We start from the raw sequence: 54077 nt of genomic DNA, 5'->3' as shown, positions 1-54077 counted from the left end.
GAGCACGGAGGCGATGCCGCCGAGGAACCGTTCGAGAGCGCGCAGCTTGAGCCGGTCGGCACCCGAGCGCAGCGCCGAGCCGATCGCCGCTCCCACCGCCGCACCGGCGAAGACCAGGCCGACCGCGGTGATCAGCACGGCGGGGCCGCGCCAGACGGGGGAAGGCACCCACGCGCTGACCAGCGGGGTCAGCCAGTACGCCGCGAAGGCGCCGGCCGCGAGCCCGGCGAGCGTGCCGATACTGGCGAAGAAGCCGCGCTGGACGCCGGCGATGCAGGCGAGGACCAGGAGGAGGATGACGAGGACGTCGACGACGATCATCCCCACCCCTTTCTCCGTCAGGACCCGCCTCGCCAGGCTACGCATCGAGCCTGTGAGACGACCCCGACGGCGGGGCACGGCGTGTCGGCAGTGAACCCCGCCGGCGCGGCGCCCGACCGGAGCCGCCTCGCGATCGCAGCCGCGCGGATCGCCGCCCGAGGCCCGAAGCCGCCTCGCGATCGCAGCCGCGCGGATCGCCGACCCGCGGCGGTGCCGCGCGCGGACCCCTCGCCGGCGCCGCGCCGTGTCAGCCGTGCGCCGCGAGCTCCCTCCGGACCTCGTCGCGGAGCCTTCCCTGGTTATCGGGGTCGGGTGCCGCGCCGAGCAGCGTGCGGGTGTACTCGTGCTGCGGCTCGAGGATGACCCGGTCGGCCGGTCCGCGCTCGACGATGTCACCCCGGTACATCACGAGGATCTCGTCCGAGAAGTGGCGCGCGGTCGCAAGGTCGTGCGTGATGTAGAGCACGCCCAGGTGGTCCTCGCGCTGGAGCTGCGCCAGCAGGTTCAGCACCCCGAGCCGGATCGAGACATCGAGCATCGACACGGGCTCATCGGCGATGATGAACTGCGCGCCCGGCGCCAGCGCCCGGGCGATCGCGACACGCTGACGCTGACCGCCCGACAGCTCGTGCGGGCGGCGCTCGGCCATCTTGTCGGACGGCGTCAACCGCACGCGGTCGAGCAGCTCGAGCACCCGTCGGCGCACCTCGTCGTTGCTGATGCCCGGGTTGTGAATGCGCAGCGGCCGCTCGAGGTGGTGGGCGATCGAGTGGAACGGGTTCAGCGAGGCGAAGGGGTCCTGGAACACCATCTGCACGTCGCCGCGGTACTTCGCGATCTCGCGGCTGCGACCGCCCGCCGGGAGGCCGTCGAGCAGGATCTGCCCGCTCGTCGGCGTCTCCAGGCGCGCGAGCATCCGCGCGATGGTCGACTTGCCCGAGCCGGACTCCCCCACCAGCGCGATCGTGCGACCGGCTTCGAGCGTGAAGGACACGTCCTTGACCGCGTGCAGTGTCGAGAACTTCAGACCGCTGCGCAGGCGGAAGTCCTTGACCAGTTTACGCGCCTCGAGGGTGCGCGGCCGGTAGCCGGCCGGGGTCACAGCGGTCATGCGGCGCCTCCTTCGACGTCTGTCGCGGCCGAGCCGATCCCGGCCGAGACGGGCTGCGCGCCGGTGCGCACGAAGTCGCCGCGCGCGCCCCGCAGACTCGGGAAGCTCGACAGGAGCTTCTTGGTGTACTCGTGCTGCGGATCGCGGTAGATCTGCGTGGCCGTCCCCAGCTCGACGATCTCCCCCTGGAGCATGACGGCGATCCGATCGCTGATCTCGATGAGCATCGGGAGGTCGTGGGTGATGAAGATCACGGCGAAACCGAGCTTCTCGCGCAGCCGCATGATCTCGCGGATGATGCCGCGCTGCACGACGACGTCGAGCGCCGTCGTGGGCTCGTCCATGATCATGACCTGCGGATCGAGGGCGAGCGCCATCGCGATCATCACACGCTGACGCATGCCGCCCGACAGCTCGTGGGGAAAGCTGGTGAGGCGCTTCGGGTCTACGCCCACGAGCTCGAGGAGCTCTTCGCTGCGCTGCTGCTTCTGCCGCTTGCTCATCTCCGGCCGGTGCGTCGTGAAGACGTCGAACAGCTGCGCCCGCACGCTGATGACCGGATTCAGCGAGTTCATCGCGCCCTGGAAGACCATCGACACCTTGTCCCAGCGGAACTCGCGCAGCTGCTCGTCCTTCAGGCCCACGACGTCGATGTGCTCCCCCGAGCGGTCGTGGAAGACGACCTCGCCGGAGGTCATCAGCGCGGGCGGCTTCAGCAGACGGTTGATGCCGTACGCGAGGGTCGACTTGCCACAGCCCGACTCGCCGGCAAGACCCAGGATCTCGCCGCGGTTGAGCGTGAGCGACACGTCGCGCACCGCCTTGACGGGCGGATCCACCTCGTACTCGATGGAGACGTTCCTCGCGGTGAGGACGGCGTCGCCGTTCATGCTTCGGCTCCGTTCGGGATGCGGGTCGACTCGACACCGCGACCGGCGCGCTTGGCCTGCCGCACGCGACGGGCATTCTCGGGTGCGAGGCGCAGCTTGGGATTGATGATCTCGTCGATCGAGAAGTTGATGAGGGAGAGACCGGCACCCAGGAGCGCGATCATGAGGCCCGGCGGCACGAACCACCACCATGCGCCCGTGCCGAGCGCCTGCCCGGTCTGCGCGTCGTTGAGCATCGTGCCCCACGTGATGGATCCGGTGGGACCGAGACCGAGGTACGACAGCCCCGCCTCGCCGAGGATCGCGAAGATGATGGCGAAGAGGAACTGCGCCGCCAGCAGCGGCAGGAGGTTCGGCAGGATCTCGACGCGGATGATGCGCGCCGTCTTCTCCCCCGCGACGCGGCTCGCGGCCACGTAGTCACGGGACCGCAGTGAGCGCGCCTGCGCTCGCAGCACCACCGCGGACCCCGCCCACCCCGTGATGCCGAGGACGAGCGCCACCAGCATCCAACTGCGTCCGGGGATGTAGGTGGCGATCACCATCACCAGCGGGAGGCCGGGGATGACGAGCATGATGTTCGTGAACAGCGACAGGATCTCGTCCCACCAGCCGCCCTTGTAGCCGGCGATGATGCCGAACACGATGGACAGGGTGAGGGCGATCAGGCCGGCGACGATGCCCACCATCAGCGATCCGCGCGTTCCCCACGCAAGCTGCGCCAGCACGTCGTAGCCCAGCTTCGTCGTGCCGAGCCAGTGCTCGGCGCTGGGCGGCGAGAGCGCCGGGTTGCCGGAGTCCATCGGATCCTGGCTGAACAGCGGCGCGAGGATGCCGAACAGCGTGATCCCGATGACGATCGTGAGGCCGAGGGCGAGCTTGAGCGACATGCGCGGGAGCAGCTGCCGGAAGCCGCGGCGCGCCGTGCGCGCCTCCTCGCGGGCGGCATCGACGTCGGCGTCGACGGGCGGCGACATGATCGCCCCCGGCGCGACGATCGCGGGGTCGATCGTGCGATCGGACAGCGTCTCGGGGACGCTCTCGAGATCGGTGGTCGACGAGTCGGTCACTTCGAGCCTCTCAGACATTGTGGCGCGCCCTCGGGTCGATGAAGCCGTAGACGATGTCCATGATGAAGTTGGCCGCGAGCACGGCGATGGTGATGACGAGGAACACGCCCTGCATCAGCGCATAGTCGCTGTTCTGCACCGACTGGATCATCAGCTTGCCGATGCCCGGGTAGGTGAACACCTGCTCCATCACGATCGAGCCGGCGACGACGAAGCCCAGCGAGATGCCGAACCCGGCGATCGATGGGATCGCCGCGTTGCGGGTCGCGTACGTGCGCAGGATGCGCATCGGCTTCAGGCCCTTGGCCTCGGCGGTGACGATGTAGTCCTCCGAGACCGTCGACACCATCATGTTGCGCATGCCGAGCAGCCAGCCGCCGACCGAGCTCAGCACGATCGTGAGAGCGGGGAGGAAGCCGTGGTAGACGGCGCTGCCGATGAACTCCCAGCTCCACTCCGGCCCTTCGGGGAACTCCCATACGTCGTAGCCGCCGAAGATCGGGAACCATCCGAGCGCGACCGAGAAGACCGCGACGAGTACGAGCGCGAGCCAGAAGTACGGAATGGACTGCAGCACCGTGGTGAAGGGCACCAGGTGGTCGACCCAGGTGCCGCGGCGCCATCCCACCCAGGCGCCGATGCCGACGCCCAGCACGAACGAGATGACCGTGGCGAGTCCGACCAGCACCAGCGTCCACGGCAGGGCGGCCGAGATGAGATCGGTCACCGGGGCCGGGTACTTGGTGATGGAGATGCCGAGATCTCCCTGCAGCATCCGGCCCCAGTACGCGATGTACTGCTCCCACATCGACGACGAGTCGCCGCCGAGGAGGGTCTTGATGTTGCGGACCGTGGTCTCGCTGATCTCGCCGCCGGCACGCTGCATCTTCGCGAGCAGGATGTCGGCCGGGTCGCCGGGCAGAAGCCTCGGCAGGAGGAAGTTGAGGGAGATCGTCGCCCACAGTGTCACCACGTAGAACGCGATCCGCCGCGCATAGAACTTCATTGCGGCCCGCTCCTCCTCGCCGCGGCTTCTGCCCGGTTCTGCATTACTTCACCGGCTCCAGGTGCTGGAGGACGTAGCCGGCGGCCACCGAGCCCCACGCGGGCGGGAAGGCGTACAGGTCGTCCTCGGTCGGCCAGCCCGTGAAGTCCTTCGTGTTGAAGAAGGTCTGGGTGGCGTTGATGACCAGCGGGATGTACGGCAGGTCGCGGACGATCTCGGTCTGGAGCACGGCGTACGCCTCCTGCTTGACCGCTTCGTCGTTCGTGGCGGCGGCCGCGGCGACGGCCTCGTTCACGATCGCGTTGTCGTAGCGGCTGAAGTTCCAGCGGCCGGTCGGAACCTCTTCGCCGACCTGCGAGGTCGACTCACCGGCGAACCAGTCCTTGTAGATCTGGAACGGGTCGGCCACCGAGGTGCCGATGACGCCGCCCATGATGAGCTGGTACTGGCCGGTCTGGCGCGCGTCCGAGAACTCCTGCCACTGCACCGTCGAGGCGTTCACCTTGATGCCGGCCTCGGCCGCCTGCTCGCTGATGAGCTTCGCGGCGTCGTTGTAGTCGGTCCAGCCGTCGACCGAGATGAGGCTCAGCTCGATCGGCGCGCCGTCCTTGCCGTAGAAGCCGTCGCCGCCCTTGGTGTAGCCGGCAGCCTCGAGGATCTCACCGGCGGCCGCGGCGTCGGGCGACTGCGGGCTGAGCTCGTTGGCGGGGTCGGCGACCCACTTCTGGTCACGGGGCAGCAGGGCGAAGGTCGGCGAGATGTCGCCGGTGAGCCCGACGAACGCCTTCTCCTTGATCGTGCCGCGGTCGATCGCGACGTTGAGGGCCTGGCGGACGGCGACATCGGTCTGGGGACCGGTGCAGCCGAGTTCGGCGTTGGAGCAGGTGTACAGCACCGTCGGGTCCTGCGGGGTGTTGAGCATGCTGATGATGCCGTTGGAGGTCACCGAGTCCGGGTTCGGCACGAACATGCCGGTCCAGTCGAGCTCGCCGGCGGTCAGCAGGTCCTGAGCGGACTGGTTCGCGTCGAGGCCGATGTACTGCACCTTCTTGATGGCGGGGACGCCCTCGTCGCGGAAGTTCTCGTTCGCCACGACCGTGTACGAGGCATCCGTCACCTTGTCGACCACGTACGGGCCGGTGCCGACCGGCTCCTCGTCGGTGAACGTGGTGTAGTCGTCGACCTCGGTCCAGACGTGCTCGGGCAGCATCCACGTGGTGCCGAGGATCTGGAACTCGTTCGTGAACTGCGGCGTCTCGTACGTGAGCACGAGCGTGCTCTCGTCGGGGGCCTCGGCCGAGATCAGGCCGTCACGGTGGTTGGGCTCGTAGTTGAAGGTGAACGCGGCGTCGTCGGCGGTGAAGTCCTCGCCGTCGTTCCACTTCACGCCGTCCTTGAGCTTCACGGTGATGACCGTGCCGTCCTCGTTGTACTCGAAGCTCTCGCCGAGCATCGGCTCGGGAGCCGCGTCGGACGTCTTGTTGTAGAAGAACAGCGGCTCGTAGATCGGGCCGAGTGCCGCGTGCAGCACGGTCGGCGCGAACGGGTTGAAGTTGGCCTCGATCGGAGTCTGGCTGCCGGCCCAGACCCGCAGCGTGCGTCCTTCGGAGTCGCCGCTGTCGTTGCCGCCGCCACCGGCGCAGCCCGACAGGCCGATGCCGAGGACCGCAGCCCCCGACACGGCGATGAGCGCCGCTCGGCGCTTCGCGTTTCGAATCATCGTCAATTCTTTCTCTCGTGCGGCATTGCAGGGAGGAGTGCGAGGGGCACCCGCGCATTCATTAGTACTGAGTCCTAACAAATGAGTGTTAGTAAACCTAACAAACATTCCTCGCGCTTCGCATCTCCTGATCGCGGCGCGTACGTCACGTCTTGGCAACGGTTCGCGAACCACCGTCCGCGATGGGACCTGTTACGCCTCGCGTTTGGCTTCTGGTCATCATGACACTATGATCGAATCCCAGAGTTAGAGTCACTATGACCAGAACAAGCACCCAGCCCCACTCCCCCGCCGACGCGACCCGCGTGGCGGTGTCGACCGTGATCTTCACGCTGCGCCGCCTTCCGGGCAGCGATTCCCTCCAGGTGGTCCTGCCGCTGGTGCGCCGCACCCGCGATCCCCACGAGGGACAGTGGGCACTCCCCGGCGGATGGCTCGACATCGCGGAGAGCCTGGATGCCGCGGCATCCCGCACTCTCGCTGAGACGACCGGGCTGGCACCGAGCTATCTCGAGCAGCTGTACGCGTTCGGTGCGGTCGACCGCTCCCCCACCCGCGTCGTCTCGATCGTCTACTGGGCGCTGCTGCGCGCCGACGAGATCACCGGCGACGCGGCGTCGGAGGACGCGAACGCGCCCGGACCCGCCATCGAGCCGGCACCGGCGATCGAGAACGTGCAGTGGTTCGATGCCGCGGCGCTTCCCGAGCTCGCGTTCGACCACAACGAGATCGTCGGCTACGCGCTGTGGCGCCTGCGCAACAAGGTCGGCTACAGCCGCATCGCGCACGGCCTGCTCGCCGAGGAGTTCACCCTCGCCGATCTCCGCGAGGTGTACGAGGCGATCCTCGGCCGTCAGCTCGACCCGGCGAACTTCCGCCGCCAGGTGGAGAACTCCGGGACCCTCATCCCGACCGATCGCTTCCGCACGGGCAGCCACCGCCCCGCCCGCCTCTACCGCTACAACCAGGACGTCGAGCTCGCCGACCGCGGCCCGCTCGACAGCCGCGACTGACCCCACCCGAACGGAGCGTCGACATGCCTGCCGTCAACCTCACCCTCCAGACCCGACCCGACACCGACCCGTCGGTGGACCACGCGATCCAGGCGATCATCGCCGGTGCGACCGTCGGCGAGACGTGCAACACCGACCTCGCCGCGGGCCCCTGGGACTTCGACGCGCGCCCCGGGTACGGCCCCGGCTCGTCCATGGGCGACGTCATCCCCACCGGATCGCCCCGCCAGGGCGAGCTGCCGCGCGAGTACCGCGAGGCGTCCGAGGCCGAGCTCGCCGAGCGCGTCCGCGCCGCCAAGGCGACCCTCGGAGACCGCGTCGTGGTGCTCGGCCACTTCTACCAGCGCGAGGAGGTCGTGGTGCACGCGGACTACGTCGGCGACTCGTTCCAGCTCGCAAACGCCGCGCTCGAGCACCCCGACGCCGAGGCGATCGTGTTCTGCGGCGTGCACTTCATGGCCGAGACCGCCGACCTTCTGTCGCGCCCCGAGCAGGCGGTCATCCTCCCGAACCTCGCCGCCGGCTGCTCGATGGCCGACATGGCCGACATCGACCAGGTCGAGGACTGCTGGGAGCAGCTCGCCGAGATCTACGGCGACATGGACGCGGTGGATGCCGATGGCCGCGTGCCCGTCGTCCCGGTGACGTACATGAATTCTTCGGCCGCGATCAAGGGCTTCGTCGGGCGCCACGGCGGCATCGTGTGCACCTCGTCCAACGCGCGGACGGTGCTCGAGTGGGCCTTCCAGCGGGGGCGCCGCGTCCTCTTCTTTCCCGACCAGCACCTCGGCCGCAACACCGCGAAGGCGATGGGCGTGCCCCTCGAGCAGATGCCGATGTGGAACCCACGCAAGCCGCTGGGCGGGGCATCCGCCGACGATCTCGCGGAGGCCCGCGTCATCCTGTGGCATGGCTTCTGCTCGGTGCACCGGCGCTTCTCGGTCGACCAGATCGAGAAGGCGCGGATCGAGCACCCGGGAGTGCGCGTCATCGTGCACCCGGAATGCCCGATGGAGGTGGTGGATGCCGCGGACGAGGCCGGGTCGACCGACTACATCCGCAAGGCGATCGAGGCAGCGACCGAACCCACGACGTTCGCGATCGGCACCGAGGTGAACCTGGTGCAGCGGCTCGCGGCGGAGCACCCGCAGCACACGATCTTCTGCCTCGACCCCGTGGTCTGCCCGTGCTCGACGATGTACCGCATCCACCCCGGCTACCTGGCATGGGTGCTCGAGGGCTTGGTGGAGGGCGAGGTGCGCAACCGCATCACGGTGCCGCAGGACGTGGCCGATCCGGCGCGCGTTGCGCTGGAGCGGATGCTGGCGGCCAAGCCTCCGGCCGCGCCCGCGGCGGCGTGGGAGAACGCGTCATGACGAGCCCGGCCGTCGCGACGGCGCAGCGAGACGACATGCGGACGCGCGTCGTCGTCGTCGGCTCCGGCATCGCCGGGCTGACGACGGCCCTGCACGCCGTGGAGCACGGCTGCCGCGTCACGCTCGTCACCAAGGACGTGCTGGAGCACGCCAACACCCGCTACGCCCAGGGCGGCATCGCCGGGGTCATGTTCCCCGACGACCGCGCCGACGACCACGTGCGCGACACCCTCGTCGCCGGCGCCGGACTGAGCGATCCCGCCGCCGTGCGCGTGCTGGTCGACGAGGGTCCGGCCCGCATCCGCGAGCTCATCGCGCTCGGCGTCGCGTTCGACCGCGACGCGGGCGGCGGCTTCGTCAAGGGCCTCGAGGCCGCGCACTCGTACCCGCGCATCCTCCACGCGGGCGGCGACGCCACCGGCACCGCGATCGAGAGGGCACTCGTCGCGCGGCTGCGCGCGAGCGACGTCGACGTAATCGAGCACGCGTTCCTCGTGGACCTGGTCGTGAATCCCTCGACCGAGACGGCGAGCCGAGGCGCTCCCGCCGAGACCCAGGGCGACGTCGTCGGCCTCGGCGCGGATGCCCTGTCTCGCCGGGGAACGCGCGGCGGGTGCCGGGTCACGGGCGTCGACCTGCTGATCGACGAGACGGATGCCGCACCCGGCCGCCGCGTGACCCTCGCGGCCGACGCGGTCGTGCTTGCGACCGGCGGCGCGGGCGAGCTGTACGCGCACTCCACCAATCCCGCGGTCGCGACCGGCGACGGCATCGCCGCCGCGCTCCGCGCCGGGGCCGCGGTCGCCGACCTCGAGTTCTTCCAGTTCCACCCGACAGTGTTGGAAGGCACGCCTGCCGCCACCACGGACGCCGGCGGCGAGCGCGATGCATTCCTGGTGTCGGAGGCCGTGCGCGGCGAGGGCGCGACCCTCGTGGACGAGCACGGCCGACGGTTCGCCTTCGACGCCCACCCCGACGGCGAGCTCGCGCCGCGCGACGTGGTCGCCCGTGCGATCGCACGGCAGATGGACGCGCAGCGGGGGCGCCCGGTGCACCTCGACGCCACCGGCATCCACTCCGCCGACGTCGAGGAGCGCGCCGCGTTCCTGGCGCGCCGCTTCCCGACGATCGACCGCGCGGTGCGCGACCGCGGCCTCGACTGGGCTCGCGAGCCGATCCCGGTGACGCCCGCCGCGCACTACCTGATGGGCGGGGTCGTGACCGACCTGTTCGGCCGCACCACTCTCGCGGGCGTGTACGCCGTCGGCGAGGTGGCCCGCACCGGTGTGCACGGCGCCAACCGCCTCGCGTCGAACTCGCTCCTCGAGGGCGCCGTGTTCGGGGCCCGCGCGGGCGACGTGATCGCCACGGACGCGGCATCCGGGTCCTGGCCCGCTTCCCCAGCGTCCGCCGCCGTCACCCGGGACCACGACTCACCGGTCACGAAGCGCGGGTCCGCCCGGCAGATCGTGACAGGCGAGCAGAGGGATGCGGGGATGCCGGCGGCAGGGGCACCCGGCGACGCGCCGGCGTTCACGCGCGGCGCGCTGCAGCAACTGCTCTGGGAGCACGCCGGACTCGTGCGGGACGAGGCGGGCCTTGCGCACGCGGCATCCGTCATCGCGAGGTGGCGTGACGCGCATCGCAGCCCCGCCTCGGAGCACGACTTCGAAGACGAGAACCTGCGGCTCGTCGCCGAGCACCTCGTCGCCGCCGCCCTCGCCCGCCGCGAGTCGGTCGGCGCGCACTTCCGCTCCGACGACGCCGCGACCGGCGGAACTCCACTGGGTCGCGAGCCGATCGCCGTTCCCGCCGCGCGCGGCGGGGCGACGTCGGCGGATCCGTGGAGGACCGCCGACCGCCCGAAGGAGGCCGTCGCATGCTGACCCGTGCCGTGATCGACCGCGCCGTGTCGGCCGCCCTCGAAGAGGACGCCCCGTGGGGCGACCTCACGAGCGAGGCGCTGATCCCCGAGAACGCGGTCGCGCGTGCCGACCTCGTCGCCCGCGAACGCGGCGTGTTCTCGGGCGGCGAGGTGTTCGAGGCGGCGTTCCGGCTCACGGACCCCGCGATCGACGTCCAGCTCGTCGTCGAGGACGGCGAGTGGTTCGAACCCGGCGCCGTGCTCGCGGTGGTGACCGGCCCCGCGCGCGGCGTGCTCACGGCCGAGCGCATCGGCCTGAACTTCGTGCAGCGGATGTCGGGCATCGCGACGCTGACCGGCGCGTACGTCGCCGAGGTCGCTCACACCGGCGCCCGCATCGCCGACACGCGGAAGACCACGCCCGGACTCCGGGCGTTCGAACGCAAGGCCGTGCGCGACGGCGGCGGACGCAATCACCGCCATTCGCTGTCGGACGCCGTCATGGCCAAGGACAACCATCTCGCCGTACTGGCGCAGAAGGGCGTCTCGACCACCGCTGCTCTCGTCGCGGCGAGGGACCTCCTCCCGCACACGACGCACATCGAGGTGGAGGTGGACCGGCTGGAGCAGATCGAGTCCGTGCTGGCCGCCGGCATCGGCACGATCATGCTCGACAACTTCTCGCTCGACGACCTGCGCATCGGCGTCGCGCAGGTCGCCGGGCGCGCCACCGTCGAGGCTTCCGGGGGCGTCTCGCTCGAGACCGTGCGAGCGATCGCCGAGACGGGCGTCGACGTCATCTCCGTCGGCGCGCTGACGCATTCGGCGCGCGCCCTCGATCTGGGCCTCGACGTGCGGATCGACGCCCCCTGAGCGACGGGACACCGTGATGAGCATGCTCTACCTCGACAACGCCGCGACGACGCCCGCGCGCCCGGAGGTGCTCGAGGCGATGATGCCGTACCTCACCCGCTGGTACGGGAATCCTTCGAGCCACCACACCGTGGGCGAAGCGGCCGCCGATGCCCTCGCCGACGCCCGGGCTCGGGTGGCCCGGGTGCTCGGACTGCGCAACGGCGACGTCGTGTTCACCTCAGGCGGGACCGAGGCGAACAACCTCGCCGTCAAGGGCATCGCCCTCGCGGCCGCACAGCGGCGCTCCGACCGGCACGTCCACGTCGTCACCACGCCCATCGAGCACGAGTCGGTGCTCGAGTCGGTCGACTACCTCGAGCGCGTGCACGGGTACGCCGCGACGCGCGTGCCCGTCGACGAGCACGCGCGGGTGTCGACGGATGCCGTCGCCGCCGCCCTGCGCGACGACACGGCGCTCGTCAGCATCGGGTACGCGAACAACGAGGTGGGCACGGTGCAGGATGCCGCGGCCCTGGCCGCCGTCGCCCGTGAGGCGCGCGTCCCTCTGCACTTGGACGCCGTGCAGGCCGCTGGATGGCTCCCGCTGTCAGCCGACGAGCTCGGCTACGACGCGATCTCGCTGGCCGGTCACAAGCTGGGCGCCCCGAAGGGCACCGGGGTGCTCGGCGTGCGGAGCCGGATCCCGCTCGAGCCGCTGCTGCACGGCGGCGGCCAGGAGCGCGGCCGACGCAGCGGCACCGAAGACGTGGCGGGAGCGGTGGGATTCGCGACCGCCCTCGAGCTGGCGGAAGCCGAGCGGGTCGAGGCATCCGCTCGCGTCTCGGCGATCCGCGACCGCTTCATCGCCCAGGTCTGCGAGCGGGTGCCGTGGGCGCGCCTCACCGGCGATCCGGAGCACCGGCTCGCCGGGACAGCCAGCTTCACATTCGAGGGCACGAGCGGCGAAGCCGTCCTCCTCGAGCTCGAGCGCCGCGGCGTGGTGTCGTCGAGCGGCTCCGCGTGCGCCGCGGGCAGCGACGAGCCCTCCCACGTTCTGGTGGCCATGGGCATCGCGCCCGCGGTCGCGCAGACCGCGGTGCGATTCACCTTCCCGCGGTGGCTGAACGCACCGCTGGATGCGGTCGCCGACGCGGTCGAGGCATCCGTCACCGCCGTCCGCTGAACGGCGCACCACGCACGAACCTGTCGGAGCCGGAGGCCGAGAAGCGCCCATAGGATCGGACGGTGTCCTCCGCCGTGACCGTCATCGTCCCGGGCTACGACGTGGCCCTCTACGCCGCCGAGGCGCTCGACTCGCTCCGCGCGCAGACGCGGCCCGACTGGACGGCGATCCTGGTCGACGACGCCTCGCGCGACGAGACCGGCGCGCTGTTCGAGGCTGCTGCGGCCGCCGACGACCGGTTCCAGGTCGTGCACCACAGCGAGCAGCGAGGGCTCGGCGCTGCGCGGAACACCGCGCTCGACCTCGTGCGCACACCCTTCGTGGGATTCCTCGACGCCGACGACCGGCTGACGCCGCGCGCGCTCGAGCGCCTGGTCGGCACGGTGAGCGCCAGCGGCAGCGACTTCGCCCTCGGGGCCTATGTGCGGCTGCGTCCCGACTCCGCCGGCGGCTACGAGGCGGGCGGCGTGCAGCCGTGGGTCGCCGCCGCCACCGATCCCGCCCGCGTCGGCACGACGCTCGAGGACCACCCCGAGGCGTCCGGCAACATCGTCGCGTGGTCGAAGGTCAGTCGCACCGATCTCTGGCACCGCACCGGCCTCCGCTTCCCCGTCGGCAAGGCCTATGAGGACCAGATCGTCGCCCAGCAGATGTACACGCGCGCCCGCGCGTTCGACGTCATCCCCGACGTCGTGGTGGAGTGGCGCGAACGCGCCGACGGCTCGTCGATCACGCAGCACAAGGGCGAGCTGCGCGTGCTGCGCGACTACCTCGAGGCCCTGGGCGGTGGGATCGACGTGCTGGATGCCGCGGGGCACGCTCGCGCCGCGGCATCCCGCGTCCGCCTCATCCTGGCGATGGACCTGCCGCCCCTCATCGACCTCGCGCGCGATCACGCCGACGACGCCTATCGACGGGAGCTGGGCGCGTTCGCCCGCACGCTGCGGTCGCGCGTCGACGGCGTGGCGCTGCCGGACTCCGCCGCGACCGCGCTGTCGGCCGCACTGCTCTGGTGAGGGCCGCCACCCGGGCTGGATGACCTCGGCCGCGCGGCCCCGACGAGCTCAGCCCACCTCACCGCAATCCCCGGGACGGATGCGGGATCTGCGACTGCGAGGTCAGCGCTGATCGAACTCGGGGTCGCCGACGCTGCCGCGCCCCGCGGCGAGCACCTCGTTCGGCGCGACGACGGGTGCATCCGGTGCGGTGTCGGCGCGACGGCCGGGGTGGTCGACGGGCGGCTCGGCATCCTCCGCCTCGGCTTCGGCCTCGAGGATCCTCGTGGTGGCGAGCTGCTGCGCCGCCAGCTCGGCGTACAGGCCGCCTGCCGCGAGCAGCGAAGTGTGCGTGCCCGACTCCACGATGCGGCCGGCCTCCACGACGTGGATCACGTCGGCGGCGATCACCGTCGACAGCCGGTGCGCGATCGACAGCGTGGTGCGGCCCCGCGCCGCGGCGTCGAGCGCCTCCTGCACCACGCGCTCCGAGACCGTGTCGAGAGCCGAGGTCGCCTCGTCGAGCAGCAGCACGGGCGGGTCCTTCAGCAGCACGCGTGCGATCGCGATCCGCTGCTTCTCGCCGCCCGAGAGCCGGTAGCCGCGCTCGCCGACGACGGTGTCGTAGCCCTTCTCGAACCGCTCGATCACGTGGTGGATGTTCGCGGCGCGGCACGCGGCCTCGAGCTCGGCATCCGTCGCATCGGGCTTGGCGTACTTCAGGTTCTCCCGGATCGTGGCGTGGAAGAGGTACGTCTCCTGCGACACGATGCCGACGTGGTCGACGATCGACTCCTGGTGCAGACGCCGCACGTCCGCACCGGCGAAGAGGACGGACCCGCCGGATGCCTCGTACAGGCGCGGCGTCAGGTACAGCACGGTCGTCTTGCCGGCGCCGGAGGGTCCGACGAACGCGACATGCTGGCCGGGCTCCGCCGTGAACGACACTCCCTGCAGCGTCGCGCGCGCCTCGGGCGCGGCATCCGGATACCGGAAGACCACGTCGCGGAACTCGATGCGTCCGAGCGGACCGGGTGCGTCGGAGACGTCGATCGCGCCGGGTGGGTCGCTGATGGCGGGCACGAGGTCGAGGTACTCGAAGATGCGGGCGAACAGCGCCGATGACGTCTGCAGGTCGAGCGAGACGCGCATGAGGCCCATGAGCGGCATCAGCAGGCGCGCCTGCACCGTCGTGAACGCGACGATGGTGCCCGCCGTGATGGCGTCGGTGCCGCCGCCGATGAGGTAGCCCGACACGAGATAGATGATCGCGGGGACGCTGGCCATGATGACCTGCACGACCGCGAAGAACCCCTGGCCGCTCATGGCCCGCCGCACCTGCAGGCGCACCTGGTTGACGTTCTCATCGGCATACCGGGCCGACTCGGTGCGCTGCCGGTTGAACGACTTCGACAGCAGGATGCCCGAGACGCTCAGGGTCTCCTGCGTGATGGCGGTGAGCTCCGACAGCGACTCCTGGGTCTCGCCGGCGATGCGCGCGCGCACCTGCCCGACGCGGCGCTGCACGAGGATGAGGAACGGCATGAGGATGACCGCGATGATCGTCAGGCGCCAGTCGATGAGGATCATCGCGACGAGCGAGGCGACCACGGTGACCGTGTTGCCGAGGATGCTGGTGACGGTGTTGGTGAGCACCCCCGAGACGCCGCCCACGTCGTTCTGCAGGCGCGACTGGATGACCCCCGTCTTGGTGCGGGTGAAGAACGCGAGCTCCATCGACTGCAGGTGGTCGAAGAGCTTGACGCGCAGGTCGCCGGTCACGCGGTTGCCGACGGTCGAGGTGAGCCAGGTCTGCACAACGCCGACGGCGGCCGAGAGGAGGAACAGCGCGATCATGGCGACGACCAGCTGCCACAGCAGCGTCAGGTCGGGCGCGGACCCGTCGACCGGGAAGAGCGCGTCGTCGAAGACCTTCTGGACGAGCAGCGGCGGGATCACCGCGATGCCGGCGCCGACCACCACCAGGATGCCGGTGACGACGATCGGCCATGCGTAGGGGCGGAAGAGCGCGACCACGCGTCGGCCCAGGTTCGGGATCTCGGGTGCCTCGGCGTTGGCCTTGCGCTGCGCCTCGGTGTCGACCGGCCGGAACCCGGGGTGCCCTCCCCCGCCACCACCACCGCCGCGCATGCTCACTCCGCCAGCCTAATGAGCGTCGCCGACGCTAGGCTCGTGCCATGACCTCGACTCCCGACGCCCCCGAACACGACGGCAGCGACCTCGCCGAGCTGCGCAAGGAGATCGACGAGCTCCAGGCGATCCCCCACGAGGAGGTCGTCAACCCGCTTCCGAAGAACCTCGAGGACCGCGAGCCGGAGGCCGAGCCCACCGACGCCATCGGGTCCGAGGACTGGAACGACCCCGAGCCCGAGCGCTCCGACCGCTGACGCGCAGCGTCGCCTGACCGCCGGCATCCGTTCCCGGAATCGGGAATGGGATGTCGGAACCTGTGGTTATCCTGAGGGCTTGCCATCCTCGGGTGGCTCATCGCTGCCCATCCGAGCCTCGAGGAGACGACCTATGGCCGCCATCGAAACGACCCCCGGCACCGGCAGCCTTCCCGCCGTCACCCGTACCGCCGACGGCGCGCCGCGGCTGAGTCCCGAAGAGAGCCGGGTCATCTGGCTGCTCCTCGCGGCCGCGTTCGTCGCGATCCTCAACGAGACGACGATGGGCGTGGCGATCCCCCACCTCATCGTCGACCTCGGCATCACCGCGCTCGCGGCGCAGTGGCTCACGACGGCGTTCATGCTGACGATGGCCGTGATCATCCCGATCACCGGCTTCCTGCTGCGGCGCTTCACGACGCGCACGATGTTCGTCGCCGCGATGGGGCTGTTCTCCCTGGGAACGCTCGTGGCGTTCCTTTCGCCGGGCTTCCCGATGCTCCTGGCGGCCCGCGTCGTGCAGGCGTCCGGCACCGCGATCATGATGCCGCTGCTCATGACGACGCTCATGACGGTGGTGCCGGCCGCCATCCGCGGCCGCATGATGGGCCGCGTCAGCATCGTGATGTCGCTCGCCCCGGCGATCGGTCCGACGCTCGCCGGGGCCATCCTCAACAACTTCGAGTGGCGCTGGATCTTCGGGATCGTCCTGCCGATCGCGATCGTCGCGCTCGTCGTGGGCGCGCGCTGGATCCACAACCTCGGCGAGACCACGCACGCGCCGATCGACGTGCTGTCGGTGATCCTCTCGGCACTCGGCTTCGGCGGCCTGGTCTTCGGGCTCAGCCAGCTGGGCGCGGGCGGCCACGGCAGTGGGGCGGATGCCGCGGCTGCGAGCGCCGCGTCGACCACGACGCTCGTCGTGTCACTCGCCGTCGGCGTCGTCGCGCTTGGTCTGTTCGGGTGGCGCCAGGTCGTGCTGCAGCGCGAGGACGATGCGCTGCTCGACCTGCGCGTGTTCCGCAGCGCCAACTTCTCGCTGTCGATCGGCCAGATGGCGATCATGTCGATGGCGTTCTTCGGCGCGATCACCGTCGTACCGCTCTACCTGCAGGACGTCCTCGGCGTCGACCCGCTGACCACCGGACTGGTGGTGCTCCCGGGCGCGCTCGCGATGGGCCTCGCCGGACCGATCATCGGCCGGGTCTACGACCGCTGGGGTACCACGGTGCTCCTGGTGCCGGGCGCCGTCATCACGAGCGGCATGCTGTGGGTGTACACGACCTTCACCGAGGCGACGCCGGTGTGGGCCGTCGCGATCGCCCAGACCGTGCTGTCGCTCGGCCTCGCGCTGTCGTTCACGCCGCTGTTCACGGCGTCGCTCGCTTCGCTGCAACCGCGGTTCTACTCCTACGGATCTGCGGTCGTCGGCACCGTGCAGCAGGTCGCCGGCGCAGCGGGCATCGCGCTCATGTTCGGCGTCATGGCGGCCGCGACCAGCGCGGCGACCGCGTCGGGCGCGGGCGAGGTCGCCGCGGGTGCCGCCGGCACGCACGCCGCGTTCCTGACCGCCGCGATCCTGTCGCTGCCGCTCCTGGTGGGTGCCTTCCTCATCCGCAAGCCGGCGGATCAGCCGATGGGTGCCCCCATCGGCCACTGAGCCGCGGCCCCAGCAGCCACGACGTATCACGCGGATGCCCCGCCCCTCGACAAGGGGTGGGGCATCCGCGATTCTGGTTGCGCCCGCTACCGACGGAAGGCATCCCGATGATCGTCAGCACTCCCGAGATCGACGGCGCGACCGGTCACGTCGGCGAGATGTACGACGGCGACCTGCGCGGTGACGGCTTCGTCTTCGCCCACACGCGGGCGATGGCGGTGAACCCCGACGCGCACCAGGCGTTCGAGGATCTGATCCACGCGATCGTGCCCTCGATCGGCCTCCGCACCTACGAGCTCGCGACGCTCGGCGCGGCGCGCGCCATCGGCTCGGAGCACTGTCTGCTCGCCCACGGGCGCAAGAGCCTGCGGGCGGGCCTGTTCGACGAGGACCAGCTCGCCCGGCTCGCCCGACATGACGGCGACGCCGGCCTCGACGACGCGGACGCCGCGGTGGTCGCCTACGCCGAGAAGCTGTCGACGGACGCCGCGACGATGACGGATGCCGACACCCAGCGCCTGCGCGACCTCGGCTTCAGCGATCGTCAGATCGTCGACATCACGCTGGCAGCGGCGGCGCGGAACTACTTCAGCCGGGCGCTCCAGGCTCTGGCTGTGCCGGTGGACGACGTGCCCGGCCTGAGCCCGGCGCTCGCCTCGGCCTTGCGGGCATCCGGTGGGGCCGCGCGCGACCTCAGTGGTGGATGACGGCCTTCAGCAGGATCAGCACTCCGCCGAACGCGGCGGTGATGATGGCGCTCAGGATGCGAGGCAGCCAATGCGTGCTCCACCGGGCGACGGCGATCCAGCCGAGCGCACCCAGCAGGAGGGTGTTGACGATGAGCGCCGCCCACAGCGCGGACGAGTCGTCCACGACGCGTGTGGCACCGAGAAGAAGGATGACCAGCGGCGGCACTGACGCGAGCAGCATGCCGCCGGACTGATGAGCGGACGCGCGGAGGCTCGCGCGCAGGCCCGCCTGCCCGTCGGTGGCCGCCAGACGCCCGAGCGTGCCGGCGAAGACGTGTGCCGCGAAGAAGACGATCACGGTGACCGCGACGGTGACGAGCGCCTCCCACGACGTGCCTTGGGCGGAGCCGCTGACCACGATCATGCCCGAGACCAGGATGAGGCCGTAGATCGCCTCCTCCGACATGAGGATGCGACCCACTCGCGGGGTGATGTGCAGCTGTTCGTCTGTCATCGACGGCGAGGGGTGGGAGTGCGGCGCGGGGTCAGTCGATGCTGCAGCTGCTGCCGCCGCAGCACGAGCCGCCGGACTCCACCACGGTGAGGAGGTTCTTCTCGTCCGGAACGGGCGCGAGGGTGACCGGGGCGGGCTGCTGCGAAGTCGTCATGCCGTCCATGCTACCCAGGTCGCCGGCCGGCGAGGCCGTGGCACCCGTGTCGCGGGCCGCCGGTGCCGGACCCGCCGTCGCCGAGAGCAGCAGTGGCCCCTCGGTCGTCACAGCGGCCTGCCGCCGTTCTGACACGTCGGGCAGTACTGCGCCGAGGCCCCCGAGAACGTGAGGTCGAGGATGGTGTCGCCGCAGACCGGGCACGCGTCGCCCGTGCGCCCGTGCACCCGCATGGCAGCGACCTTCTCGGCTTTCAGCAGGTGGATCGGCGTGCCCTCGCGTGCGGCGATCGCGCCGCGGACGGTCGAGACGGTGGCGTCGAACAGCCGGTCGGCGGCGGCCTCGTCGAGCGCCGACGCGTGCGTCACGGGAGCCACCTTGGCCAGGTGGAGGATCTCGTCGGAGTAGGCGTTGCCGATGCCGGCGAGAGACTCCTGCTCCTGCAGGATCGCCTTGACCTGCTTGCGGCGTCTGCCCAGGGCGCGAGCGAAGTCATCGCGCGTGAACTCGGCGTCGGCGGGATCGGGGCCGAGCTTCGAGATGGCCGGCACCTCGGCCGGGTCGCCGACCACATGAAGGCCGAGCGACACCCAGTCTCCGGCATCCGTCACCTCCAGCGTCCGGTCTCCGGAGAGACCGAACGTCGCCAGCGCCGGCGGCGCGTCGTCTGGGGCGGCCGTGTGGTCGGCGGGAGCGTCTGCCTGCGGATCGAGCCACCGCATCCATCCGTGACGGCCGAGCGAGACGACGAGGCTGCCGTCGTCGAGCGCCAGCTCCACGTGCTTGCCGTGGCGCGACGCACCCGTGATCGTGCGCCCGGCCAGCCCCTCGGGCGGACGGCTGCGCGTCTTGATCGCGCGGAACTCGAGCACGTCGACATCGCGGATCTCTCGACCGGAAGCCTCCGCCGCGAGGAACCGCGCGAGGGCCTCCACCTCCGGCGACTCGGGCATGGCCCCATCCTGCCACCGACCGCCGACACCGCGGTCGGTCAGCCGCGAACGGCGGTCGGTCAGCCGCGAGCGGGCGGGCGGTGCGGGATCGGATCCGGCTTGTACGCGCGCATGCTGCGGGGATGGTCGAGCAGCTCCACGGCGGCGTGGAACAGCGCTTCGAGCGAATCGTAGTGAGCGGTTCCGAGGCCCAGCGCGATCCACACCGCCTCGTAGGTGCCGGTGTCGAGCAGCTCGACGTACGCCACCAGGCGTGCCGCGTCGCCGCGCTCCACGTTGCGGTCGCACAGCCGCCAGGATCGGTCGGAGAGGGGGGTCAGGACCAGCTGATGGATCGCAGCGGCCTGCCGCGCGGTATCGGTCATGGTCGGCGCCTCCTCCTCGAGTCCTGGTGGCCAGAGCCTCCCTGCCCGCACGAGCAGCACCGAGGGGGTTGACAGTCCAGCACTGTCCTGTCTAGACATCCGCGCGTCACGCGGCGGGTTGTGCAACCTCCGCGTCAGCCGTCGTGGGGGTCGCGTTCGCCGTCGACGACGGCAGCACCGCCACGTCTTCCAGTTCGAGCACGAGTCCGCCGTTCGAGCTCGCTGCCGTCGCGAGACGGCCGAGGAGCTCGCGATCGATCATGTTCTCTTCCGGGGTGTCGAAGACGAACCGGAGCGGGATCGAGGGCTGGAGCCAGATCGAGGAGCGGCCGGTGCCGTCAGGATGGCGCCACGACATCATGAAGCTCTCGTTGCGGCGCAGCTTGGTGGCGATCAGCACCTTGACGTGTGCGAGGAGGTGCTCGGGTATCTGGATCGCGGCGCCTTCGGCGCCATAGATCAACTGGGCCATGAGAGATCTCCTTCCGGAGGGTCGCTTCTCATGATAGTTCGATGTCGAACATTTCAATAATGAGAGTTTCGTCATCATAGGTTCGAGAGACGAGTGTTTCGTTGCCGAATAGTCAAAGAACTGGGAATAATGGACCCTAGAGCCCCAGCGGGCCGGGACGATGGTGGAGAACGCGATGTCGACCAGAACTGCAGACAGCCCACGGCCGGACGTCGCAGGCATCCTCGAGCGCCTCCGGCTCGCCGAGGCGAAGCTCGCTCGCCAGCGAGAACAGCAGACCGGGATGAACGAGAGCGACCGCGCGGCGATGCGCTATCTGCTCGAGCGGGTCGACACCGAGGAGGTCACCCCCGGCATGATCGCGCGCGCCGTGCACCTCTCCCCCGCGTCGGGTACGGCACTGATCGACCGCCTGGTGGCGCGCGGCCTCGTCGTCGTGGGCGGTCATCCTCGGGATCGGCGGAAGAAGCTGGTGCGGCCATTCGATCGCAACGTGGATCCGGACCACCTGGATCCGCTCACCACGCGGCTTCGCACCCTGGCCGATAGCCTCCCTACCGGCGAGGCCCGCGTCGTCGCCAGCTTCCTGGAGGAAGTCCTGATCACGGTGACCCGCGCGGGCGCTGCTGCGACCTGATGCCGCCGCAGGACTTCAGTGCTGCGGCACCGACAGCCGCTGCGAGATCTGATCCAGGGCGTCGCGGAGCGAGGCGAACTCGCACACGCCCGCCGAACCGGTGACCCACAGCAGGTACACGCGCCCGTCCTTGCACTCGAGGTAGGCGATCACGCGATGCGGGTCGTTCGGGTCGACGGCCGGGTCGCACGCGACCCACGCACCCGATCCCACCCACAGCAGCTCCGGCCGACGGACCTGATCCCCGGCGATCGGTGTCGCGAGCATGGCAACCTCCCCCGTGCGGCTGTGACGCATCCCACGCGTCACGATAAAACATGGCGGACCGAACCCGACCCTGAGAAGGGCTTGACGCGGCGCCCTCCATCTGCATCCCGGGTCAGGCTCTCAGCGGTGTGCCGTTCCCGCGTGATCATCCCCGCGAGGGCGACGTAGGGTGGGTGCGATGCGCGAGTTCGTCCGAGGAGCCGGCCTGCTGCTGCAGGGATTCGCCTACTGGCGCCGCCGCCCGGGACTCATGGCGCTCGGCCTCGTGCCCGCCGCGATCGTCGGCGTGCTGTTCCTTGCCGGGCTCATCGCGCTCGGGACCTTCCTCCCGGCGATCACCGAGGCGATGACGCCGTTCGCCGACGGGTGGCCGGGCGTGTGGGCCACCGTGTTCCGCGTGGCCGTCGGCACCGCCCTCGTCGGCGCTGCCCTGGTGCTGGTGGCCGTCTCGTTCACTGCACTCACTCTGGTGGTGGGTGAGCCGTTCTACGAGCGCATCTGGCGGGCGGTGGAGGCGGATATGGGTTCGTCCGACATCGAGGCGCCGTACGGCTTCTGGCGAGCGGTCGGCGATGCGCTGGGGCTGGTCGCGCGCGGTCTGGCGATCGCGGCCGCGGCCGCGCTCATCGGTGTCATCCCCGTGGCGGGCGCGGCGCTGAGCACCGTCTTCGCGGTCCTGTTCACCGGCTGGCTGCTGGCGGACGAACTGTCGTCACGCGCCCTGACGGCTCGCGGCATGGATCGGTCCGTGCGACGCCGCCTGCTGCGGAGGCACCGCGCGAGGGTGCTCGGATTCGGCGTGGCGACGCAGCTCTGCTTCCTCGTCCCGCTCGGTGCGGTGGCCACGATGCCGGCCGCCGTCGCCGGGTCGACGCGTCTCGCGCGCTCCGTGCTCGACGACGCGACCGCCGCCGCGGGGACCCGCGCGCTCGGCTGACGCATAACCGCTGGGTGATACCGTCGCGCCAGAACACCGACGAACGGAGCGAGACGTGGGCGACGACCCTGACCTGGGCCTCGTGCTGGGCGGGGGTGGGGCGTTCGGCGCCGCCCACGTCGGCGTGCTCCAGGTCCTCGCCGAACGGGAGATCCGGCCGGGCATCGTCGCCGGGACGAGCTCCGGCGCCCTCATCGGCGCCGCCTACGCCGCCGGACTCGACGTCGAGCAGATCGAGCGAGCCACCCGCGCGTTCCGCTGGCGCGCCATCGCGCGATGGTCGTTCACGCCACGGTGGGGCCTGCTCGACACGACCGCCGTCGACGATGCGGTGGGGCGCGTCCTCGGCGCCGACCCGCTGATCGAGGACCTGCCGCGCCGGTTCGCGGCCTTCGCGACCGACCTGCGCACACGGCGGGGCGTGATCCTCGACGAGGGTCCGTTGAGCCTGGCCCTGCGGGCGACGGTAGCCGTCCCCGGCCTGCTGCCGCCGGTCCGTCGCGGAGCAGCCCTGCTGGCGGACGGCGGCATGATCGACAACGTTCCGGTGGACGCCGCGCGCTCTCTGGGCGCGTCGCGCGTGATCGTGGTGCGACTGCACGCGAAGTGGGAGAACGTGCGGATGATGCGCACCGTCACACGCACCGCGGATCTCGTGCGCGACCCGTCGGTGGTGCTCGTCCAGCCCGAGATGGAGCGCATGGCGCAGTGGACGATGGCCGACGTGCCCCGCCTCATCGCCGAGGGACGCCGGGCCGCGACGGCCGCCCTCGATGCGGCGGCCCTGCGAGAGGAGCCCGCGGGCTGATCGGACCGCGGGCTCCTCTCGTGGTCACATCCGCGCGTAGCGGGCTCGCGCGAAGCAGAACAGCCCGTAGATGATCAGCCCCGCCGCGACGACCCACAGGATCACCGGACCGAACGGAAGCGCCGCGAGGGTGTGGAGCGCGGCATCCAGTCCCCCGGCCGCCTCGGCATCGTGCGTGAAGGCGGCGACGACGAACAGCACGCCCGTCACGCCTACGGCGATCCCCTTGGCCACGTAGCCCACGATGCCGAAGGTGACGATGCCCTTCCGCGCGACACCCGTCGGCAGATCGAGGTGCTTCTCGAACGCCCGCGTGAATCCCCGGACGATGAAGGCGATGCCGATGCCGAGCACCCCGAGTCCGACGATCACGAGGAGGACGATGCCGCCGGGCGTGCTCATCAGCTGAGCGCTGAAGGTCTGCGTCGACTCCGACGAGTCCGAGCTGCCACCCATCGCATAGACGACCGCGGTGATCGCGATCGCGATGTAGACGAGGGCGGTGCCGATGTACTTGATCCGGTGGCCCCACTTCTTCTTGGAGTCCGGGTCGCGCTCGAGGAACGCCTCGGCGATCTGCCACGCGGCGAGCGCGACGAGGCCGATGGCGATGGCCCAGAGCAGGAAGACGCCCGCGGGGGTGTCGCGGATGGTCTCCATGGCGCCGCCCTGATCCGCCTCGCCGCCGCCGCCCATCGCGACCGAGATCGCGATCACGCCGATGACGATGTGGAGCACGCCGAGGACGACGTAGCCGATGCGGGCGATGGTACGGAACACGGGTGATTCCTGCGCGGCCCGCGCCGCGCTTTTCGCAGTGGTCATTCGCGAAGCGTATCCAGGCATCGCGGTGGGCAGATGGGGCTTGAAATCCGGCGGAGAATCACTTCGGCGGCGACGATGACATCGCGCGTCGGACCCGCAGAGCCTGGACGGCGCACCACACGAGCGTGGCGACCGCGATCCCCTCCAGCATCCCCGCGATCACGTCGCTCAGCCAGTGCGCGTACAGGTAGGTGCGGCTCCACATCATGAGCACGACCCACAGCCCGCCCAGCGCCCAGACGTACCAGCGGCGCAGCAGGAGGCCGAGCGTGACGGCCATGGTGGTGGCGACGGCGGTGTGCCCCGAGGGGAACGACGTCGCCACACTCTCGGCGAGCGAGTTCTCGGGCCGGACGCGCGCGATGATGGCGGCCATCGGCGCCCCGATCGCGACGACGGTGACGATGGCGAGCGCGAGGTTCGCGGCATCCCATCGTCGTCGTCGCCACAGGAAGATCGCCACCAGCACGATGCCGATGATGATCACGCCGATGGTTCCGCCCACGATCGCCGGGACCCACGCGATGACGATGCCGACGTCGCTGTAGGTCGCGACCATGAGGTCGTGCCACCACACGTCGATCGGAAGCGGCTCGTGCCCGCCGAGGGCGACCACGAACCGCAGCACGACGAAGGCGACCGTGGCCGCCACGCCGACCACGAGCACGATGCCGCGATGCGGGTCGGGATGCGGCAGCGGCTCGAGCCCCAGCGCCGCGGACTCCTCGTCGTTCTGCTCCTCGGTGTCGCTCACGGCACCATTGTCGGCGAGGCGGGCCCCACACGGGAATTCTTCGTCAGCCCCTTGCCGAGCCCGGGTCGGCTGTCGTACAGGCGTGCACGGCAGGTTCCGATGCACGTGCGGCACGCCCCCATTGACGTGCGGGGCGCTCACTGCTCTGATGAGCGCATGGAGGCGGTCGTCGACGTCGACTACGTGGTCGTCGGGGCGGGGGCGATGGGGATGGCGTTCGCAGACGCCCTCGTCGCCCACGATCCCGATGTCTCGGTGGCGATCGTCGATCGCCGCCACGGTGCGGGCGGTCACTGGCTCGACGCGTACGGCTTCGTGCGGCTCCACCAGGCCTCGGCGTTCTACGGTGTCGCGTCCACGCTCCTCGGCGACGGCCGCACACAGGAGGAGGGGCCGGAGCGCGGACTCCACGAGCGGGCGAACGCCGCCGAGGTGTGCGCCTACTATGCGCGCGTGCTGGCGCGGCTCACCGCCACCGGTCGTGTCGCGTTCCACGGCCGCTCCGAGTACCTCGGCGACGGCCGAATCACCTCGCTGCTGAGCGGCGCGCGCTTCCATGCGCCCGGCGCACGCATCGTGGATGCGCGGTACCTCTCGCCCGACATCCCGTCGCTCACTCCCCCGCCGTTCGCGGTCGAGGACGGGGCGCGGGTCGTCGCCGTGAACGAGCTGGTCCGCCTCGGCGAGGCGCCCGAGCGCTTCGTGGTCGTCGGCGCGGGCAAGACGGCGACCGACACGTGCGTGTGGCTGCTGCAGAACGGCGTGCCGCCGAACGCGATCACCTGGGTGCGGCCGCGGGATCCCTGGCTGCTCAACCGTGCCGTCGTGCAGCCGGACCCTGCGATCTTCCTCGGGATGGCAGCCGACACGATGGCCGCGGCGGCCGCGGCGACGAGCGCCGACGACGCCTTCCTGCGGATGGAGGATGCCGGCATCATGCTCCGCGTCGATCCCTCGGTCGCGCCGACCATGGCCAAGACGCCGACGCTCGCCGTCTGGGAGCTGGACCTCGTCCGCCAGATCGACGACGTCATCCGGCGCGGTCACCTGCAGGCGGTCGCGCCCGGTCGCCTCGCATTCGCGGACGGCGACGTGCGCGTGCCCGCCGGGGCGCTCGTGGTGCACTGCGCGGCGGAGGGGCTGAAATATCCCGGCGTGCGCCCCATCTGGGCGCCCGACGCGATCACCCCGCAGCCGGTGCGCGTCGGCTTCCCGTGCTTCGGCGCGGCGCTGGCCGGCTACGTCGAGGCCACCCGCGACGACGACGCCGAGAAGAACCGGGTGTGCCGGCCCTCACCGTACTCGAACACCCCCCAGGACTGGGCGCGGATGCAGGTGATCGGCGGCGACGCCTCCCTGGCGATGACGCGGGAGGCCGACCTGCGCGACTGGTCCAACACGACGCCGCTCAACCCCGCGCGCGTGTCTCCGGACCGCGCCGACGACCCCGCCGTGCTCGCGGCGCGCGCGCGATTGAAGGAGAGCATCGCCCCGGGGCGCGAACGGCTCGCGGAGTTCGCCGGAACCGGCTGAGCCGGTGCGAACGCCACTCCGCGGTGACGCGTCAATCCCAGTCGAGGTATTCCTCGATGATCACCGCGGTCTCGATCGGAGAGGAAGCCGGGAAGAGGTGATCGCCCTCGACCGTCTTGATGCTGGCTCGCTCCGGAGCCCCGGCCTGGAGGGCTTCGGCGTTCGCTGACGGGGTGACGGCGTCGTCCGTCCCCTGGATGATGAGGATGGGCAGCGCCGGCGCGAGCGCGATGTCCTTCTCCTCGACGCCGAGGAGCAGCAGCCCGTTGGAGCGGTCGGCGTGGGCCGCGACGAGCTCCCGCGCGACCGTGCCGCCGAACCCGTGTCCACCGATCCAGGCCCGCTCGAGCCCGATGTGGTCCAGAACCGCGAGCACGTCGGCGGCACGCTCGGCGGCGGTCGGTTCGGCTCCCGCTCGCGCGGCGGACCGGTAGCCGACGCGCACCACGTGGAAGCCGGCCTCCTCCGCGAGGTAGTGCCCCACGACGCCGAGGACGTCCTGCCCGCGCTCCGGGATCAGCACGAGCCCGATCGGGCCGTCTCCCTCCACGACGAACGGGACAGCGCGCGCCTCGGGCTCGAAGATCTGGATGTCGGTCATTCTCAGCGGATCCTTTCGGCGGCTTTCTCAGACGTTGAAGCGGAACTCGACGACGTCGCCGTCCTGCATGACGTAGTCCTTGCCCTCGAGCCGGGCCTTGCCCTTGGCGCGGGCTTCGACGACCGAGCCGGTCGCGACGAGGTCGTCGTACGAGATGACCTCGGCCTTGATGAAGCCCTTCTCGAAGTCCGTGTGGATCACTCCGGCCGCCTGCGGCGCCTTCCAGCCCTTGCCGATGGTCCAGGCGCGGGCCTCCTTCGGGCCGGCCGTCAGGTAGGTCTGCAGACCGAGGGTGTCGAAGCCGATGCGGGCGAGCTGGTCGAGACCCGACTCGTCCTGCCCGGTGGACGCCAGCAGCTCCGCGGCGTCCTCGGGGTCGAGGTCGATGAGCTCGGACTCGATCTTCGCGTCGAGGAACACCGCCTGGGCGGGGGCGACCAGCGCCGCCAGTTCGGCCTTGCGCGCGGCATCCGTCAGCACCGCCTCATCGACGTTGAAGACGAAGATGAACGGCTTCGCGGTCAGCAGGCCCAGCTCCTTGATCGGGGTCAGATCGATGCCCGACCCAGAGAGCAGCTCCCCCCGCTGGAGCGCGTCGCGCGCCTCGACGGCCGTCGCGAGCACCGCAGGGTCGAGCTTGCGGCCCTTGACCTCCTTCTCATAGCGCGTGATGGCGCGCTCGAGCGTCTCGAGGTCGGCGAGCTGGAGCTCGGCGTTGATCGTCTCCATGTCGCTCTGCGGGTTCACCGCACCGTCGACGTGGACCACATCGTCGTCGGCGAAGCCGCGCACCACCTGGGCGATCGCGTCGGCCTCGCGGATGTTCGCCAGGAACTTGTTGCCGAGGCCCTCGCCCTCCGACGCGCCGCGCACGATGCCCGCGATGTCGACGAACGAGACCGCCGCCGGCAGGATCCGCTCCGAGCCGAAGATCCCGGCGAGCGTGTCGAGCCGGGGGTCGGGCAGATTGACCACGCCGATGTTGGGCTCGATCGTCGCGAACGGGTAGTTCGCGGCGAGCACCTGGTTCTTGGTCAGGGCGTTGAAGAGGGTCGACTTGCCGACGTTCGGGAGACCGACGATTCCGATGGTGAGAGCCACGGGCATCCAGTCTAGTTGGCGACGGATGCCGCGCCCCGCGGCATCCGTCCTCCGAGGGTCAGTCGGGGTCGACGCGCCAGCGCATGAGCACGTTGCCCGACTCCTCCCAGGCGCGGGTCTCGAGGAGCTTGAGGGCGACGGCAGGGCGCGCGTCGAACAGCGGCACCCCCGACCCGGCGATGAGCGGGAACGTCACCAGGTGCAGCTCGTCGACCAGCCCCGCGTGCATCAGGTCGTTCCAGAGGACGCGGCCGAGGAGGATCAGGATGCCGCGCCCCTGGCGCTGCTTGAGCGCGGCGACCTCCGACCGGGCGTCGGCGACCGGCACGATGCGCACGTTCCGGTACGGCGCGATGTCGTCCTCGGTGATCGTGTCGGACACCACGATCTTCTCGATCCCGAGGATCAGCTCGGCGAACTCGCGGCGGATCGCGGTGGCCTCGGGGTCGGCACGCACCCCCGTCCAGTAGCCGAGGTTGCCGAGGGCCGATCGACGGCCCGACAGCACGAGCGTGTCGGACGCGTGCATGAGACCGGTCGTGTAGTGGTCGAAGGTGTCGGCCCCGTGATAGTCGGGGTGCTGGTGCTCGAAGAAGGAGGCGATGTCGTGGTGGTCGTCTTCGTAGCGGCCGTCGACGGTGACGAAGTTGCAGACGGTGAGGGTGCGCACGCGGCCACGCTACGCCGCTCCCCCGACACATGCGGCACCCGGCGGAACCGTCGCTGTGCATCGGCCTGAGCCGTTGCCCCGCCGGAGGCCCGGCGGGATACTGACCGCGTGGAGGAGTGCTGCGCCCCGCGGACGCCGGACGGCTACGACCGCGAATTCGACGCGCGGTTCGCACGGCGCCTGGCGCGCCGCTACCGGCGCAGCGGTCTGACGCCGAGCGCCCGGCTGATCCTCGACTTCGCCGACTCGGTGGGTCTCGAGGGGGCGGCGGTGCTCGAGATCGGCGGCGGCATCGGCGACATCCAGCTCGAGGCGCTCCGGCGCGGCGCGTCCCGCACGACGAACCTCGAGCTGTCCTCCGCCTATGAGCCGGAGGCGGCGCGGCTGCTCGACGAGGCCGGGATGCGCGACCGGGCGAAGCGGATGCTCGGGGTCGATCTGGCGGGGACGCCCGAGGCGGTCGGCCCCGCCGACATCGTCGTGCTCCACCGCGTGGTGTGCTGCTACCCGGACTATGACCGCCTCCTCAGCGCCGCCGCCGGCAGGAGCCGGCGTGCCGTGGTGTTCAGCCACCCGACGTACAGCCTCTGGGCGCGCAGCATGGCCCGCGCCCTCAACGCGTTCTACGGGCTGATCGGCAACCCGTACCGCGCCTTCGCCCACCCGCCGGACGCGATGGTCTCGGTGCTCCGCCGTCGCGGCTTCGAGCCGCGCTACCGCGGGCGCAGCGGGCCGTGGCACGTGGTCGGCGCGGTGCGCGCGTAGCGCGCCCGACCCCGCGCGGCCAGGGCACCCGCCCGCCGACGGGTGCCTGGCGAGCCGTCGCGGAACGGCGGAGCGTCAGGGGCGGATCGCGCGGTAGGCGTGCGTGACGTAGGGCAGGTCGACGACCTCGGCGCCGGAGACCTCGGTGATGCGACGCTCGTCGAACAGCGCGGCGACCGCCGCGAGGATCACGGCGCGCTCGGCCTCGGGCGCCGTGATGACGTAGCTGCGCGAGGCGACCATGTCGAGGAGCGCGGCGCGCGACAGGGAGCGCGTCCAGGTCCACGTCCGCGCCTCCAGCCCGTCGAACGGCTCGGCGACGCGGGGCCCGTCCCCGGCCAGCATCTCCTCGGCGTGACTGCCGTGCATGGCCGCGGTGAGCCTGGCGACCCATGGGTCGGACTCGTCGCGGATGTTCCACACCAGCCCCAGCACCCCGCCGGTGCGCAGCACGCGGCCGGCCTCGGCAGAGGCCGCGATCGGGTCGACCCAGTGCCACGCCTGTCCGAAGAGCACCGCATCGACAGAGGCGTCGGGAAGCGGCATCCGCTCCCCCGTCCCCACGAAGGTGGGCACGCCGTGCACGTGCGCGCGCAGCGCGGCGAGCATCTCGGCGTCGGGGTCGATCGCGACGACCTCGGCTCCCGCCTCGACGATCGTGCGGGTGAGCTTGCCGGTGCCGGCGCCGATGTCGGCTGCCCGCACCGCCCGGCCCGGTTCGCGCACCGGGGCGAGCATCCAGTCCACCGCCTCGCGCGGATAGTCCGGCCGTCCGGCCTCGTACGCACCGGCGGCGGCACCGAACGACAGCGACATCTCCTCGCGACTGGCCATGCTCCGACCCTATGACGGCGGTGCCCGTTCGGCGCGCCTTCCGCCGGACCGGCTGTGCCCGGGTGAGTCTGGGGAGGTGCCACTGGACTTCACCGCGATCGACTTCGAGACGGCGAACTCCAGCAATGCCTCGGCGTGCGCGGTCGGTCTCGTGCGGGTCCGCGACGGGCGCATCGTCGAGAAGACCGGCTGGCTGATCCGTCCGCCGGCCGGCCACGACGTCTTCTTCGAGCTGAACATGCGCATCCACGGCATCCGGCCGGAGGATGTGGCCGATGCGGCGTCCTGGACCCAGCAGCTCACGCCGCTCGCCGCCTTCGTCGGCGACGACATCCTCGTGGCCCACAACGCCGGGTTCGATATGGCGGTGCTCAAGCGGGCGTGCGACGCCACCGGTGACGAGTGCCCGCCCTACCGGTACGCATGCAGCCTGCAGGTCGCACGAAAGGTGTACCGGCTCGAGTCGTACCGGCTGCCGTTCGTCGCCGCCGAGGCCGGCTTCGCCGACTTCCCGCACCACAACGCCACTGCCGACGCCCTCGCGTGCGCCCACGTCATGATCGACGCGGCGCGCCGGCTCGGGGCCGCCGACATCGGGTCGCTGACGGACGCCGTCGGCGTGCGGGTGTCGCAGATCACGGTCGCGGCGGCGCCGCCGGTCTCGTTCGCCGTGGCATAGTCCGGAACGGATGCCGCCGCGCGGGGTCGCGGCGATGTCGGAGGCTTCCGGCACGCTGGTCGCATGGACGCAGTCGTGATCAGTGTGGTGGTGATCGTCTCGCTCGTCATCGGCGCGGTGGCGGGATGGGCCGCGGGGCTCGCCCGAGCCGCCGCGCGAGGCGCGCGTGAGCACGCCGACCTCACGGCGCGGCTCGCCGCGTCGGACGCCGCACGCCAGGGGGTGCAGGCGCAGCTGGAGCACCAGCAGCTCCTGTACCGCGAACTCGCCTCGCAGGCGCGGCACGATCAGGCGGCCCGCGAGGAGCGCGAGCGGCGCGAGCAGTCCGTGCTGCGGGCGCTCGCGCCGGTGCAGGAGACACTGGCCGCGATGCACACCAAGGTCGATGAGCTCGAGCGCGATCGTCACACGCAGTTCGGCACGCTCGCCGAGCAGCTGCGTCGCGCACATGAGTCCGACGAGGCGCTGCGCGCCACCACCGAGTCGCTGGCGAGCGCGCTGCGATCGGGCAGCACCCGCGGTGTGTGGGGCGAGACGCAGCTCCGCCGCGTCGTGGAGGCGGCGGGACTGACGCGGCACGTGGATTTCGATCTGCAGGCGTCGATCACGACGGATGCCGGTGCCGGCCGCCCCGACATGGTCATCCGGCTCCCGGGCGACAAGGCGATCGCCGTCGACGCGAAGGTGCCCCTCGACGCGTTCCTCGAAGCGAGCGCGATCCCGCTCACCGCTCAGGGCGCCGAGGCCGCGCGCCGGCGGGCGCTGCTCGACAAGCACGTCAAGGCGGTGCGCGCGCACGTCGACGCGCTCGCCCGCAAGACGTACTGGGCCGGGCTCTCGTCGAGTCCCGAGTTCGTGGTGTGCTTCGTCCCGAGCGAGTCGCTGCTCGCGGCTGCGCTCGAAGAGGACGCGTCGCTCCTCGACTACGCGTTCGGCAAGCGCGTGGCGCTCGCCTCGCCGGTCAACCTCTGGGCCGTGCTCAAGACCGTCGCCTACACCTGGACCCAGCAGGACGTCTCACAGGAGGCCCGCGCCCTCTTCGACCTCGGCAACCAGCTGTATGAGCGCCTCGGGTCCCTCGCGTCGCACGCCGACGACCTCCGGCGGGCGATCGAGCGGACGGTCGACAGCTACAACCGCTTCGCCGGATCGCTCGAGACCCGAGTGCTCGTGAGCGCGCGGAAGTTCCCCGGCATCGACCCGACGAAGCTCGATGCGGTGAGCGAGCCCGCGGCCATCGAGAAGAGCCCTCGCCGCCTCACCGCGCCGGAGCTCCTCGACGAGACGCTCGAGGGCATCGACGATCACGCGGAGCCGGTCACGGCGTCCGCCGAGCTCGGCGACGTGCGCGCCCGGATCGCCGGGCCGAACGACTGACGGCCGCGATCAGCGGGTGCCAGTTGTCAGGCGCCGCCGGGGACGAAGCTCAGGAGGACGATCACGGCGGCCGAGACGCCGACGAAGGCGCCGATCATCCACCAGGCGCTGATCTCATGGCCCTCGTCGCGACGGACCCGCAACAGGACGTCGGGCCGGCGGGCCGGGTCGATCGCGTTCGCGACGACCGCCTGCGCGCCCGTCTGGGCCGACGGTTCGGCTGGCTGGGCGGACATCGTCAACTCCTCGCGTCGGAAACACTCCGTGTCTCCATCGACACCACAGACGATTCTGCCAGAGTTCGCCGCCCCAGCGGTCACGAAAACGTCACAGCAGCATCACACGTCACACCAGCCTCGCCCGCCTCAACGGCTCGGCAGCCGGCGGGCTCAGAGCCACTTCGAGACGAGATGCTCCGACGAGATGCGGCGCAGCGTGCCCGAAGCACCCCGCAGCACGACGCTCTCGGTGTAGACGTAGCCGCCCTCGCGGCGCACGCCGGCAACGAGCGCACCGTCGGTGACTCCGGTCGCGACGAAGATCGTGTTGTTGCCCGTGACGAGCTCGTCGGCCTCGTAGACGTAGTCGTCGAGCTTCAGGCCGGCGTCGATGCCCCGCTGCTTCTCGGCGTCGTCGCGCGGCCAGAGCCGCCCCTGGATGTGCCCGCCGAGGGCCTTGATCGCGCACGCCGTCACGATGCCCTCGGGGCTGCCGCCCACGCCGACGCACATGTCGGTGCGGGCGTTGTGGCGAGCCGCGTTGATGCCACCGGCGACGTCGCCGTCGCTCATGAGGCGGGTGCCGGCGCCCGCCTCGCGGATCTCCTCGATCAGCCGCTCGTGGCGTGGGCGGTGCAGCACCGACACGACGAGCTCGTCGACGGGCTTGCCCAGCGCCTTCGCCAGACGCCGGATGTTCTCGCCGATGGGCAGCCGGATATCGACCACACCGACGCCCGCGGGCCCGGTGACGAGCTTGTCCATGTAGAAGACGCTCGATGCGTCGAGCATCGTGCCGTGGTCGGACACGGCGATGACCGACAGTGCGTTGTTGCGTCCGGCGGCCGTCAGCGAGGTGCCGTCGATCGGGTCGACGGCGACGTCTGCGCGAGGTCCGCGGCCGCTGCCCACCCGCTCGCCGTTGTAGAGCATCGGCGCTTCGTCCTTCTCGCCCTCGCCGATGACGATCGTGCCGTCGAAGTTGACGGTGGTGAAGAACGCCCGCATGGCGTCGACCGCGGCGCCGTCGGCCGCTTCCTTCGCGCCACGGCCGATGAACGGCACCGCGCGGATGGCGGCGGCTTCGGTCGCGCGCACCAGCTCCAGCGCGAGGTTGCGGTCGGGGTGGAGGGGACTCATGTCCGCGGTCAAGCTCACCATGTCGGTCAGCCTAGCCAGTCTGGTGCTCGATTCAGCGGAATTTCACTCGGCGGCAACTGAAGGAATCGCGATTCTTTCCGATACCGCAGGGACGTGGTTTTCCCGCGCACGCCGGCCGACGTCAGCCGATGCCACTCACCGGCGCTTGGGTAGAGTTTGCGTGAACCCCACTCGATCAAAGGGAGCACTCATGCCCGTCGCCACCCCGGAGCAGTACGCCGACATGCTGGACCGCGCGAAGGCCGGTGGCTTCGCGTATCCCGCCATCAACGTCGCCAGCTCGCAGTCGATCAACGCCGTGCTGCAGGGCCTCACCGAAGCCGGTTCCGACGGCATCATCCAGGTGACGACGGGCGGCGCCGACTACTTCGCCGGCCACACCGTCAAGGCTCGTGCGGCCGGTGCGCTCGCCTTCGCGAAGTTCGCGACCGAGGTCGCGAAGAGCTACCCGATCACGGTCGCCCTCCACACCGACCACTGCCCCAAGCCCGCGCTCGCCGACTTCGTGCTGCCCCTCATCGAGGCGTCCGAGGAAGAGGTCAAGGCGGGCCGCAACCCGATCTTCCAGTCGCACATGTGGGACGGCTCGGCCGTGCCGCTCGACGAGAACATCGAGATCGCCCAGGAGCTCCTCCCCCGTCTGAAGAACATCAACGCGATCCTCGAGGTCGAGATCGGCGTCGTCGGCGGCGAAGAGGACGGCGTGCAGCACGAGGGCTCCAACGAGGCGCTGTACACGACGGTCGCCGACGTGACCAAGGCCGTCGAGGCCCTCGGCCTCGGCGAGAACGGCCGCTACATCTCGGCCCTCACCTTCGGCAACGTGCACGGCGTGTACAAGCCGGGCAACGTGAAGCTCCGCCCCGAGCTCCTCGGTGAGATCCAGGAGGGGATCGCCTCGAAGTTCGGCACCGGCCCGAAGCCCCTCGACCTCGTCTTCCACGGCGGCAGCGGCTCGACCGACGACGAGATCGCCCTGGCCGTCGCCAACGGCGTGGTCAAGATGAACATCGACACCGACACGCAGTACGCGTTCACGCGCTCGGTCGCGGGCTTCATGTTCGTGAACTACGACGGCGTCCTGAAGGTCGACGGCGAGGTGGGCAACAAGAAGGCCTACGACCCGCGCGCGTGGGGCAAGATCGCCGAGTCCGCGATGGCCGCCCGCGTCGTCGAGGCGACCCAGCAGCTCGGCTCGGCCGGTAAGAGCCTCGCCGCGTAAGCACCGAGAACGGCACACCGGATGCCGCGTCCCCGGCCTCGCGAGAGGCCCGGGGGTGCGGCATCCGTCGTCTGCAGCCAGGCCTATTCCGGGTCGACGTAGCGGTCGAGCAAGCCGGGTGCGTCGTCCGGGCGGTGCACGACGACGATCTCGTCGCCCGCCCGCACGCTCCCGGCGCGCACGACCCGGAGGTACGGTCCGAGACGGCGCGCGTTCGAGAAGCGCTTGACCCAGCCACGGGCATCGGGACCGCCGACCCACCGGGCGAAGGTCTGGCAGGGCGTGCGCGGCATCGTCACCTCGACCTCCACCCGGTCGCCGATGCGCCATCGCTCGCCGATGCGTGCGTCATTGACGTCGAGCCCGTCCACCCGCAGGTTCTCGCCGAACCAGCCCGGCGGCAGCTCACGGCCGAGCTCGGACTCCCAGTAGGCGGCATCCTCCTGCGAATAGGCGTAGAGCGCCTTGTCGAGTCCGCCGTGGTGCTTGCGGCTCGCCTGCACGTCGCTGCGCACGCCGTACGGACCGATGCGCACCGATCCGTCGATGGGACCCTTGTCGATCGCCGTGACGCCGACCGGCCCCGAGTCCGGACGCAGCTGGCGGACGGCGCAGACGGCGACGAGGCGGGGCATCCGCTCATCCTAGCGGCGGCCAGGAACCTGACCACCAGGCCTCGACGGGGCGCGCTTCGGCCGTCAGGAGAGCGCGGCGCGCCGCTCGTCGACCTTGCGCCGGACGGTCGCCGAGGTCGTCGGGCGCTCGCGGAGGCGCCGACCGGCTCAGCGCGGCTCGCCGCGCAGCAGCACGCGGCCGTCGGAGACGGCACGCACCTCGAGCGCGGCGATCTCGTCGCGATCCAGAGCGGTGCCGGCGTCGAGCCGCGCGGTCGTCCCCGGCCCCGCGCGCCACGACGACAGCTCGCTCGACGTGCCGTCGGTGGCGGTGACCACGAGCACGTACGGCCACTCCTGTCCGTCGTCATACGGGTCGCTGCTGGGCGGGTAGTGGCACACCATCTCGATGCGCGTCCCCCACGCGACCTCGGTCAGTTCGATCTCCGCCGTCAGCGGCACATCCGTCACCGCCTCCAGCGCTACGACCTCGTCGGGTCCGGCGACGGGGGCGACAGCCGACGTCACCGCGAAGCCGACGATGACCGCCAGTGTCGCCGCGGCGGCGAGTCCGCCGCCCCATGCCAGCAGGCGCCGCCGCCGCGCCTCCCGGACGCCGCGCAGCACGACCCGCTCCCGCATGCCCTGGTCCGGGCCGGTCCCCGTCGCGGGATCCAGCAGCGCCTCCGCGCGCGCCGGGTCGACGCGCGCGAGCAGGCCCAGCGTAGGCGCGAGCTCGCCGATGGCCGCGCGGCAGAGGACACATCCGTCCAGGTGCGCCTCGTAGCTGCGGCGGTCCTCCACGCTGAGCGCCCGCACCACGTACGCGGCATCCCAGTCGGCGAAGTCGACGTGATCGGTGCTCATCGCGTCACCCCCTTCTCCTGCAGGGTGAGCCGGAGCGCGCGCAGCCCGTAGTGGAGGCGGGACTTGACCGTGCCCTCCGGGATCTCGAGATCGCCCGCCATCTCGGCGACCGTCTGCCCGCGGTAGTACGCGCGGATGACGACGGCCCGATGGTCCGTCGTCAGCGCGGCGAGCGCCTCCTCCACGAGGATCGCCTCGAACAGGGCGTCGGTCGCGTCGGGCGTGGTGCGCTCGGGAACCTCGGCCACGTCGATCTCGCGGCGCCGGTGCGCGCTGCGCGCCTCGTCGATGACGAGGTGCCGGGCCACCGTGAACATCCACGACCGCGTCGTCGACGGGTCCTGCTCGAGGATCCGCGGCGTCCGCCACGCGCGCAGCATGGTCTCCTGCACGATGTCGTCGGCGCCGGTGCGATCGCCGGTGAGGTGCACCACGTAGCGCCAGACGGGAGCCGCGTGCGCGTCGTAGAGGGCGGCCAGCCGCGCGGCGTCCCGGCCCGCGGCGCCGGCGCGGCGGTCCACGCTGTGGTGCGGCATCCGTCACCTCCCGCAGGAGACACGAGAGCCGTCACCCGCAGGTTCAGGTGATCCGCGCGACCTCGCGCCGTCCTCCCGAGTATGCACCTCGCGCGGGCGGCGCGGGCGTCAGCGTGCCGCGGAGGTGCTCAGCCGGCTCCGCCGGCGCTCTCGAAGACCGCCTGCCACACCGCGGGGTCGTTCATGAGCGGGATCGTCATCAGCGCGCCCGCCAGGAAGATGAACACGACGCCGCCGACCAGCGGGATCCACCACGTCAGACGCCCGGCCCGCATGCTCCACACCGAGACCACCGCCGTCGCGCACCAGCCGATGGTGAGGACGATCACCGCCGCGATGCCCCACGCCCTCCCGCCGGCCGGATCCGACACCTCGGCCTCGGCGCCGATGGCCGCCAGAATCGTCTCGGCGTACGCGCCGTAGTCGAGGAACGCCGGCACCGACGAGATGACGTTGACGAGCCCGTAGGCGAGAAGTGCGAACGTGATGATGCGGTCGACGGGCCGCTGACGCTTCTCGGCGGCGACGGGCGGATCCGACGGGATGCCGGGGTCCACGGCATCCGTCATCACCGGCGCCACAGCCGCCAGCTGCCACGGCGCGGGCTGCTGGATGCGGGCCCGCTGCTCCTCGGGCGTGGCGTACTCGCCGTACTGCGGACGCGACCGGCGGACCTCGACGCTCGGTTCCGGGGTCACGGCGCGACCCGCGGCGCGGGGGTCGTCCGAGGCGTCGGTCATGCGCGGGTCCGGCCGCCGAGGGCGCGGTCGTCGCGCTTTCCCGCGGCATCCGTGCGCAGCTCCTTCGGGAGGGAGAACTGCAGGTCCTCCTCAGCCGTGCGCACCTCCTCGACGTCGCGATAGCCCGCGGCGGCGAGGTCGCGCAGCACTTCCTGCACGAGAACGTCCGGCACCGAGGCGCCGCTGGTGACGCCGACCGTCTCGACGCCCTCGAGCCACGCCTGCTCGACCTCGTCGGCGTAGTCCACGCGGTACGCGGCCTTCGCGCCGTACTCGAGCGCGACCTCCACGAGCCGCACGCTGTTCGACGAGTTGGCGGAGCCGACGACGATCACGAGGTCGGCGTTCTTCGCCACCTTCTTGATCGCCACCTGGCGGTTCTGCGTGGCGTAGCAGATGTCGTCCGAGGGCGGATCCTGCAGCTCGGGGAACCGCGCGCGCAGGCGCCGCACGGTCTCCATGGTCTCGTCGACCGAGAGCGTGGTCTGCGACAGCCAGACGACCTTCGACGGGTCGCGCACCTCGATGGTGTCGGCCTCGTCGGGCGAGTTGACGATCGTCACGTGGTCGGGCGCCTCGCCGGCGGTGCCCTCGACCTCCTCGTGGCCGACATGGCCGATGAGCAGGATCTCGAAGTCGTCGCGGGCGAAGCGCACCGCCTCGCGGTGCACCTTGGTGACGAGCGGGCACGTCGCGTCGATGGCGCGGAGGCCGCGATCGGATGCCGCGTTCACGACAGCCGGCGACACCCCGTGTGCGCTGAAGACGACGTGGGCGCCCTCCGGCACCTCGTCGACCTCCTCGACGAAGATCGCCCCCGCCTTCTCGAGCTCGGTGACGACGTGGATGTTGTGCACGATCTGCTTGCGCACGTACACCGGCGCGCCGTAGCGCTCGAGCGCCTTCTCGACGGCGATCACGGCGCGGTCCACGCCCGCGCAGTAGCCGCGGGGGGATGCCAGCAGCACCCGCTTCTGTCCGGTCCCGGCGATATCCTGGAGCGGTTCGCGCCGCCGCGGGATGCGGGGGACGGGCATGCTCACAGGGGGCCGACTCGCAGTGGTCTGTCCCACAGTGCTGGTGCTCACCCCTCGATTCTACGGGCGGCCTCCTGAACGGAGCCTCGGTGCCGCCACGCGCGCTCGGACACGAAAGGACCGCATGACGAGTTTCCAGCCGGCCATCGTCCCCGGCGAGCCCCCGCCCGCCGACTCGGTGCGGCCGCGCGACTCGACGCCGCAGGCTCCGACCTCCGTCGCCCGTCTCAATGACACGATCCGCGGCTTCGTGCAGACGTGGGGCTCGGTGTGGGTCGAGGGCGAGATCACGGCGTGGAACCAGCGCGGCGGCAACGTCTTCGGGCGGTTGAAGGATCTCGCCGCCGACGCCACCATCTCGTTCCGCATCTGGTCGTCGACCCGCGATCGGCTGCCCGGCGACCTCAGGGTGGGCGACCATGTGATCGCGTGCGTGAAGGCCGACTACTTCCCCAAGAACGGCGACTTCGGCTTCTCGGTGTCGGCCATGCGGCACGTCGGCCTCGGCGACCAGCTCGAGCGTCTGGAGCGGCTGCGCGCGCAGCTGCGGTCGGAGGGGCTGTTCGACTCGTCCCGCAAGAAGCCCCTCCCCTTCCTGCCGCACCTGATCGGCCTGATCACCGGTGAGAACTCGGATGCCGAGAAGGACGTCCACCGCAACGCCGAGCTGCGGTGGCCGCAGGTGCGGTTCGTCACGAAGTACGCGGCGGTGCAGGGCGACCGGTGCGTGCCCGAGACGATCGCGGCGCTGAAGGCGCTGGATGCCGCGCCCGACGTGGACGTCATCATCATCGCCCGCGGCGGCGGCGACCCGCAGACGCTCCTCGGCTTCAGCGACGAGCGTCTGCTGCGGGCTGTGGCGGCGGCATCCACTCCGGTCGTCAGCGCGATCGGGCACGAGAACGACCATCCGCTGCTCGATGACATCGCCGACCTCCGGGCTTCCACGCCCACGGACGCGGCCAAGCGCGTGGTGCCCGACGTCGCCGAGCAGCGGGCCCTCGTCGCGCAGCTCCGCTCGCGGCTGACCTCGCGCCTGACGCAGCGCCTCACCCACGACATCGCCCAGCTCGAGCAGCTGCGGTCCCGCCCCGTGCTGCGCGCTCCGGAGACGCTGCTGACCACCCGCGCGCACGAGGTCGAGCTGCTCGCGGCGCGCGGACGCGACCGCGTCGACCGGACGCTGCAGACGCACGAGCGCCGCACCGCCGAGCTGCGGGCGACGCTCCGGGCGCTGTCCCCCGCCTCGACGCTCGCCCGCGGATACGCCATCGCGCACCTGGCCGACGGCGTCATCGTGCGCGACGCGGCCCAGGCTCCGGCGTCCACCCCCGTCGTCGTCACCGTCGGGCGAGGATCGTTCGCAGCCCGCTCCGACGGCGAGGTCGCCGAGGCCGGCGCGGGCGGAGTCGTGCCGCGCGCGGACGGAGGCGCGGACGGAGCCTCCCCCGCGCCCAACTAGACTGGGGGCATGACCGAGTCGAGCGGCGCCCTCAGCGACGTCGCGGCCCTCTCGTTCGAGCAGGCGCGCGACGAGCTCGTCCGCGTCGTGGCCGAACTCGAGCAGGGTGCGCCCACCCTCGAGCACTCGCTCGCGCTGTGGGAGCGCGGCGAGGCGCTCGCCGCCCGCTGCGAGGAGTGGCTCCTCGGCGCGAAGCGCCGGCTCGAGGCCGCCCGCATGTCGGCCGACCGTGCCGACAGCCGCAGCACCGGCGCGGACGGAGCGGTCTGATGGCGCGCGAGCCACGCATCGTCGCCGAGCTCGGTCGGCCCGAGACGCCCCAGGAGACGGCCGACCGCAAGGCGGAGTCATCGCGCGTCTACCGCTCCAGCCAGAACGTGCGCAACCTCCTCGCCGCACTTCTGGCGACTCTCGCAGTCGTGGCCGTCGTCATCTTCGGCGTGCCCCGCGGCTCCGCGCCCGAGCGCGAGCCGATCGACGTCGCCGCCGTGGCCGAGCGCATCGCCGCCTCCGAGGGGCGCACCGTCATCACCCCCGAGCTGTCCGACGGATGGGTCGTCAACCGGGCGGGCATCGAAGGCGAGGGCTCGGCACGGGCGTTCACGGTCGTCTACGCCCCCGCCGGCGAGGAGGACCGCGGCTTCCTGCGTGTGGCGCAGGGATTCGACGCCGAGGAATCCTGGCCCGCGCGCGTGCTCTCGGGCGCCGCCCCGCAGGACACCGTGACCATCGACGGCGTCACGTGGGACCGCTACGACCTCGACCCCGACCGCAGCGGCAACCTCTCCGTCGCGCTCGCCACCGACGCCGGCGACGACATCGTGCTCATCTACGGCTCCGCCGCCGAGGACGCCCTCGAACAGGCGGCGCGCTCCGTCACCGAACAGATCACCGCATTGCGCGAGGAGGCCGAGTGAGCGACCAGCCCACACCCGCGAAGGCTTGGCAGGAGATGGAGCGCGGCAACGCGCGCTTCGTGGCGGGTGAGCCGCGCCACCCCCGCCAGGATGTCGACACCCGGCACGAGCTCGCGGCGGGGCAGCGCCCCCGCGCAGCCCTCTTCGGCTGCGCCGACTCGCGCCTGGCGGCCGAGATCATCTTCGACAAGGGCCTCGGCGACCTCTTCGTGGTGCGCAACGCGGGGCAGGTCGTCTCCGAGTCGGTCGTGGGCAGCCTCGAGTACGCGGTGGCGGTGCTGCAGGTGCCGCTCATCGTGGTGCTCGGTCATGACGCCTGCGGTGCGGTCCGGGCCGCGATCGACAGCACCGACCCAGAGGCCGATCCGCTGCCGCCGCACATCTGGCGCCTCATCTCGCCGATCGTCCCGGCCGTGCGCCGGGTGCAGCGCGCGTCGGCCGTCGACGGGGTGTTCCCCGACGGCGTCGACGCCGAGGAGGTCGGCCGCGAGCACCTGCGCGACACGGTGGGCGAGCTGCTGCACTCCTCCGAGCTGATCAGCGCCGCCGTCGCCGAGGGGCGGCTCGCCATCGTCGGCGCCAACTACCGCCTCGCTGAAGGCACAGCGGTGCCCGACGTGATGGTCGGCATCGGCGAGCCCGCCTGAGCGCACGCCCCCTCCGGCATCCCTCTGTCTCCGACACCCCCAGTACCGATACGTGAGGAACGACGACGTGACCGACACCGAGTACCGCATCGAGCACGACACCATGGGCGAGGTGCGCGTGCCCAAGAACGCGCTCTACGCCGCCCAGACGCAGCGCGCGGTCGAGAACTTCCCGATCTCGGGCGACCGCCTGGAGCCGGCGCAGATCGTCGCGCTGGCTCGCATCAAGAAGGCCGCCGCGCTGGCGAACAAGGAGCTCGGCACGCTCGACGGCGCCATCGCAGACGCGATCGCCGGCGCCGCCGACCGGATCATCGCCGGCGAGTTCGCCGACCAGTTCCCGATCGACGTCTACCAGACCGGCAGCGGCACGTCGTCGAACATGAACATGAACGAGGTGCTGGCGACGCTCGCGACCCAGTCGCTGGGAGCGACCGTGCACCCCAACGACCACGTGAACGCGTCGCAGTCCTCGAACGACGTGTTCCCGACCTCGGTGCACATCGCCGTCACCCAGGAGATCATCGACGACCTCATTCCCGCGCTCGACCACCTCGCGGTCGCCCTCGAGGCGAAGGCCGACCTGTGGAAGACGGTCGTGAAGTCGGGTCGCACGCACCTCATGGACGCGACTCCGGTGACGCTGGGCCAGGAGTTCGGCGGCTACGCCCGCCAGATCCGGCTCGGAATCGAGCGCGTGCAGGCGGTGCTCCCCCGCGTCGCCGAGGTGCCGCTCGGCGGCACGGCCGTCGGCACCGGCATCAACACGCCGCTCGGGTTCCCGCAGCGCGTCATCGAGCTGATCGTCTCCGACACGGAGCTGCCGATCACCGAGGCCAAGGACCACTTCGAAGCGCAGGCCAACCGCGACGGCCTGGTCGAGGCATCCGGCGCACTGCGCACCGTCGCGGTGTCGCTGACCAAGATCAACAACGACCTGCGGTGGATGGGCTCCGGCCCGAACACCGGCCTCGGCGAGCTGCACATCCCCGACCTGCAGCCCGGGTCGTCGATCATGCCCGGCAAGGTCAACCCCGTCATCCCCGAGGCGACCCTGATGGTCTGCGCCCGGGTCATCGGCAACGATGCGACGGTGGCGTGGGCCGGCGCCTCGGGCGCCTTCGAGCTCAACGTGGCGATCCCGATCATGGGCAGCGCCGTGCTCGAGTCGATCGAGCTGCTCGCGAACACCTCGCGCGTGCTCGCCGACAAGACGATCGCCGGCCTCGAGGCCAACGTGGAACGCGCCGCCGCGTACGCCGGCATGTCGCCGTCGATCGTCACGCCGCTCAACAAGCTCATCGGCTACGAGGCCGCGGCGAAGATCGCCAAGCACTCGGTCGCCAAGGGCATCACGGTGCGCGAGGCCGTGATCGACCTCGGCTATGTGGAGCGCGGCGAGCTCACGCTCGAGCAGCTGGACGAGAAGCTCGACCTGCTCTCGATGACGCACCCGGGCTGAACACCCGTCCCATGCCGGAACGCCGTCGCGGGCGGGATAATCGGGATATGGCCCGCACGCCACGCCCGGTCCCCGCGCGCGTCAGGATCCTCGCAGCGATCCTGGCTGTCGCGTGCGTCGGCCTGGCCATCGTGGGCAGCGTGACATTCCTCGTGCAGAGGGAGCAGGCGCTGAACAGCGTGAAGGAGCGCCTCGAGCGACAGGTCGAGTCTCTCGAAGCGGTCGCCGGTGGGAACGACGCCTCCGATGCCTCCGGCGGAGCGCCCGAGGCGACCGTCGACCTCGACCAGGACGGATTCCAGTCGATCGACGACTATCTGTACGCGGTGGTCGGCCGCCTGGTTCCCGCGCGCAACGAGGCCTCGGTCGCACTCATCGACGGAAAGCCCCGTTGGCGGCCGTCGACGCTGTCGGGTTTCCGCATCGACAGGAATCAGGAGCTGATCGATCGGGCCGTCCAGGCGACAGCGGACGGCGGGATCAAACGCGGCACGGTGGTCACCGACGACGGCTCGCTCCGCTACATCGCCGTTCCGGTCACCATGGAGGGCGACCCGCGCGAGGGGCTGTACATCCGCGCCGTCGACCTCGGCGCCGAACTGCAGCCGGTCACCATGGCCATGTCGACCTACGTCATCGCGGCCCTGGCCGTCCTCGCCGCCATCGGGGTGGTCGGCTGGTTCGTCACCGGCCGCCTGCTCTCCCCGATCCGCCACCTCCGGGAGACGGCCGACGCCATCTCGATCACAGATCTGTCGCTGCGCCTGAAACCGCACGGCAACGATGACATCGCAGATCTGTCCCGCACCGTCAATTCGATGCTGGACCGGCTCGAGGGCTCGGTCGACGGACAGCGCCAGCTCCTCGACGACGTCCGCCACGAGCTGAAGACGCCGATCACGATCGTGCGCGGGCACCTCGAGCTGATGGATCCCCGGGATTCCCTCGACGTGGCCTCTGCGCGCGACATCGGCATCGCCGAGCTCGACCGGCTCGCACGGCTGGTGGAAGACATCGACCTGCTCGCGACCGCGGAGGCCGACTCCTACACGCTCGCCGAGGTGGATCTCGCCGCACTGACGGCGCGCGTCGGCGAACTCGTCGCCGTCATCCCCGGCCACACGTGGACCGTCGAGGCCAGCGCGGAGGGCACGACGACGGGCGATCAGGACCGCCTGCTCCAGGCCTGGCTGCAGCTCGCCGACAACGCGGCGAAGTACACCCCCGAGGGCAGCCCCATCGGAATCGGCAGTGCGCACGACGCTGAGGGCAGCCGCCTCTGGGTGCGCGACCACGGTCCTGGCATCCCGCCGGACGCCCGTTCGCGCATCTTCCGCCGCTTCGACCGCGCCCACGTCAAGCGCGCCGTCGGCGGGTCGGGGCTGGGACTTGCCATCGTCGACGCCATCGCGAAGGGGCACGGCGGTCACTGCGTCGTGACCGACACGCCCGGCGGGGGCGCCACATTCACCATCCACTTGCCGCCGACCGAGGCCGAACTGCCGGCACCGGTGCGGGCAGGGGATGTCGTGCTGCAACGGGAGGCTGCGGGATGACGAAGATCCTCATCGTGGAGGACGAGCCGCGGATCGCTGCGTTCGTCAGTCGAGGGCTCGAGGCCGCCGGTTACGAGACGCTCGTGGTCGAAGACGGCCCCGAAGCGCTCGAGGCCGCATTGCGCGGCGACGGCGACCTGGTGCTGCTGGACGTCGGGCTCCCGACGATGGACGGCTTCGAGGTGCTGCGCGAGCTTCGCGCCCGCGGTTCCGCGGTCCCCGTCATCATGCTCACCGCCCGGTCGAGCACCCGCGACACCGTGACCGGATTGGATGCCGGAGCCAACGACTACGTGCCCAAGCCGTTCACGTTCGAAGAGCTTCTCGCCCGCGTCCGCTCGCGCCTGCGCGAGAGCGTGCCGCAGCCGGGCGTCTCGATCGCGCACGGCGATGTGGTGCTCGACATCCTGGCCCGGCGTGCGACAGTCGGCGGCCGCGAGGTCGACCTCTCCGCGCGCGAGTTCGCGCTGGCCGAGCAGTTCCTGCGCAACCCCGGCCGCGTGCTCAGCCGCGAGCTGCTCCTGAGCCGCGTGTGGGGCCTCGACTTCGACCCCGGCTCGAATGTCGTGGACGTCTATGTGCGCTACCTGCGCGGCAAGCTCGGCTCCGATCACATCGTGACTGTCCGCGGCGCCGGATACCGCTGGGAGTGAGCGCCCGCCGCTGAGGCGGGCGCTCACTCCGGGCAGGAAGAAGCCCCCGGTGCTGGGGGACACCGGGGGCTGTGAAGGGCCGGACTGGGGGATCCGGCCTTTAATCAGTCGCGCTTGTCTGGGGAATTGCGCGACTGGTCTTTCTTCCCGTCGTGACCGGCGCCGTTGCCGTGTCCGACGTTCGATCCCGCCTGCGCGGGACGCTCTCCGCCGCCCGCTGGGCGCTCGGCCCGGCGATCGTGGACGTCGTTGTTCTGCTGGGTCTGCTGAGCGCGCTGCTGCTGCTGGACGCGCTGCTCCTGCTCGATCCGCTGCTGCTCCTGCTGGACCCGCTGCTGCTCCTGCTGGACGCGCTGCTGTTCCTGCTGGACGCGCTGCTGCTCCTGCTGGACGCGCTGCTGCTCCTGCTGGACCCGCTGCTGCTCCTGCTGGACGCGCTCCTGTTCGACCCGCTGCTGCTCCAGCCGGCCTCCGACCAGTCCCTGCCGCTCGGTTCGGAGGTCCTTCTGAGCCGGCAGCTCCGCGATCTCGCGCTCCGCCGTCTGGGCCTGGCGCTCGAGTCGCACGACGAGGGCGTCGATCCGACCGGACGACCAGCCCCGCGCGGCAGCCCAATCACGGACGGCGTCCCAGGATCCCGCCGCCTCGGCGGCGACGATGGCCGATTCGAGATCCGCGGGCACCACCGGCGCGATGGCGACGTCGGGCACGACGGCCGGCCTGACGGGCGGGAGGGTCGTCCTCTGCGAGGGAGCTGCCTCGACGATGACCGGAGCCGGAGCCTCGACCACCTCGGCCTCGGCGTCGGGTACCGGCGCCTCCGGTGTGGCGGAGGGCGTGGCGGAGGGCGTCGCGCGCGGCGTCGATGAGGGCGACGCGGTGGAAGGAACCACCACGTGATCGGCTGCGACAGTCGTCGCGGGCGAGTCCGACAGCGCCGCGGTGTTGGTGAGGGCGACGACGGTCACGACGGCGACGCTCGCCGCGACGGCGGTCATGCCGCCGACCACGAGTCCCGTGCGTGCGTCCACGTCTCGCCTGCCCTCCGTGTGTGCGTGGATTCGTTTCCCCTCATCAATGGTGACAGACCGACCGCGTGCGAAGAGCCAATGGCCATGAGACTCTTCTCATGCTAGGCAGCGCAGAGGGCCGGGATGAGGCATCCCGGCCCTCTGGATCGCATGGCGACCCGCGCGGATTCAGGCGAGCTCGCCGGCCTCCAGCAGGTCAGTCACGAGGGCGGCGATCGCCGATCGCTCCGAACGCACGAGGGTGACGTGGCCGAAGAGCCCGTGCCCCTTCAGCGTCTCGATGACCGAGGCGACACCATCGTGACGACCCACGCGCAGGTTGTCGCGCTGACCGACGTCGTGGGTCAGCACGACACGGGAGTTCTGACCGATCCGGCTCAGCACCGTCAGCAGGACATTGCGCTCCAGCGACTGCGCCTCGTCCACGATCACGAAGGCGTCGTGGAGCGACCGGCCGCGGATGTGGGTCAGCGGAAGCACCTCGAGGAGCCCTCGCTCGACGACCTCGTCGAGGACGTTGCCCGAGACGACCGACCCGAGGGTGTCGAACACGGCCTGGCCCCAGGGGTTCATCTTCTCCTGCTGGTCGCCCGGCAGGTAGCCCAGCTCCTGCCCGCCGACGGCGAAGAGCGGACGGAAGACGATGATCTTCCGCTGCTGCTGCCGTTCGAGCACGGCCTCCAGCGCGGCGCACAGCGCCAGCGCCGACTTTCCAGTGCCCGCCCGCCCTCCGAGCGAGACGATCCCCACCTCGGGATCGAGCAGCAGGTCGATGGCGATGCGCTGCTCGGCGGACCGCCCGTGCAGCCCGAACACCTCGCGGTCGCCCCGGACGAGCCGGTACTCGCCGTCGCCGACCACTCGTCCGAGCGCCGACCCGCGCTCGGAATGGATGATGAGCCCGGTGTTGACCGGCAGTCCGCGCACCTCGTCGCTCGAGGCGACCTCGCTCTCGTAGAGGTCGCTGATGTCGTCCCCCGACACGTCGAGCTCCGAGATCCCGGTCCAGCCGGAATCGACGGCCTGCTCGGCGAGGTACTCCTCGGCGGTGATGCCGAGGGACGCCGCCTTCACGCGCATCGGGAGGTCCTTCGAGACGACAGTGACCTCCTGCCCGTCCTGCGCGAGGTTCATCGCGATCGCGAGGATGCGGCTGTCGTTGTCGCCGAGCCGCATGCCCGAGGGCAGCACGGTCGAGTCGGTGTTGTTCAGCTCGACGCGCAGGGTTCCGCCCTGGCCTACGGGGACGGGGAAGTCGAGGCGGCCGTGCTCGACGCGCAGCTCGTCGAGGTGCCGCAGCGCCTGCCGGGCGAAATAGCCGATCTCGGGGTCGTGCCGCTTGCCCTCCAGCTCGGTGATCACCACCACGGGGATCACGACGCTGTGCTCGGCGAAGCGGAAGAACGCCCGCGGATCGCTCAGCAGCACTGAGGTGTCGAGAACATAGGTGCGCAGATCCTGGTCGGATCCTGCGACCTGCTCGAGGTCCTGACTGCGCTGCTCGTGTGGTGCTCGTGTGGTCACAACCCACTCCCGCCCCGGGTGGTTCACCCGGCAGTCACGAGTCGACCATGGGTCACGAGTCGCGATCCGAAAGGCCGACTCGACCGGGCTCCTTGCCCGATGCGATCACGCTACGACCGCCCGGCGACATCGGCGGCACCCGACACGCCCGAAGATGTGACGTGTCGGTTAACGGATGCCGTCGGCGCGGGCCGCGTCGCTTCCGTCATGCCCCGACCGACCCGGGGCGAGCGCGGGCGTCGACACGCCCCGGTTCACCAGACCCGCGAGGAGGAGAAGGCGGCCAGCGCGTCACCGAAGAGTCGGAGCGTGTCGGCGCCGGTGCCGACGTGCGGGGCCACCCTGAGGCGACCAGAGCGTGCGGTCACCGTGAGGCCGTGGTTGGCGAGTGACGCAGCGAGCGGGGCGGCGTCCTGTGCCGCGGGCTCCAGCGTGACGATCCCGGCGCGACGCTCCGGCTCGCGGGGCGTGACGACGGGAACCTCATAGCGGTCGGCGAAGAACATCACGTCGGCGGCGCGGGCCGCGAGGACGGACTCGATGCTCGCGACGCCCACGTCGACGACCTCGCGCAGCGCGGTGGCGAGCCGAGCCGCGGCGAGCGTGTCGGGCCCCGAGATCGCGAACGCCTGCGCAGACGCCGACGGGGCGGGCACGGCGTCGACCGGCAGATCACCGTCGACGCCCCGGAAGCCGGAGAGCACCGGGGCGATGCGCTCCAGCGCTCGTTCACCGAACCAGGCGAAGCCCGTGCCGCGACCGGCGCGCAGCCACTTGTAGCCGTGGCCGCACACGACGTCGGCAGCGAGGTAGTCGGCCTCGACCATGCCGAACCCCTGGATGGCGTCGACGATCAGCAGGCGATCGCCGATGACCTCGCGCAGCGCTGACAGGTCGGCCCGGTAGCCGGTGCGGAAGTCCACGAGGCTGACGGCGACGGCGCGGGTGTCGTCCGACAGCGCCGCGCGCACGACGTCGGGCGTCATGAAGCCGTCGGCCGGCTCCACCCACTGCAGCTGCAGCGAGCCGAACGCCTCGGAGGCTCGCGTCGCCGCGACGGTGAGGCTCGGGAACTCGCCTCGCCCGAGCATGAGACCGCCCGCGAGCCCGTAGATCGCGTGCATGAGCCCGTATGTCGTCGAAGGCTGGAGCACGACCTGCGCGGCGTCTGCGCCGATCAGCTCGGCGACGAGTTCGCGCGCCTCGCGGACGTGGTCGGCGACCAGCTCGATGCTCGTGCGTCGTCCCGAGCCGAGCAGCTCGGTGTCACCCTGCGCCTCGCTGCGGACCGCCGGCGAGAGCGGCCCGAAAGCCGCCCAGTCCAGATACCCCGGTTCCCCATCGAACGACGCCAGATACGAATCCAGATCCGTCACGCGGATCATTCTGGCAGAGCCGCGAACGTGCGTGCGCGCGAACTCCTATCCGCCGAACCGGCGGTCGCGCGAGGCGAAACCTCGCAGCCGTCCTACCCGCCGTACCGACGGTCGCGCGATGCGAAATCACGGATGGCGCGGAGGAAGTCCACCTCGCGCAGATCGGGCCCGAGCGCCTCCACGAAGTAGAACTCCGAGTGAGCGGACTGCCACAGCAGGAAGTCGCTCAGCCGCTGCTCCCCCGAGGTGCGGATCACCAGGTCGGGGTCGGGCTGGCCGCCGGTGTAGAGGTGCTCGCCGATCTGCTCGGGGGTGAGGCTCGCGGCCAGCTCCTCCAGCGAGCCGCCGCGCTCGTGATGCTGGGCGATGATGCTGCGGACCGCGTCGACGATCTCACCGCGGCCGCCGTAGCCGACCGCGAGATTCACGTGCATCCCCACCTTGTCCTTGGTGCGCTCCTCGACCTCGGCCAGGACGCGCGCGAGATCCGTCGGCAGGCCGTCGGATCGGCCGACGTGCTTGACCCGCCAGTCGCGTTCGTGCGAGAGCTCGTCGGCGAGCTCCGCGATGATCTCGATGAGGTCGGCGAGCTCCTTCGAGTCCCGTTTGCGGAGGTTGTCGTTCGAGAGCAGGTAGAGCGACACCACGCGGATGCCCACGTCATCGCACCACCGCAGGAACTCCTGCATCTTGGCGGCGCCGGCCCGATGGCCGTGGGCGGCCGAGTCGTAGCCCAGCTGCCGGGCCCAGCGGCGGTTGCCGTCGATCATCATCGCGAGATGCCGCGGCACCGATGCGGGATCGAGTCGACGCCGGAGACGGTTGATGTAGAGGCGGTAGAGGGGGCCCCTGCCCTCGTTCGTCTCGCCGCGCGCCACACGCCTACGCTACCCCGCTCCCGACGCGTCCCCTAGCGTGGAACCGAGTGCCATCATCAGTGACACCGAGTATGTTCCATCCGCGGCATGCGGCTCGCTCTAGGCTGAGGGGATGAGCCCCCGTCGTCGTCTTCGCCAGGCACCAGACGTGCCCGTGCTGCCGCTCATGGACGCGGCGGCCGTAGACGCCGCCGCCCCCGAGCTCAAGCCCAGCTGGCGCGGCTGGATCCACGCGGCGACCTTCCCGATCGCGATCGCCGCCGGCATCGTGCTGATCGCGCTCGCCCAGGGCGCGCCCGCCAAGTGGGCCTCGGCGGTGTTCATGGCCACCTCGCTTCTGCTGTTCGGCAACTCGGCGCTGTATCACCGCTTCAACTGGAAGCCGAAGACCAAGGCGATCCTCAAGCGCATCGATCACGCCAACATCCTGCTGCTCATCGCCGGCACCTACACGCCGATCGCGACGCTGGCACTGCCGCCGCAGCAGGGAGCCCTGCTGCTCATCCTCGTCTGGAGCGGCGCGCTTCTCGGGATCCTCTTCCGCGTCTTCTGGATCAACGCGCCGCGCTGGCTCTACGTCGCCCTCTATCTCCTGCTGGGGTGGGCGGCCGTCATGTACCTCGTCCCGCTGTTCCAGGCCAACGCGGCGATGATGGTCCTGGTCGCCGTGGGCGGCATCCTCTACACCCTCGGCGCCGTCGTCTACGCGCTCAAGCGGCCGAACCCGTGGCCCGGGCACTTCGGCTTCCACGAGATCTTCCATGTGTGCACGGTGCTCGCGTTCCTGTGCCACTGGACGGCCTGTCTGCTGATCGCCCTCGATCCGCTGTCGCCGTCGCTCGGCCTGCCTGCCTGAACGGGAAGACGGATGCCGCGGCATCCGTCTTCCGTGTACGACAGCGTCGCTCAGCCCCGGGGAGGAGTGCTCCCGCCGCCCTGCCCGCGTCCGTCCTCGGGGTCGATGCTCTGATCGTCGACGTCGGTCGCCTCGACCGCGCGTGCCGCCTGGGCCTCGGCGTCCAGTTCCTCCTGGATGTCGGCGCGGACGCGCCCCCGCCGGATGCGGCGCATCATGTCCCAGACGAGGAAGATGACCGCCACCGCGACGAGCGCGGTGATCACGAAGCCCCAGACGCCGGGCGTGACGAGGTCGGGATCGACCTCCATCGTCGGCGTCGGCGTCGGGGTCGGCGCGGTGATGAGGGCGACGATCGCGTGCTGCATGGGGTCCTCGCTCTGCCCGCGCGGGCGGGCGTGTTCGTCGGGATGCGCGCGAGCGCTTAGCCTGGAGTTCCAGCCTAATCTTCCCATCCGGCCCGACGAGAACCAGGAGCGGCGTGACCACGCAGGACGTGCTCGACGAGCGCTACGGCCGACGCCGGTCGCCCGCGCGCGGGTGGCTGATCGGCGCCGCCATCACGGTCGCCGTCGCGCTGGTGGCGCTGTTCGGCTGGTGGACGGTGCAGGGGGCGCTCGACTCCGTCGACTCCGACACCACGTCGTTCGAGGTCGATGACGAGCACTTCGTCACCCTCGGGTTCCAGATCACCGCGCCTCCTGGCTCGGCGGTCGCGTGCGCCATCGAGGCGCAGGACGAAGAGCACGGGGTCGTCGGGTGGCGCGTCGTCGAGATCCCGGCATCCGATCTCCACGCCCGCGCGTTCCGCGAGACGATCCCGACGACGGCGCTCGCCACGACCGGGTTCGTCAACTCGTGCTGGGTGCTGCCCTCCTGAAGGTCGCGAGTTTGTCCCGGCACGGCCGGTGACGTATCCTGACGGGACACATCAGTCGAATCGCGCCCTGGCCGTGAGCCGGGGCGTTCGGTTTATGCCCGTCCGGTTCTGCGACCCCTCGGGCCCAACGAAGGAGTCAGCCGTGTCCACCGACGCCCCCGTGACCTTCCTCACCCAGGACGCGTACGACCGCCTGGCCGCCGAACTCGAGCACCTCTCGACGACCGGCCGCGAGGAGATCGCCAAGCGCATCGAGGCCGCGCGCGAAGAAGGCGACCTGAAGGAGAACGGCGGCTACCACGCCGCCAAGGACGAGCAGGGCAAGCAGGAGGCCCGCATCCGCACGCTGCAGCACCTGCTCAAGACCGCGACGGTCAGCGAGGCTCCCGAGAGCAACGGCGTCGTCCAGCCCGGCACCGTCATCACCGCGATCGTGGCGGGCGGCGAAGAGGTCTTCCTGCTCGGCAACCGCGAGATCGCCGTCGGCTCCGAACTCGACGTCTACAGCGAGGCGTCGCCGCTGGGCACCGCGATCCTCGGCCGCAAGGAGGGCGAGAAGACCTCCTACACCGCGCCGAACGGTCGCGAGATCGCCGTCGAGATCGTCAAGGTCGAGACCTACAACGGGCAGTGACCCGGCGGGGCCGAAGCCCCGCGTGCGGCGCGCGACGGCCTCTGCCCGCTAGTCGTGGATCACGGTCGGCGCGTAGCCGGCGCCCTCGAGCACCGAGATCACGTGCGCCCGGTGCTCCTCACCGCGCGTCTCGACGCTCAGCTGCAGGATCACCTCGCTGATCTGCAGGCCCTGGCCGTGGCGGGTGTGCAGCACCTCGATGACGTTGGCGCCCGCGATGGCGAGCAGCTCCGACACGCGGGCGAGCTGCCCGGGACGATCCGGCAGCGGGATGCGCAGGGTCATGTACCGACCGGATGCCGAGAGCCCGTGGGCGACGACGCGCTGCAGCAGCAGCGGATCGATGTTGCCGCCGGAGAGCACCGTCACGGTCGGGCCGTTCGCGACGACCTTGCCCGCGAGGATCGCCGCCACCCCGACCGCGCCCGCCGGCTCGACGACCTGCTTCGCGCGCTCCAGGAGCACCAGCAGGGCACGGGCGATGTCGTCCTCCGACACGGTGACCACGTCGTCGACCAGGTCGCGGATGATCTCGAAGGGCAGGTCGCCCGGCCGCGCGACCGCGATGCCGTCGGCGATGGTCGGCGAGGTGTGCACCTCGAGCGGACGCCCGGCTTCGAGTGACGCCGGGTAGGCCGCCGAGTTCTCGGCCTGCACGCCGATGACCCGCACCGAGCGCCCTTCCGCGGCCGCTCGGGCCTTCACGGCGGCGGCGACGCCGGCGACGAGGCCTCCCCCGCCGATGCCCAGCACCACCGTGTCGAGGTCGGGCAGCTCGTCCATGAGCTCGAGACCGAGGGTGCCCTGACCCGCGATCACATCAGGGTGGTCGAACGGGTGGATGAAGACGGCCCCGGTGCGGTCCGCGAACTCCGCGGCGAGCCGGAGCGGCGTCTCGACCGTCGCCCCCTCGAGCACGACGTCGGCGCCGTAGCCCCGCGTCGCCAGCAGCTTCGGGACCGGCACGCCCAGCGGCATGAAGATGGTCGCCGGAATGCCGAGCGCCTTCGCCGCGAGGGCGACGCCCTGCGCGTGGTTGCCGGCGGATGCCGCCACCACGCCGCGTGCCCGCTCCTCCGGGGTGAGCCGCGACAGGCGATAGGTCGCCCCGCGGATCTTGAACGATCCGGTGCGCTGCAGGTTCTCGAGCTTGAGGTGCACGGGGACGCCCAGCACGTCGGAGAGGTGCTGGGACTCGTCCAGCGGCGTGTGCGAGATGACGCCCTCGAGGGTCGCCGCGGCATCCGCGAAGTCCTCGAGGGTCGGCATCGCATAACCGGGTGCCGACGAGGCGGGCTCCGCGGTGTGCGGAACCTGGTCGGCGGAAGACATGGCGGTGGTCACGAACGGACTCTCCTCTGCCGCGGGACGGTGCTCCAGATGAGGTCGCCGCTGGGTC

The 54077-nt window shown here is 71.0% G+C and carries 60 protein-coding genes (2 of these 60 running past the window's edge); 27 read left to right on the top strand and 33 right to left on the bottom strand.

Annotated elements, in window-relative coordinates:
* The 6 genes from IM770_RS11985 to IM770_RS11960 all read right to left on the bottom strand — a co-directional run.
* Positions 1–321, bottom strand: partial view of a MarP family serine protease gene (locus IM770_RS11985; protein ID WP_203581355.1) — the 5' portion only. The gene continues 852 nt to the left of window position 1, outside the view; the window shows 321 of its 1173 coding nt (coding positions 1–321); the start codon lies at positions 319–321; its stop codon lies off the left edge, out of view.
* Positions 322–568: 247 nt separating this feature from the next.
* Positions 569–1432 (bottom strand): ABC transporter ATP-binding protein, encoded by an 864-nt coding sequence (locus IM770_RS11980; RefSeq protein ID WP_203581354.1) that lies wholly within the window; start codon positions 1430–1432, stop codon positions 569–571.
* Positions 1429–2322 (bottom strand): ABC transporter ATP-binding protein, encoded by an 894-nt coding sequence (locus IM770_RS11975; RefSeq protein ID WP_203581353.1) that lies wholly within the window; start codon positions 2320–2322, stop codon positions 1429–1431. Before IM770_RS11975 ends, IM770_RS11980 begins: the two co-directional genes overlap by 4 nt.
* Entirely contained in the window at positions 2319–3299 is a 981-nt protein-coding gene (locus IM770_RS11970) for an ABC transporter permease (RefSeq protein ID WP_203581400.1), read from the bottom strand. The genes IM770_RS11975 and IM770_RS11970 overlap by 4 nt, the downstream gene beginning before the upstream one ends.
* 103 nt (positions 3300–3402) lie before the next feature.
* Positions 3403–4398, bottom strand: coding sequence for an ABC transporter permease (locus IM770_RS11965; protein ID WP_203581352.1), 996 nt, complete (start codon positions 4396–4398; stop codon positions 3403–3405).
* Between the two features lie 43 nt (positions 4399–4441).
* Positions 4442–6118, bottom strand: a complete 1677-nt coding sequence (locus IM770_RS11960; protein WP_203581351.1) for an ABC transporter substrate-binding protein — start codon at positions 6116–6118, stop codon at positions 4442–4444.
* A gap of 257 nt (positions 6119–6375) precedes the next feature.
* On the opposite strand from IM770_RS11960, the gene IM770_RS11955 reads away from it, so the two are divergent.
* From IM770_RS11955 to IM770_RS11930, 6 genes are all read left to right on the top strand, one after another.
* Positions 6376–7131: an NUDIX hydrolase gene (locus tag IM770_RS11955; RefSeq protein WP_203581350.1), complete on the top strand. Its 756-nt coding sequence runs from the start codon at positions 6376–6378 to the stop codon at positions 7129–7131.
* Positions 7132–7154: 23 nt separating this feature from the next.
* Complete coding sequence (gene nadA, locus IM770_RS11950) at positions 7155–8507, top strand: quinolinate synthase NadA (protein WP_203581349.1); 1353 nt, start codon at positions 7155–7157, stop codon at positions 8505–8507.
* Positions 8504–10393, top strand: coding sequence for an L-aspartate oxidase (locus IM770_RS11945; protein WP_239066088.1), 1890 nt, complete (start codon positions 8504–8506; stop codon positions 10391–10393). Before nadA ends, IM770_RS11945 begins: the two co-directional genes overlap by 4 nt.
* Positions 10387–11244 (top strand): carboxylating nicotinate-nucleotide diphosphorylase, encoded by an 858-nt coding sequence (gene nadC, locus IM770_RS11940; protein WP_203581348.1) that lies wholly within the window; start codon positions 10387–10389, stop codon positions 11242–11244. Before IM770_RS11945 ends, nadC begins: the two co-directional genes overlap by 7 nt.
* 22 nt (positions 11245–11266) lie before the next feature.
* Positions 11267–12409, top strand: coding sequence for a cysteine desulfurase family protein (locus IM770_RS11935; RefSeq protein WP_203581398.1), 1143 nt, complete (start codon positions 11267–11269; stop codon positions 12407–12409).
* Positions 12410–12471: 62 nt separating this feature from the next.
* Entirely contained in the window at positions 12472–13425 is a 954-nt protein-coding gene (locus IM770_RS11930) for a glycosyltransferase family 2 protein (RefSeq protein ID WP_203581347.1), read from the top strand.
* Positions 13426–13527: 102 nt separating this feature from the next.
* Here IM770_RS11930 and IM770_RS11925 read toward each other — a convergent pair whose 3' ends face one another.
* The gene (locus IM770_RS11925; RefSeq protein WP_239066145.1) at positions 13528–15555 is read right to left on the bottom strand and encodes an ABC transporter ATP-binding protein; all 2028 of its coding nucleotides are present in this window, start codon (positions 15553–15555) and stop codon (positions 13528–13530) included.
* Positions 15556–15602: 47 nt separating this feature from the next.
* Between IM770_RS11925 and IM770_RS11920 the strand changes: the two genes are divergently transcribed.
* The 3 genes from IM770_RS11920 to IM770_RS11910 all read left to right on the top strand — a co-directional run bounded on the left by IM770_RS11920 (position 15603) and on the right by IM770_RS11910 (position 18179).
* Positions 15603–15812, top strand: coding sequence for a hypothetical protein (locus IM770_RS11920; RefSeq protein ID WP_203581346.1), 210 nt, complete (start codon positions 15603–15605; stop codon positions 15810–15812).
* 133 nt (positions 15813–15945) lie between these two features.
* Positions 15946–17472 carry a DHA2 family efflux MFS transporter permease subunit gene (locus IM770_RS11915; RefSeq protein WP_203581345.1) on the top strand — a complete coding sequence of 509 codons (1527 nt, stop codon included), beginning with the start codon at positions 15946–15948 and terminating at the stop codon, positions 17470–17472.
* Between the two features lie 107 nt (positions 17473–17579).
* Positions 17580–18179, top strand: coding sequence for a carboxymuconolactone decarboxylase family protein (locus IM770_RS11910; protein ID WP_203581344.1), 600 nt, complete (start codon positions 17580–17582; stop codon positions 18177–18179).
* On the opposite strand, the gene IM770_RS11905 is transcribed toward IM770_RS11910, so the two are convergent.
* The 5 genes from IM770_RS11905 to IM770_RS11890 form a co-directional block, all read right to left on the bottom strand.
* Positions 18166–18675: a hypothetical protein gene (locus IM770_RS11905; RefSeq protein ID WP_203581343.1), complete on the bottom strand. Its 510-nt coding sequence runs from the start codon at positions 18673–18675 to the stop codon at positions 18166–18168. The genes IM770_RS11910 and IM770_RS11905 overlap by 14 nt on opposite strands.
* 31 nt (positions 18676–18706) lie before the next feature.
* Positions 18707–18829, bottom strand: coding sequence for a hypothetical protein (locus IM770_RS18065; protein ID WP_275403154.1), 123 nt, complete (start codon positions 18827–18829; stop codon positions 18707–18709).
* 107 nt (positions 18830–18936) lie between these two features.
* Positions 18937–19782 carry a DNA-formamidopyrimidine glycosylase family protein gene (locus IM770_RS11900; protein ID WP_203581342.1) on the bottom strand — a complete coding sequence of 282 codons (846 nt, stop codon included), beginning with the start codon at positions 19780–19782 and terminating at the stop codon, positions 18937–18939.
* 59 nt (positions 19783–19841) lie between these two features.
* On the bottom strand, positions 19842–20147 hold the full coding sequence (locus tag IM770_RS11895; protein ID WP_203581341.1) for a hypothetical protein: 306 nt from the start codon (positions 20145–20147) through the stop codon (positions 19842–19844).
* 106 nt (positions 20148–20253) lie between these two features.
* Complete coding sequence (locus IM770_RS11890) at positions 20254–20619, bottom strand: DUF7882 family protein (protein ID WP_203581340.1); 366 nt, start codon at positions 20617–20619, stop codon at positions 20254–20256.
* Between the two features lie 160 nt (positions 20620–20779).
* Here IM770_RS11890 and IM770_RS11885 point away from each other — a divergent pair, with 160 nt between their 5' ends.
* Positions 20780–21256 carry a MarR family winged helix-turn-helix transcriptional regulator gene (locus IM770_RS11885; RefSeq protein ID WP_203581339.1) on the top strand — a complete coding sequence of 159 codons (477 nt, stop codon included), beginning with the start codon at positions 20780–20782 and terminating at the stop codon, positions 21254–21256.
* 15 nt (positions 21257–21271) lie between these two features.
* On the opposite strand, the gene IM770_RS11880 is transcribed toward IM770_RS11885, so the two are convergent.
* Positions 21272–21523: a hypothetical protein gene (locus IM770_RS11880; RefSeq protein WP_203581338.1), complete on the bottom strand. Its 252-nt coding sequence runs from the start codon at positions 21521–21523 to the stop codon at positions 21272–21274.
* 178 nt (positions 21524–21701) lie between these two features.
* Here IM770_RS11880 and IM770_RS11875 point away from each other — a divergent pair, with 178 nt between their 5' ends.
* Both IM770_RS11875 and IM770_RS11870 read left to right on the top strand, forming a co-directional pair.
* Positions 21702–22460 carry an EI24 domain-containing protein gene (locus IM770_RS11875; RefSeq protein WP_203581337.1) on the top strand — a complete coding sequence of 253 codons (759 nt, stop codon included), beginning with the start codon at positions 21702–21704 and terminating at the stop codon, positions 22458–22460.
* Positions 22461–22515: 55 nt separating this feature from the next.
* Complete coding sequence (locus IM770_RS11870; RefSeq protein ID WP_203581336.1) at positions 22516–23268, top strand: patatin-like phospholipase family protein; 753 nt, start codon at positions 22516–22518, stop codon at positions 23266–23268.
* A 24-nt stretch (positions 23269–23292) separates the two neighbouring features.
* On the opposite strand, the gene IM770_RS11865 is transcribed toward IM770_RS11870, so the two are convergent.
* Both IM770_RS11865 and IM770_RS11860 read right to left on the bottom strand, forming a co-directional pair.
* Positions 23293–24093 carry a DUF1206 domain-containing protein gene (locus IM770_RS11865; protein ID WP_203581335.1) on the bottom strand — a complete coding sequence of 267 codons (801 nt, stop codon included), beginning with the start codon at positions 24091–24093 and terminating at the stop codon, positions 23293–23295.
* Between the two features lie 58 nt (positions 24094–24151).
* Positions 24152–24847, bottom strand: a complete 696-nt coding sequence (locus IM770_RS11860; protein ID WP_307785443.1) for a phosphatase PAP2 family protein — start codon at positions 24845–24847, stop codon at positions 24152–24154.
* A gap of 156 nt (positions 24848–25003) precedes the next feature.
* Here IM770_RS11860 and IM770_RS11855 point away from each other — a divergent pair, with 156 nt between their 5' ends.
* Positions 25004–26380 carry an NAD(P)-binding protein gene (locus IM770_RS11855; protein ID WP_203581334.1) on the top strand — a complete coding sequence of 459 codons (1377 nt, stop codon included), beginning with the start codon at positions 25004–25006 and terminating at the stop codon, positions 26378–26380.
* Between the two features lie 31 nt (positions 26381–26411).
* Here the strand turns inward: IM770_RS11855 and IM770_RS11850 are convergent, their stop codons facing one another.
* The 3 genes from IM770_RS11850 to IM770_RS11840 are packed head-to-tail and all read right to left on the bottom strand — an operon-like array spanning position 26412 to position 28752.
* Entirely contained in the window at positions 26412–26981 is a 570-nt protein-coding gene (locus IM770_RS11850; RefSeq protein WP_203581333.1) for an alpha/beta fold hydrolase, read from the bottom strand.
* A gap of 27 nt (positions 26982–27008) precedes the next feature.
* Complete coding sequence (gene ychF / locus IM770_RS11845; protein ID WP_203581332.1) at positions 27009–28082, bottom strand: redox-regulated ATPase YchF; 1074 nt, start codon at positions 28080–28082, stop codon at positions 27009–27011.
* A gap of 58 nt (positions 28083–28140) precedes the next feature.
* Complete coding sequence (locus IM770_RS11840; RefSeq protein WP_203581331.1) at positions 28141–28752, bottom strand: dihydrofolate reductase family protein; 612 nt, start codon at positions 28750–28752, stop codon at positions 28141–28143.
* Between the two features lie 108 nt (positions 28753–28860).
* On the opposite strand from IM770_RS11840, the gene IM770_RS11835 reads away from it, so the two are divergent.
* Positions 28861–29517 carry a class I SAM-dependent methyltransferase gene (locus IM770_RS11835; protein WP_203581330.1) on the top strand — a complete coding sequence of 219 codons (657 nt, stop codon included), beginning with the start codon at positions 28861–28863 and terminating at the stop codon, positions 29515–29517.
* A gap of 75 nt (positions 29518–29592) precedes the next feature.
* Here the strand turns inward: IM770_RS11835 and IM770_RS11830 are convergent, their stop codons facing one another.
* A complete protein-coding gene (locus tag IM770_RS11830; protein WP_203581329.1) occupies positions 29593–30351 on the bottom strand; it encodes a class I SAM-dependent methyltransferase in 759 nt (252 codons plus the stop codon).
* 76 nt (positions 30352–30427) lie between these two features.
* Between IM770_RS11830 and IM770_RS11825 the strand changes: the two genes are divergently transcribed.
* Together IM770_RS11825 and IM770_RS11820 are read left to right on the top strand one after the other, a co-directional pair.
* Complete coding sequence (locus tag IM770_RS11825; protein WP_203581328.1) at positions 30428–31030, top strand: 3'-5' exonuclease; 603 nt, start codon at positions 30428–30430, stop codon at positions 31028–31030.
* Positions 31031–31093: 63 nt separating this feature from the next.
* Positions 31094–32407, top strand: coding sequence for a DNA recombination protein RmuC (locus IM770_RS11820; RefSeq protein WP_203581327.1), 1314 nt, complete (start codon positions 31094–31096; stop codon positions 32405–32407).
* A 26-nt stretch (positions 32408–32433) separates the two neighbouring features.
* Here the strand turns inward: IM770_RS11820 and IM770_RS11815 are convergent, their stop codons facing one another.
* Both IM770_RS11815 and glpX read right to left on the bottom strand, forming a co-directional pair.
* Positions 32434–32643 (bottom strand): UDP-N-acetylmuramyl pentapeptide phosphotransferase, encoded by a 210-nt coding sequence (locus IM770_RS11815; protein ID WP_109210909.1) that lies wholly within the window; start codon positions 32641–32643, stop codon positions 32434–32436.
* A gap of 153 nt (positions 32644–32796) precedes the next feature.
* A complete protein-coding gene (glpX, locus tag IM770_RS11810) occupies positions 32797–33786 on the bottom strand; it encodes a class II fructose-bisphosphatase (protein WP_203581326.1) in 990 nt (329 codons plus the stop codon).
* A gap of 190 nt (positions 33787–33976) precedes the next feature.
* Between glpX and fbaA the strand changes: the two genes are divergently transcribed.
* Positions 33977–35008, top strand: a complete 1032-nt coding sequence (gene fbaA / locus IM770_RS11805; protein WP_203581325.1) for a class II fructose-bisphosphate aldolase — start codon at positions 33977–33979, stop codon at positions 35006–35008.
* An 83-nt stretch (positions 35009–35091) separates the two neighbouring features.
* Here the strand turns inward: fbaA and IM770_RS11800 are convergent, their stop codons facing one another.
* The 5 genes from IM770_RS11800 to IM770_RS11780 form a co-directional block, all read right to left on the bottom strand.
* The gene (locus IM770_RS11800) at positions 35092–35643 is read right to left on the bottom strand and encodes an MOSC domain-containing protein (protein WP_203581324.1); all 552 of its coding nucleotides are present in this window, start codon (positions 35641–35643) and stop codon (positions 35092–35094) included.
* A 147-nt stretch (positions 35644–35790) separates the two neighbouring features.
* Positions 35791–36489, bottom strand: coding sequence for a hypothetical protein (locus IM770_RS11795; protein ID WP_203581323.1), 699 nt, complete (start codon positions 36487–36489; stop codon positions 35791–35793).
* The gene (locus tag IM770_RS11790) at positions 36486–37025 is read right to left on the bottom strand and encodes a sigma-70 family RNA polymerase sigma factor (RefSeq protein WP_239066086.1); all 540 of its coding nucleotides are present in this window, start codon (positions 37023–37025) and stop codon (positions 36486–36488) included. Before IM770_RS11790 ends, IM770_RS11795 begins: the two co-directional genes overlap by 4 nt.
* Positions 37026–37153: 128 nt before the next feature.
* The gene (locus IM770_RS11785; protein WP_239066085.1) at positions 37154–37765 is read right to left on the bottom strand and encodes a DUF6264 family protein; all 612 of its coding nucleotides are present in this window, start codon (positions 37763–37765) and stop codon (positions 37154–37156) included.
* Positions 37762–38802: a 4-hydroxy-3-methylbut-2-enyl diphosphate reductase gene (locus IM770_RS11780; RefSeq protein WP_203581394.1), complete on the bottom strand. Its 1041-nt coding sequence runs from the start codon at positions 38800–38802 to the stop codon at positions 37762–37764. Before IM770_RS11780 ends, IM770_RS11785 begins: the two co-directional genes overlap by 4 nt.
* Before the next feature lie 124 nt (positions 38803–38926).
* On the opposite strand from IM770_RS11780, the gene xseA reads away from it, so the two are divergent.
* The 7 genes from xseA to IM770_RS11745 all read left to right on the top strand — a co-directional run bounded on the left by xseA (position 38927) and on the right by IM770_RS11745 (position 45499).
* Entirely contained in the window at positions 38927–40264 is a 1338-nt protein-coding gene (xseA, locus tag IM770_RS11775) for an exodeoxyribonuclease VII large subunit (RefSeq protein WP_203581322.1), read from the top strand.
* Positions 40265–40273: 9 nt separating this feature from the next.
* A complete protein-coding gene (locus IM770_RS11770) occupies positions 40274–40534 on the top strand; it encodes an exodeoxyribonuclease VII small subunit (protein ID WP_203581321.1) in 261 nt (86 codons plus the stop codon).
* Complete coding sequence (locus IM770_RS11765) at positions 40534–41181, top strand: DUF4245 family protein (RefSeq protein WP_203581320.1); 648 nt, start codon at positions 40534–40536, stop codon at positions 41179–41181. The genes IM770_RS11770 and IM770_RS11765 overlap by 1 nt, the downstream gene beginning before the upstream one ends.
* Positions 41182–41216: 35 nt before the next feature.
* Positions 41217–41828 carry a carbonic anhydrase gene (locus IM770_RS11760; RefSeq protein ID WP_203581393.1) on the top strand — a complete coding sequence of 204 codons (612 nt, stop codon included), beginning with the start codon at positions 41217–41219 and terminating at the stop codon, positions 41826–41828.
* Positions 41829–41895: 67 nt separating this feature from the next.
* Positions 41896–43290 carry a class II fumarate hydratase gene (locus IM770_RS11755; RefSeq protein WP_203581319.1) on the top strand — a complete coding sequence of 465 codons (1395 nt, stop codon included), beginning with the start codon at positions 41896–41898 and terminating at the stop codon, positions 43288–43290.
* Between the two features lie 47 nt (positions 43291–43337).
* Complete coding sequence (locus IM770_RS11750) at positions 43338–44846, top strand: sensor histidine kinase (protein WP_203581318.1); 1509 nt, start codon at positions 43338–43340, stop codon at positions 44844–44846.
* Complete coding sequence (locus IM770_RS11745) at positions 44843–45499, top strand: response regulator transcription factor (RefSeq protein ID WP_203581317.1); 657 nt, start codon at positions 44843–44845, stop codon at positions 45497–45499. The genes IM770_RS11750 and IM770_RS11745 overlap by 4 nt, the downstream gene beginning before the upstream one ends.
* A 104-nt stretch (positions 45500–45603) precedes the next feature.
* On the opposite strand, the gene IM770_RS11740 is transcribed toward IM770_RS11745, so the two are convergent.
* From IM770_RS11740 to IM770_RS11725, 4 genes are all read right to left on the bottom strand, one after another.
* Entirely contained in the window at positions 45604–46530 is a 927-nt protein-coding gene (locus IM770_RS11740; RefSeq protein ID WP_203581316.1) for a hypothetical protein, read from the bottom strand.
* Between the two features lie 168 nt (positions 46531–46698).
* Positions 46699–48054, bottom strand: a complete 1356-nt coding sequence (gene phoH2 / locus IM770_RS11735) for an RNA 5'-3' helicase PhoH2 (RefSeq protein ID WP_203581315.1) — start codon at positions 48052–48054, stop codon at positions 46699–46701.
* A 254-nt stretch (positions 48055–48308) separates the two neighbouring features.
* Positions 48309–49439 carry an aminotransferase class V-fold PLP-dependent enzyme gene (locus IM770_RS11730; RefSeq protein WP_239066084.1) on the bottom strand — a complete coding sequence of 377 codons (1131 nt, stop codon included), beginning with the start codon at positions 49437–49439 and terminating at the stop codon, positions 48309–48311.
* An 83-nt stretch (positions 49440–49522) separates the two neighbouring features.
* Positions 49523–50308, bottom strand: coding sequence for an isoprenyl transferase (locus IM770_RS11725; RefSeq protein WP_203581313.1), 786 nt, complete (start codon positions 50306–50308; stop codon positions 49523–49525).
* 112 nt (positions 50309–50420) lie between these two features.
* Between IM770_RS11725 and trhA the strand changes: the two genes are divergently transcribed.
* On the top strand, positions 50421–51164 hold the full coding sequence (trhA, locus tag IM770_RS11720; RefSeq protein WP_239066083.1) for a PAQR family membrane homeostasis protein TrhA: 744 nt from the start codon (positions 50421–50423) through the stop codon (positions 51162–51164).
* 50 nt (positions 51165–51214) lie between these two features.
* Here trhA and IM770_RS11715 read toward each other — a convergent pair whose 3' ends face one another.
* On the bottom strand, positions 51215–51532 hold the full coding sequence (locus tag IM770_RS11715; RefSeq protein ID WP_203581312.1) for a hypothetical protein: 318 nt from the start codon (positions 51530–51532) through the stop codon (positions 51215–51217).
* 113 nt (positions 51533–51645) lie between these two features.
* On the opposite strand from IM770_RS11715, the gene IM770_RS11710 reads away from it, so the two are divergent.
* Positions 51646–52044 carry a DUF4307 domain-containing protein gene (locus tag IM770_RS11710; RefSeq protein WP_203581311.1) on the top strand — a complete coding sequence of 133 codons (399 nt, stop codon included), beginning with the start codon at positions 51646–51648 and terminating at the stop codon, positions 52042–52044.
* Between the two features lie 142 nt (positions 52045–52186).
* Positions 52187–52678 carry a transcription elongation factor GreA gene (gene greA, locus IM770_RS11705; protein ID WP_203581310.1) on the top strand — a complete coding sequence of 164 codons (492 nt, stop codon included), beginning with the start codon at positions 52187–52189 and terminating at the stop codon, positions 52676–52678.
* 48 nt (positions 52679–52726) lie between these two features.
* On the opposite strand, the gene ilvA is transcribed toward greA, so the two are convergent.
* Both ilvA and IM770_RS11695 read right to left on the bottom strand, forming a co-directional pair.
* Positions 52727–53947 (bottom strand): threonine ammonia-lyase, encoded by a 1221-nt coding sequence (ilvA, locus tag IM770_RS11700; protein ID WP_203581391.1) that lies wholly within the window; start codon positions 53945–53947, stop codon positions 52727–52729.
* A 71-nt stretch (positions 53948–54018) separates the two neighbouring features.
* A protein-coding gene (locus IM770_RS11695) for an AI-2E family transporter (protein WP_203581390.1) crosses the window boundary here: on the bottom strand, positions 54019–54077 show its final stretch. Its footprint extends 1132 nt past the window's final position; only the last 59 of its 1191 coding nucleotides appear in the window; the start codon falls outside the window, past its right edge; its stop codon occupies positions 54019–54021.

Origin of the sequence: Microbacterium hibisci (genome assembly GCF_015278255.1) — a bacterium.
Lineage (GTDB): Bacteria > Actinomycetota > Actinomycetes > Actinomycetales > Microbacteriaceae > Microbacterium > Microbacterium hibisci.
The sequence above is the reverse complement of the archived record's forward strand: the minus strand, read 5'-3'. Positions and strand labels throughout refer to the sequence as shown.

Excerpts from the sequence above, each read along its gene's own strand:
- IM770_RS11850 (WP_203581333.1), bottom strand. The coding sequence starts at position 26,981 with ATGACCGACATCCAGATCTTCGAGCCCGAGGCGCGCGCTGTCCCGTTC.
- IM770_RS11925 (WP_239066145.1), bottom strand. The coding sequence starts at position 15,555 with ATGCGCGGCGGTGGTGGTGGCGGGGGAGGGCACCCCGGGTTCCGGCCG.
- IM770_RS11875 (WP_203581337.1), top strand. The coding sequence starts at position 21,702 with ATGCGCGAGTTCGTCCGAGGAGCCGGCCTGCTGCTGCAGGGATTCGCC.
- IM770_RS11885 (WP_203581339.1), top strand. The coding sequence starts at position 20,780 with ATGGTGGAGAACGCGATGTCGACCAGAACTGCAGACAGCCCACGGCCG.
- IM770_RS11890 (WP_203581340.1), bottom strand. The coding sequence starts at position 20,619 with ATGGCCCAGTTGATCTATGGCGCCGAAGGCGCCGCGATCCAGATACCC.
- IM770_RS11745 (WP_203581317.1), top strand. The coding sequence starts at position 44,843 with ATGACGAAGATCCTCATCGTGGAGGACGAGCCGCGGATCGCTGCGTTC.
- IM770_RS11980 (WP_203581354.1), bottom strand. The coding sequence starts at position 1,432 with ATGACCGCTGTGACCCCGGCCGGCTACCGGCCGCGCACCCTCGAGGCG.
- IM770_RS11855 (WP_203581334.1), top strand. The coding sequence starts at position 25,004 with ATGGAGGCGGTCGTCGACGTCGACTACGTGGTCGTCGGGGCGGGGGCG.
- IM770_RS11910 (WP_203581344.1), top strand. The coding sequence starts at position 17,580 with ATGATCGTCAGCACTCCCGAGATCGACGGCGCGACCGGTCACGTCGGC.
- IM770_RS11795 (WP_203581323.1), bottom strand. The coding sequence starts at position 36,489 with ATGAGCACCGATCACGTCGACTTCGCCGACTGGGATGCCGCGTACGTG.
- IM770_RS11955 (WP_203581350.1), top strand. The coding sequence starts at position 6,376 with ATGACCAGAACAAGCACCCAGCCCCACTCCCCCGCCGACGCGACCCGC.
- nadA (WP_203581349.1), top strand. The coding sequence starts at position 7,155 with ATGCCTGCCGTCAACCTCACCCTCCAGACCCGACCCGACACCGACCCG.
- IM770_RS11900 (WP_203581342.1), bottom strand. The coding sequence starts at position 19,782 with ATGCCCGAGTCGCCGGAGGTGGAGGCCCTCGCGCGGTTCCTCGCGGCG.
- nadC (WP_203581348.1), top strand. The coding sequence starts at position 10,387 with ATGCTGACCCGTGCCGTGATCGACCGCGCCGTGTCGGCCGCCCTCGAA.
- IM770_RS11800 (WP_203581324.1), bottom strand. The coding sequence starts at position 35,643 with ATGCCCCGCCTCGTCGCCGTCTGCGCCGTCCGCCAGCTGCGTCCGGAC.
- IM770_RS11905 (WP_203581343.1), bottom strand. The coding sequence starts at position 18,675 with ATGACAGACGAACAGCTGCACATCACCCCGCGAGTGGGTCGCATCCTC.
- IM770_RS11790 (WP_239066086.1), bottom strand. The coding sequence starts at position 37,025 with ATGCCGCACCACAGCGTGGACCGCCGCGCCGGCGCCGCGGGCCGGGAC.
- IM770_RS11895 (WP_203581341.1), bottom strand. The coding sequence starts at position 20,147 with ATGACCGATACCGCGCGGCAGGCCGCTGCGATCCATCAGCTGGTCCTG.
- glpX (WP_203581326.1), bottom strand. The coding sequence starts at position 33,786 with ATGGTGAGCTTGACCGCGGACATGAGTCCCCTCCACCCCGACCGCAAC.
- IM770_RS11765 (WP_203581320.1), top strand. The coding sequence starts at position 40,534 with ATGGCGCGCGAGCCACGCATCGTCGCCGAGCTCGGTCGGCCCGAGACG.
- xseA (WP_203581322.1), top strand. The coding sequence starts at position 38,927 with ATGACGAGTTTCCAGCCGGCCATCGTCCCCGGCGAGCCCCCGCCCGCC.
- IM770_RS11960 (WP_203581351.1), bottom strand. The coding sequence starts at position 6,118 with ATGATTCGAAACGCGAAGCGCCGAGCGGCGCTCATCGCCGTGTCGGGG.
- IM770_RS11815 (WP_109210909.1), bottom strand. The coding sequence starts at position 32,643 with ATGTCCGCCCAGCCAGCCGAACCGTCGGCCCAGACGGGCGCGCAGGCG.
- IM770_RS11965 (WP_203581352.1), bottom strand. The coding sequence starts at position 4,398 with ATGAAGTTCTATGCGCGGCGGATCGCGTTCTACGTGGTGACACTGTGG.
- IM770_RS11760 (WP_203581393.1), top strand. The coding sequence starts at position 41,217 with ATGGAGCGCGGCAACGCGCGCTTCGTGGCGGGTGAGCCGCGCCACCCC.
- IM770_RS11830 (WP_203581329.1), bottom strand. The coding sequence starts at position 30,351 with ATGGCCAGTCGCGAGGAGATGTCGCTGTCGTTCGGTGCCGCCGCCGGT.
- IM770_RS11915 (WP_203581345.1), top strand. The coding sequence starts at position 15,946 with ATGGCCGCCATCGAAACGACCCCCGGCACCGGCAGCCTTCCCGCCGTC.
- IM770_RS11975 (WP_203581353.1), bottom strand. The coding sequence starts at position 2,322 with ATGAACGGCGACGCCGTCCTCACCGCGAGGAACGTCTCCATCGAGTAC.
- IM770_RS11945 (WP_239066088.1), top strand. The coding sequence starts at position 8,504 with ATGACGAGCCCGGCCGTCGCGACGGCGCAGCGAGACGACATGCGGACG.
- IM770_RS11820 (WP_203581327.1), top strand. The coding sequence starts at position 31,094 with ATGGACGCAGTCGTGATCAGTGTGGTGGTGATCGTCTCGCTCGTCATC.
- IM770_RS11780 (WP_203581394.1), bottom strand. The coding sequence starts at position 38,802 with ATGCCCGTCCCCCGCATCCCGCGGCGGCGCGAACCGCTCCAGGATATC.
- IM770_RS11730 (WP_239066084.1), bottom strand. The coding sequence starts at position 49,439 with ATGATCCGCGTGACGGATCTGGATTCGTATCTGGCGTCGTTCGATGGG.
- IM770_RS11715 (WP_203581312.1), bottom strand. The coding sequence starts at position 51,532 with ATGCAGCACGCGATCGTCGCCCTCATCACCGCGCCGACCCCGACGCCG.
- IM770_RS18065 (WP_275403154.1), bottom strand. The coding sequence starts at position 18,829 with ATGACGACTTCGCAGCAGCCCGCCCCGGTCACCCTCGCGCCCGTTCCG.
- fbaA (WP_203581325.1), top strand. The coding sequence starts at position 33,977 with ATGCCCGTCGCCACCCCGGAGCAGTACGCCGACATGCTGGACCGCGCG.
- IM770_RS11935 (WP_203581398.1), top strand. The coding sequence starts at position 11,267 with ATGCTCTACCTCGACAACGCCGCGACGACGCCCGCGCGCCCGGAGGTG.
- IM770_RS11770 (WP_203581321.1), top strand. The coding sequence starts at position 40,274 with ATGACCGAGTCGAGCGGCGCCCTCAGCGACGTCGCGGCCCTCTCGTTC.
- IM770_RS11970 (WP_203581400.1), bottom strand. The coding sequence starts at position 3,299 with ATGTCGCCGCCCGTCGACGCCGACGTCGATGCCGCCCGCGAGGAGGCG.
- ilvA (WP_203581391.1), bottom strand. The coding sequence starts at position 53,947 with ATGCCGACCCTCGAGGACTTCGCGGATGCCGCGGCGACCCTCGAGGGC.
- IM770_RS11880 (WP_203581338.1), bottom strand. The coding sequence starts at position 21,523 with ATGCTCGCGACACCGATCGCCGGGGATCAGGTCCGTCGGCCGGAGCTG.
- trhA (WP_239066083.1), top strand. The coding sequence starts at position 50,421 with ATGAGCCCCCGTCGTCGTCTTCGCCAGGCACCAGACGTGCCCGTGCTG.
- IM770_RS11865 (WP_203581335.1), bottom strand. The coding sequence starts at position 24,093 with ATGACCACTGCGAAAAGCGCGGCGCGGGCCGCGCAGGAATCACCCGTG.
- IM770_RS11920 (WP_203581346.1), top strand. The coding sequence starts at position 15,603 with ATGACCTCGACTCCCGACGCCCCCGAACACGACGGCAGCGACCTCGCC.
- IM770_RS11750 (WP_203581318.1), top strand. The coding sequence starts at position 43,338 with ATGGCCCGCACGCCACGCCCGGTCCCCGCGCGCGTCAGGATCCTCGCA.
- IM770_RS11785 (WP_239066085.1), bottom strand. The coding sequence starts at position 37,765 with ATGACCGACGCCTCGGACGACCCCCGCGCCGCGGGTCGCGCCGTGACC.